At 30.9% G+C, this 57,671-nt stretch carries 45 protein-coding genes (2 of these 45 cut by a window edge); 19 read left to right on the plus strand and 26 right to left on the minus strand.

Annotated features, from left to right (window positions below):
- The 3 genes from DEA20_03020 to DEA20_03030 all read left to right on the plus strand — a co-directional run.
- Nucleotides 1-48 carry the end of a hypothetical protein gene (locus DEA20_03020; GenBank protein HBS48140.1) on the plus strand. The gene continues 1,428 nt to the left of window position 1, outside the view, so 48 of the gene's 1,476 nt are visible here — the last part of the coding sequence; the start codon falls outside the window, past its left edge; the stop codon is at nt 46-48.
- Nucleotides 49-340: 292 nt separating this feature from the next.
- A complete protein-coding gene (locus tag DEA20_03025) occupies nt 341-1,732 on the plus strand; it encodes a hypothetical protein (GenBank protein HBS48141.1) in 1,392 nt (463 codons plus the stop codon).
- A 173-nt stretch (nt 1,733-1,905) separates the two neighbouring features.
- Nucleotides 1,906-4,860 carry an isoleucine--tRNA ligase gene (locus DEA20_03030; GenBank protein HBS48142.1) on the plus strand — a complete coding sequence of 985 codons (2,955 nt, stop codon included), beginning with the start codon at nt 1,906-1,908 and terminating at the stop codon, nt 4,858-4,860.
- Nucleotides 4,861-4,927: 67 nt separating this feature from the next.
- Here DEA20_03030 and DEA20_03035 read toward each other — a convergent pair whose 3' ends face one another.
- Nucleotides 4,928-7,159 carry a hypothetical protein gene (locus DEA20_03035; GenBank protein ID HBS48143.1) on the minus strand — a complete coding sequence of 744 codons (2,232 nt, stop codon included), beginning with the start codon at nt 7,157-7,159 and terminating at the stop codon, nt 4,928-4,930.
- A 161-nt stretch (nt 7,160-7,320) separates the two neighbouring features.
- On the opposite strand from DEA20_03035, the gene DEA20_03040 reads away from it, so the two are divergent.
- The 8 genes from DEA20_03040 (at nt 7,321) to DEA20_03075 (ending at nt 12,788) form a co-directional block, all read left to right on the plus strand.
- Entirely contained in the window at nt 7,321-7,527 is a 207-nt protein-coding gene (locus DEA20_03040; GenBank protein HBS48144.1) for a hypothetical protein, read from the plus strand.
- Complete coding sequence (locus tag DEA20_03045) at nt 7,517-8,032, plus strand: hypothetical protein (protein HBS48145.1); 516 nt, start codon at nt 7,517-7,519, stop codon at nt 8,030-8,032. Before DEA20_03040 ends, DEA20_03045 begins: the two co-directional genes overlap by 11 nt.
- A complete protein-coding gene (locus DEA20_03050; protein HBS48146.1) occupies nt 8,004-8,516 on the plus strand; it encodes a hypothetical protein in 513 nt (170 codons plus the stop codon). The genes DEA20_03045 and DEA20_03050 overlap by 29 nt, the downstream gene beginning before the upstream one ends.
- Complete coding sequence (locus tag DEA20_03055; GenBank protein ID HBS48147.1) at nt 8,473-9,705, plus strand: hypothetical protein; 1,233 nt, start codon at nt 8,473-8,475, stop codon at nt 9,703-9,705. The genes DEA20_03050 and DEA20_03055 overlap by 44 nt, the downstream gene beginning before the upstream one ends.
- Nucleotides 9,706-9,795: 90 nt before the next feature.
- Nucleotides 9,796-10,329, plus strand: coding sequence for a hypothetical protein (locus tag DEA20_03060; protein ID HBS48148.1), 534 nt, complete (start codon nt 9,796-9,798; stop codon nt 10,327-10,329).
- Between the two features lie 79 nt (nt 10,330-10,408).
- Nucleotides 10,409-10,861 (plus strand): 50S ribosomal protein L9, encoded by a 453-nt coding sequence (gene rplI, locus DEA20_03065; GenBank protein ID HBS48149.1) that lies wholly within the window; start codon nt 10,409-10,411, stop codon nt 10,859-10,861.
- A 25-nt stretch (nt 10,862-10,886) separates the two neighbouring features.
- Nucleotides 10,887-12,257, plus strand: a complete 1,371-nt coding sequence (locus DEA20_03070) for a replicative DNA helicase (GenBank protein ID HBS48150.1) — start codon at nt 10,887-10,889, stop codon at nt 12,255-12,257.
- 12 nt (nt 12,258-12,269) lie between these two features.
- Nucleotides 12,270-12,788 carry a hypothetical protein gene (locus DEA20_03075; protein HBS48151.1) on the plus strand — a complete coding sequence of 173 codons (519 nt, stop codon included), beginning with the start codon at nt 12,270-12,272 and terminating at the stop codon, nt 12,786-12,788.
- A 19-nt stretch (nt 12,789-12,807) separates the two neighbouring features.
- Here DEA20_03075 and DEA20_03080 read toward each other — a convergent pair whose 3' ends face one another.
- On the minus strand, nt 12,808-13,251 hold the full coding sequence (locus tag DEA20_03080) for a hypothetical protein (protein ID HBS48152.1): 444 nt from the start codon (nt 13,249-13,251) through the stop codon (nt 12,808-12,810).
- A 505-nt stretch (nt 13,252-13,756) separates the two neighbouring features.
- Here DEA20_03080 and DEA20_03085 point away from each other — a divergent pair.
- On the plus strand, nt 13,757-15,067 hold the full coding sequence (locus DEA20_03085) for a hypothetical protein (GenBank protein HBS48153.1): 1,311 nt from the start codon (nt 13,757-13,759) through the stop codon (nt 15,065-15,067).
- A 120-nt stretch (nt 15,068-15,187) separates the two neighbouring features.
- Here the strand turns inward: DEA20_03085 and DEA20_03090 are convergent, their stop codons facing one another.
- Nucleotides 15,188-16,228, minus strand: coding sequence for a hypothetical protein (locus DEA20_03090; protein HBS48154.1), 1,041 nt, complete (start codon nt 16,226-16,228; stop codon nt 15,188-15,190).
- Nucleotides 16,229-16,252: 24 nt separating this feature from the next.
- Here DEA20_03090 and DEA20_03095 point away from each other — a divergent pair, with 24 nt between their 5' ends.
- On the plus strand, nt 16,253-16,447 hold the full coding sequence (locus tag DEA20_03095) for a hypothetical protein (GenBank protein ID HBS48155.1): 195 nt from the start codon (nt 16,253-16,255) through the stop codon (nt 16,445-16,447).
- A 605-nt stretch (nt 16,448-17,052) separates the two neighbouring features.
- Here the strand turns inward: DEA20_03095 and DEA20_03100 are convergent.
- The 3 genes from DEA20_03100 to DEA20_03110 form a co-directional block, all read right to left on the minus strand.
- On the minus strand, nt 17,053-18,147 hold the full coding sequence (locus DEA20_03100) for a hypothetical protein (protein ID HBS48156.1): 1,095 nt from the start codon (nt 18,145-18,147) through the stop codon (nt 17,053-17,055).
- A gap of 11 nt (nt 18,148-18,158) precedes the next feature.
- Nucleotides 18,159-19,289, minus strand: coding sequence for a DNA polymerase III subunit beta (dnaN, locus tag DEA20_03105; protein HBS48157.1), 1,131 nt, complete (start codon nt 19,287-19,289; stop codon nt 18,159-18,161).
- Between the two features lie 144 nt (nt 19,290-19,433).
- Nucleotides 19,434-20,057, minus strand: coding sequence for a hypothetical protein (locus DEA20_03110; protein ID HBS48158.1), 624 nt, complete (start codon nt 20,055-20,057; stop codon nt 19,434-19,436).
- Between the two features lie 179 nt (nt 20,058-20,236).
- Here DEA20_03110 and DEA20_03115 point away from each other — a divergent pair, with 179 nt between their 5' ends.
- Both DEA20_03115 and DEA20_03120 read left to right on the plus strand, forming a co-directional pair.
- Nucleotides 20,237-22,663, plus strand: coding sequence for a hypothetical protein (locus tag DEA20_03115; GenBank protein ID HBS48159.1), 2,427 nt, complete (start codon nt 20,237-20,239; stop codon nt 22,661-22,663).
- A gap of 138 nt (nt 22,664-22,801) precedes the next feature.
- Nucleotides 22,802-23,407 (plus strand): N-glycosylase, encoded by a 606-nt coding sequence (locus tag DEA20_03120; GenBank protein ID HBS48160.1) that lies wholly within the window; start codon nt 22,802-22,804, stop codon nt 23,405-23,407.
- 11 nt (nt 23,408-23,418) lie between these two features.
- Here the strand turns inward: DEA20_03120 and DEA20_03125 are convergent, their stop codons facing one another.
- The 4 genes from DEA20_03125 to DEA20_03140 form a co-directional block, all read right to left on the minus strand.
- The gene (locus DEA20_03125) at nt 23,419-24,333 is read right to left on the minus strand and encodes a site-specific tyrosine recombinase XerD (protein HBS48161.1); all 915 of its coding nucleotides are present in this window, start codon (nt 24,331-24,333) and stop codon (nt 23,419-23,421) included.
- Between the two features lie 25 nt (nt 24,334-24,358).
- Nucleotides 24,359-25,792, minus strand: a complete 1,434-nt coding sequence (locus DEA20_03130; GenBank protein ID HBS48162.1) for a proline--tRNA ligase — start codon at nt 25,790-25,792, stop codon at nt 24,359-24,361.
- A 177-nt stretch (nt 25,793-25,969) separates the two neighbouring features.
- Entirely contained in the window at nt 25,970-28,240 is a 2,271-nt protein-coding gene (locus tag DEA20_03135) for a hypothetical protein (GenBank protein HBS48163.1), read from the minus strand.
- Entirely contained in the window at nt 28,237-29,319 is a 1,083-nt protein-coding gene (locus DEA20_03140) for a hypothetical protein (GenBank protein ID HBS48164.1), read from the minus strand. The genes DEA20_03135 and DEA20_03140 overlap by 4 nt, the downstream gene beginning before the upstream one ends.
- A 200-nt stretch (nt 29,320-29,519) precedes the next feature.
- Here DEA20_03140 and DEA20_03145 point away from each other — a divergent pair, with 200 nt between their 5' ends.
- Nucleotides 29,520-30,107 carry a guanylate kinase gene (locus DEA20_03145; protein HBS48165.1) on the plus strand — a complete coding sequence of 196 codons (588 nt, stop codon included), beginning with the start codon at nt 29,520-29,522 and terminating at the stop codon, nt 30,105-30,107.
- Nucleotides 30,108-30,151: 44 nt separating this feature from the next.
- Here the strand turns inward: DEA20_03145 and DEA20_03150 are convergent, their stop codons facing one another.
- The 13 genes from DEA20_03150 to DEA20_03210 form a co-directional block, all read right to left on the minus strand.
- A complete protein-coding gene (locus tag DEA20_03150; GenBank protein HBS48166.1) occupies nt 30,152-31,051 on the minus strand; it encodes an EamA family transporter in 900 nt (299 codons plus the stop codon).
- A gap of 25 nt (nt 31,052-31,076) precedes the next feature.
- Nucleotides 31,077-32,141, minus strand: coding sequence for a hypothetical protein (locus tag DEA20_03155; protein HBS48167.1), 1,065 nt, complete (start codon nt 32,139-32,141; stop codon nt 31,077-31,079).
- Between the two features lie 30 nt (nt 32,142-32,171).
- On the minus strand, nt 32,172-32,987 hold the full coding sequence (locus DEA20_03160; protein ID HBS48168.1) for a TIGR00282 family metallophosphoesterase: 816 nt from the start codon (nt 32,985-32,987) through the stop codon (nt 32,172-32,174).
- A 22-nt stretch (nt 32,988-33,009) separates the two neighbouring features.
- The gene (gene rny / locus DEA20_03165) at nt 33,010-34,491 is read right to left on the minus strand and encodes a ribonuclease Y (GenBank protein ID HBS48169.1); all 1,482 of its coding nucleotides are present in this window, start codon (nt 34,489-34,491) and stop codon (nt 33,010-33,012) included.
- A 143-nt stretch (nt 34,492-34,634) separates the two neighbouring features.
- On the minus strand, nt 34,635-34,916 hold the full coding sequence (locus DEA20_03170; GenBank protein ID HBS48170.1) for a hypothetical protein: 282 nt from the start codon (nt 34,914-34,916) through the stop codon (nt 34,635-34,637).
- Between the two features lies 1 nt (nt 34,917).
- Entirely contained in the window at nt 34,918-35,169 is a 252-nt protein-coding gene (locus DEA20_03175) for a hypothetical protein (GenBank protein HBS48171.1), read from the minus strand.
- A 76-nt stretch (nt 35,170-35,245) separates the two neighbouring features.
- Nucleotides 35,246-35,602: a 50S ribosomal protein L20 gene (locus DEA20_03180; GenBank protein ID HBS48172.1), complete on the minus strand. Its 357-nt coding sequence runs from the start codon at nt 35,600-35,602 to the stop codon at nt 35,246-35,248.
- A 56-nt stretch (nt 35,603-35,658) separates the two neighbouring features.
- Nucleotides 35,659-35,853, minus strand: a complete 195-nt coding sequence (locus DEA20_03185) for a 50S ribosomal protein L35 (GenBank protein HBS48173.1) — start codon at nt 35,851-35,853, stop codon at nt 35,659-35,661.
- A gap of 36 nt (nt 35,854-35,889) precedes the next feature.
- Complete coding sequence (gene infC / locus DEA20_03190; GenBank protein HBS48174.1) at nt 35,890-36,417, minus strand: translation initiation factor IF-3; 528 nt, start codon at nt 36,415-36,417, stop codon at nt 35,890-35,892.
- Between the two features lie 16 nt (nt 36,418-36,433).
- Complete coding sequence (gene recA, locus DEA20_03195; GenBank protein HBS48175.1) at nt 36,434-37,504, minus strand: recombinase RecA; 1,071 nt, start codon at nt 37,502-37,504, stop codon at nt 36,434-36,436.
- Nucleotides 37,505-37,518: 14 nt separating this feature from the next.
- Nucleotides 37,519-39,468, minus strand: coding sequence for a hypothetical protein (locus DEA20_03200; protein HBS48176.1), 1,950 nt, complete (start codon nt 39,466-39,468; stop codon nt 37,519-37,521).
- 134 nt (nt 39,469-39,602) lie between these two features.
- Nucleotides 39,603-40,583 carry a tRNA (adenosine(37)-N6)-dimethylallyltransferase MiaA gene (gene miaA, locus DEA20_03205; protein HBS48177.1) on the minus strand — a complete coding sequence of 327 codons (981 nt, stop codon included), beginning with the start codon at nt 40,581-40,583 and terminating at the stop codon, nt 39,603-39,605.
- Nucleotides 40,576-41,136 carry a hypothetical protein gene (locus DEA20_03210; protein ID HBS48178.1) on the minus strand — a complete coding sequence of 187 codons (561 nt, stop codon included), beginning with the start codon at nt 41,134-41,136 and terminating at the stop codon, nt 40,576-40,578. Before DEA20_03210 ends, miaA begins: the two co-directional genes overlap by 8 nt.
- A 425-nt stretch (nt 41,137-41,561) precedes the next feature.
- Between DEA20_03210 and DEA20_03215 the strand changes: the two genes are divergently transcribed.
- The 3 genes from DEA20_03215 to DEA20_03225 all read left to right on the plus strand — a co-directional run bounded on the left by DEA20_03215 (nt 41,562) and on the right by DEA20_03225 (nt 47,140).
- Nucleotides 41,562-42,911, plus strand: coding sequence for a hypothetical protein (locus DEA20_03215; protein ID HBS48179.1), 1,350 nt, complete (start codon nt 41,562-41,564; stop codon nt 42,909-42,911).
- Between the two features lie 2 nt (nt 42,912-42,913).
- Nucleotides 42,914-44,356, plus strand: coding sequence for a hypothetical protein (locus DEA20_03220; protein ID HBS48180.1), 1,443 nt, complete (start codon nt 42,914-42,916; stop codon nt 44,354-44,356).
- 888 nt (nt 44,357-45,244) lie between these two features.
- A complete protein-coding gene (locus tag DEA20_03225) occupies nt 45,245-47,140 on the plus strand; it encodes a molecular chaperone DnaK (protein ID HBS48181.1) in 1,896 nt (631 codons plus the stop codon).
- A 98-nt stretch (nt 47,141-47,238) separates the two neighbouring features.
- Here the strand turns inward: DEA20_03225 and DEA20_03230 are convergent, their stop codons facing one another.
- From DEA20_03230 to DEA20_03240, 3 genes are all read right to left on the minus strand, one after another.
- Nucleotides 47,239-51,861 (minus strand): hypothetical protein, encoded by a 4,623-nt coding sequence (locus tag DEA20_03230; protein HBS48182.1) that lies wholly within the window; start codon nt 51,859-51,861, stop codon nt 47,239-47,241.
- A 218-nt stretch (nt 51,862-52,079) separates the two neighbouring features.
- The gene (locus DEA20_03235) at nt 52,080-54,908 is read right to left on the minus strand and encodes a hypothetical protein (protein HBS48183.1); all 2,829 of its coding nucleotides are present in this window, start codon (nt 54,906-54,908) and stop codon (nt 52,080-52,082) included.
- Between the two features lie 181 nt (nt 54,909-55,089).
- Nucleotides 55,090-57,671 carry the 3' portion of a hypothetical protein gene (locus DEA20_03240; GenBank protein HBS48184.1) on the minus strand. It continues 607 nt past the right edge of the window, so only the last 2,582 of its 3,189 coding nucleotides appear in the window; the start codon falls outside the window, past its right edge — the gene reads right to left on this strand; its stop codon occupies nt 55,090-55,092.

Below are 57,671 nucleotides of genomic sequence, written 5' to 3' on the forward strand. Positions count from 1 at the left end.
GCTAACTTGCCGCAGTATGGTCGTTCATCAGAAGCATTTGATTCTTGATTAAAATGAATGTTCTTAATTTTGATTTCTAAATATTTCTAAAATTTAAATAGATTTGTAAAAATGCAAAAAATGCCAAATTTTGTATTTTAATCTGTAGCGAAATTCAATTATCATCGTAAATTAAATGGTTTTTTGCTGTTTTCTGTAAAAAATGAGGTAGGGTATCTAGAGTTTTTTTATAGAAATAGTAGAATAAGTGTATTATTTAACTATTAAACAAAGCGTCTTAAATCGCGACTTAATTAAAATCAAATTACACATAGCATTAAATTTAGAAGAATGGAGTTTTATGAAAAAATTATTTTTATCTTTATTTTTAGCGTTAGGAATAAATTTTCAGAGTTTATTGCCAATGAATTCACTTTTTAGTGAAGAAACTGTTAAAAATGTTGTTTTGTCGGTTGAAGAAAATAGGATAGAAACATCTGAAGCATTAAGCATATTTAATTGTTGTTTTGAAGGCGATGTAAACAATCGAAATTTTCAATTAAGTAGGTCAAGTTTAGAAAGAATGATTGAATTGGGTCAAAATCGTTACCCAGATAATTATTTTACACATACTCATCAAGTTATGCCACCCTTTAATTTTTTATGTTCATTTAATAAAATTTTGAAAGATTTTAATTTTAGAAGAGAAGATCTTGTAGCCGTTTTTGCACAATACTTTAGTGATAGACGCGGTTTGGAGTTTTTTATTGATAGATTTAAATTCGAAATTATGAACAAAAAAAGAAAAGAATTAATAACTGTTATTAGAGATGCTCTTTTACCTATTCCTTCTGCAGAAGGATTTAATGTTGCAGACGAATTAACATTTTCAGCCTTAAGTTCGCTTAGTAATTTAATAGAGGGTGATTCTAGTAAAATAGATTTTATATTAACTAAGTATGATTTAGAGAGAATGTTAAAATTATCTATAGAAAGCTTTTTAAGTAGTGCTCCTTATCATCTAATGCTTTCACCAAATGAACTTTCAACTCGTTTATCTTTGGTTAATAGAATTTTAAGAATTTATAATTTTAATAAAGAAGATCTTATAGATGTTTTGGCTCCTTATTTTAGTAATATAGAACCATTAATTGATTTAGTTACTGAATTTAAAAATAGAATTATGGATGAAAAAGTAGCGATTGTAGAACAGTTGATGAATGAACATCTGACCGTTGATTTTTTATCAGTTGAGCCTAATGAAACAGAAATTCCTCGCTTGATGTTAATGCAACTTGGAGATTCTTCAAGAGTTTTAACTAAATATCAAATTGAAGACGAGATAAATAAAATGATTTATACATTATCCTGTGCTCCTTTTTTTCCTATATCTTTTATTGAGTCCCGTGTGGTTTCTAATTTCAAAATATTTAATAAGATATTAAGAATATACAATTTTGATTCAAGGGAGCTTTGTTCTATTTGTTCTAAATATTGTAAAGAATATTCTAGAGGTCTTATTCCTCTTTACGTTAATCGGTTGAATAGAGTAAAGTTGAATGGTGGCATATCAGGAGATTCTTCACCAGCAATATCGGTTCCAAGCTCTCCAGCTCCTCGTGAAGATTATGTAATTGAAAGATCAAAAATGATTTTTGCACAACAGCGAGAAAAAGTTGAACGAGAAGAAGTTGCAAGGCTTAGATTGATACAGTGTGGTGGCGGCGAAGCAGCGGAACAACAAGACTTTTAATTAAGATTAATAAGTATTGATAGATTTATTTTAAGGAGCATTTCTGAAAAGAAATGCTCCTTTTTGTTTAGGGGCAATAGAATACCTTTTGGTTAATTTGGTTTTCCTTTTAAAAATTGTTAAAATATCTTTGTTTTGTTGCAAGAAACTTTGAATTTTAAAAGGAAAAATGTATGGCCAATTTAGAAGAAAAAAAGAGTTTTAAAGATTCGCTTAATCTCCCAACTACCGGTTTTTCTATCCGCGCAAACGCAGCTCAAAAAGAGGCTGAACTTTTGCAGCGATGGGAAGATGAAAAATTGGATGGAAAAATTTTAGAAAAAAATATTGGCAAGGAAAAGTTTATTCTTCACGATGGTCCACCGTACGCAAATGGCTCTATTCACATGGGTCATGCTTTCAACAAAATATTCAAAGATATAGTTTGTAAATTCAAAAGAATGAGTGGCTTTCATGTTCCTTTTAAACCAGGATGGGACTGTCACGGACTTCCTATCGAAATCAAAGTTAACGCAGAACTTAAAGAAAAAGGCCAAATTAATTTAGATAGAGTTGCAATAAAAACTGAATGCAGAAAATATGCAACCAAATGGATAAATATTCAGCGAGATGAATTTAAAAAACTTGGAATTTTTGCAAGTTGGAATGATCCTTATTTAACCATGGATTTTTCTTATGAGGCTTCAATTTTGCGTGCTTTTGCAAAATTTGTTGAACAAGGTTATATCGAACGTAAATTAAAAACAGTTCCTTGGTGTTTTCATTGTCAATCCGTTTTGGCAGCTGCTGAAATCGAACATCAAGATAGATCTGACCCTTCATGTTATATATTTTTCCCACTAACTACAGATGCAATTTCAAAAGTTGCTTCGAATGTTAAAGATTTGGAAATCGGGATGCTTGTTTGGACAACAACTCCTTGGACGATTCCATTAAATCGCGCTGTGGTTTTAAATCCTAATGCACAATATGTTTTACTTGAAGGCAAAGATAACAAAGCGTTTTTTGTAGCAGAAGTTTTGGCGGATAATATTTGCAAAGAACTTGGAATTGAAAAGAAAATTTTAGCAAAAGTTAATACAACAGATTTTGCTACTAAAAAAGTAGGACATCCATTTATCGATAATTTAGAAGTACCAATTTTGCATGATAAAATTGTAACATTAGAAGATGGTACTGCATGTATGCATATGGCGCCAGGGTGTGGACCAGAAGATTACCTTCTAGCTGTTGCAAATGGCATTGAAATTTATTCTCCTTTGACTGTTGATGGAAAATATTCATCTGAGATAAATCCAAAAGAGTTAGAAGGAATGGTTATAACTGATGGCCAAATTTGGGTAATTAAAAAGTTGGCGTCACTTGGTAGATTAATTCATAAAGCCTCTATAAAACACTCATATCCACATTGCTGGCGATGTCACAATGGCTTAATGTTTAGAGCAACAAAACAATGGTTTTGCAATTTACAAAAAAATAATTTACTCGAAAAAACACTCAAAGAAACAGACAAAATAGATTTTTATCCTGAAAGTGGAAAATTAAGATTTAAAGCAACAATTGGTGGTAGGGCAGAATGGTGTATTTCGCGTCAAAAAAATTGGGGTGTGCCAATCGCCGCAATTCTTTGCAAAAAATGTGACAATGCTTTTATCAATGGCGAATTGATTGGAAAAGTTGCGGATAAAGTTGAAAAAATTGGAATTGAATTTTGGGATAAGATGACTGTGAAATCTTTGATCGATGAAAAGATTTTAGCATCGGATTTTGTATGCCCTCATTGCGGTGATGCTTCAAATTTTGAAAATTTAGATCTTGAGAGAGATATTTTGGATGTTTGGTTTGACTCCGGTGTAAGTAGTTTTGCAGTTTTGCAAAATAAATCGGAAAAAAATTTACAGTTTCCAGCGGATTTATATCTTGAAGGTTCAGATCAACACAGAGGCTGGTTTCAAAGTTCTCTGCTTTGTTCAATGATCATGAATGATATGGCGCAAACTAAAGCTATAGCAACTCATGGATTTGTTGTGGATGTAAAAGGGCACAAAATGTCGAAGTCGGTCGGAAATGTTATAGCACCTTTTGATATTGTTACCAAATATAGCACAGATATTTTGCGACTTTGGGTAGCAAGTTGTGATTATGATTCAGATATGATTTTGTCCGAAGTTGTTTTGAAAAATGTTTCAGAAGTTTATAGAAAAATTAGAAACACATCGAGATTTTTGATTTCAAATTTGTATGATTTTGATTTTGCAAAAGATGCAGTTTCGCTTGATAAGATGCTTAAAATAGATCAATATGCACTTGCAAGGCATAGCGAAGTTGAAAAAGAAATTCGAGATTCTTATGAAAACTATAATTTGATCAAAATTTCTCAAAATTTAAGTGCTTATTGCGCAAACGATTTGAGCGCATTTTATTTGGATATTGCAAAAGATAGGCTTTATACAGATAAAAAAGATGGGCTTAATCGTAAATCTGCACAAACGGTTTGTTATTATATTTTAGATTCTATGACACGATTAATGGCGCCAATACTTTCATTTTTGGCAGAAGAGATTTCAGATGCTTACCAAAAAGACAAAAAAGATTCGATTCATTTGCAAGATTTGATGGCTTTTGAAGATATTTGGGAAGCGCTAAAAATTCAATCAAGTGCTGCAGGTAAATTTTCCCAAGTTCCAACCGCTTATTCCAAAGATAGTGAAGAATCATTGTTGTTTAAAATGACAAAAGAAAAACAATGGGAATCACTTAAAGAGCTTCGCAATACTATTTTAAAATCTTTGGAAGAAAAGCGTGCGGAAGGAATCATCGGTCATTCGCTCGAGGCTAAAGTAACTTTTTATCTAGATTTGGAAAATGAGCAAGCTAATATGATTGAAAATTTTATTTTGGAATTACAGCAAACTGAAATTGTCGAACGGTTTTTCAAAGATTTATTTATTGTTTCGCAAATTCAAAGAGTTTTACATTCAGAAGGTTTATCAAAAACAAGTTCACCATGGATTTATTTAAAAGTTGAGCATGCCGAAGGTGTAAAATGTCCTCGCTGTTGGCAGTGGAGTGAGACAAAACATGAAGATGGAATTTGTAGTCGATGTGATGAAATTGTAAATAAATAAATTTACTCAACAAAAAGCGGCGTAAGAAAATTATTCTTACGCCGCTTTTTATTTTTTATGCTGTGATTTATGGTGCTACGACTGGAAGTGCAACTGGCGCAGCAGCTTCTTTTGCTTTTCTCTCGTTAGCTTCTTTTAAAGATGCGCCTAACTCTTGAAGTGATTTTTGAAATTTTTCATATTTTTCTTGAAATTTTTTATCTTCTTTTTGCCATTCAGTTTTTTCTTTATGACTTGCAGATTTAAACTTTTTCTGTAGATTTTCTAATTTACTTTGTTGTTTAGATATTTTCTTTTCTAATTTTTGTAAAATTTTTAGTTTGTTATCGATTTTTGTTTTTCGTTCAGTTTCTTCTTTTTCTGATGCAGCTTTAGTTTCAGCAGATTTTAATAAAGTTTTGATATCAGAGTTTTCTTCTGATGCTTCTGAAATCAATTCTAAAATTTTTTCTTTTAATTCATTTTCTGTTGCCGCTAGTTCAGCGTCGCTAACTTCTTTTTCTCTTGGCAATAATGCACCAATACCAGGTTTTTTGAGTTCCTTTGCGTTTTTATCCGCAGCTGCTGGTAATTGACCTATGCTACCACCTACCGATGTTTTATCATCTTTTGGAGATTTGGGACTTTTGTCTTTAGATTCTTTATCATCAAAAGGAGAAGCGGAGGAATATCCTCCGCTTCTGTAACTTGGGCTACTGTAAGAAGGATAAGAGCTGCCACTTCCGCCATAATAATCACTACCATAACCACCATAGGAAGGAGCATTGTAGCCTCCAGGAGATCCACTAGAGTAGTAAGAAGGATAATTATAATATCCAGAAGAAGGAGTTTTCTTTTCACGCGCTTTTCGTTTTTCTTCAGCCGCTTTTATTTTTTGTTCAACTTCTTTTTTAGTTTCTGTGACTTTTGGTTTGGAAAATTTTATTACTTCTTTTAATTCTTTATCCAAAATAGGTAAATATCGTTCTAACGTTTTTCGGATTCGATTTAAAGCCATTTTTACAATGTTTTCAGTTGATGGTTGAGGGGCTTGTTGTGCGGATTGTTTTGGCGCTTTATTTTTTGTAGGGAGATCTAAAATTTCTTTTCCTACAAATGGTGGATGTGTTGTTAATTGTTTTATCGATTCATCGGTTGGATCATTTACAGCAACTTTAACTGTTTGGGGTTCCGAGGTTTGCTTTGGGATTGCAGTTTTGCTAAAAATATTTTTTATAAAATCCCAACTTGTAATAAATCCATTTTTGATAGCATTTATTATTCGTTGATACCATGTTTCGGTTGCTAGAGCCGCGTCTTCTGTTTTGGGCGTTTCTTGCGTTTTAATAGAGGTATCTTTTGCGGATTCTTCAATTTTTTTAATTCTTTCATATGCAGGTTTAAATTCTTTTTTACCTCTCTCGGTCGGCAAGCTTTGTTCTTTTCCAGCTTCTTGTTTTAATAATTCTTCTTTGGATATAGGCGGTGTAATTGTTATTTGCATTGCTGAAATTTGAAAATCTTGATCGATTGATTTTAACTCATTTAAAAATTCTAAAATTTTACTTCTTAAAGAGTTGAATTTGGCATTAAAAAAAGATATTTGATAAATCTCGTCATTTTGGATTGACCCCATCGACGTACTTATGCTGTTTAATTCTTTTTCAAAAATCTTTAATCGGCTTCTTTTGTATACATCTAAATTTGCAATATTTGATTTGACTGATGCTAATGCATTTTTAAACTGACCGATGTAAAAGTCGAAAGCTTCTTTTTTATGTTTAGGAAGGGAAGGTTTTTCGGGGGTTTTTGGGGTATCTTTTTCTTTTTTTAATTTATCCGCATCTTTATCTTTTTTTACTACAGGTTTCCAGGGTTGTAAAAAGTTAGTCTTTTTATCTTGTGGTATTTCAACTTTTTCTTCTGAAGTTTCTTTGTCAGCAGAAGGTTCTTTTTCAGCCTCAACATCTTCTTTTGTTCCTTGTGGTTCTTGGGGGGGGATAATTTCAGGTTCTTTTGGAGCTACTGTTTCTTGCTGCTTTTGTATTTCTTGCTCTATTCCTTTGGCTATTTCTTCGATTATTGGCAGATTTGCCGGATCTTGCATGAATTTTTCGGCTTCTCTTAAATCCTCTTCCGATAAGTCTGCTCCGAACATTTTTTTATATTCTTCTTTTATCTTTGCTTCATCTTCAGGTGCAAATTGCACTGTGGACAAATCTTCAGTTGGATCTGCTTGTAATCTTTTTAAAATGCAAAATTCAAAAATTAAAGCAAAACTAAAAAATGAAAAAATTATAATTAAGACTTTTTTGTTCATTTTTATTTTCCTATTTTTATATTTTAATTGTTTTTTTACTTCATCAAAATTAGTTGGTTAATCGGAATAAAGTCAATATTGTGGATTTTATAAACCTAAATAATTATTCTTTACGTTAGTTTTTTAATTTTGAAATATAAAAATTTGTTAAGAAATTATTTATGGTTAAAAAATCAAAAAATGGATTTTTATTAATTGAGCTATTGATTTGTATTTTTGTGTTATCACTCATTTTGCTTGGTATTGGTAACATTTACCTGTCTATTTTTAAAATTAAATATTCAATAGATAATAGTATGAAGCAAATTGATTTGGTGAGAGAAAATATGGAATCAAATAAGATAAAAATGGCCAATAATGCAAAGTAAAAAAGCTTTTACATTAATTGAAATCTTGATTTATTTGCAGCTGTCAGTATTTATATTTTTGATTGTCTTTAATCTGCTTTTTTTCTTTTGTAAGAATCTCGATATTTTGCAATCTTTACTTGACCAAAAAATTTCGCAGCAATTGGCAGTAGATTTGATTTTTAGAGATTGCTTGAGCGCATCTCAATATCCAAGTGAATGGGATTTTGAAAACAAAGTTTTTAGGAAAAAATTTTTGGATGAAAAGTTAAATTTAAGTTTTAAAGATTTGGGCTTTGATATAAAAGATAAAAAGCTAATCAAGTACGAGGGAATGTATGATTTTAGTACGCAAAAATGGGTTGATAAAAGTAGCAATACTTTATCTTACAATGTAAAAAATTTTAGTTTTATTCCGATAATTGCGTCTGAGCAAAAAAACATTTTGGGCTTGAAAGTTGTTTTAGAATTCGAAAAAAGGGGAGAGCATATTTTTTATGTTTCTTTGCAAAACCGAATTTTGTAAAAAAAATGATGCGTTTGTTTTAATATATGTTTTAATTTTTAGCGCTGTTTTAGCACTGCTTTCTTTGATAACATTTCAAAAAATTAATTATTCATATCAAATATGCTTTGAGCGAGAGACTTTCTATCGCAATTTTTATATTACTGAGATGATCTTGGATAAAACCTTAATTATAATAAAAAGAGATTTTGCAAAAGTTGAAAAAATCTTGCAGAAAGAAGGGGCAATCAGTTGGGATGGGCAAGGTGTGCTTGAAGAGATAAAAAATAAAAAAGATAAATTTTTTGATAAAATTGCAAATGATGTTAGTTGCCAAATTAAAATTGAAAATTTGCCAAAAGTAAAAAATAAGTTTTTATTATCGGTTTTTTTGACCAAAGAAAAAGAAAATTTATGTGTAATTTTTTGTGTGTTTTTTAAAGATGCAAAATCAGAAGAAAATGAGCTTTTTACTTCGTATTTTACTCTCCGCAGCGTTATTTAATTTATCTTATTGGGTTGCTGATTATTGTGGGTTTTGTATCTTGTTTTTTTTGTTTCCACTTTATAGCTTTTTTGTACGTAACTTAAATCTAAAAAGATTATTTAACGTTGGGCTAGGGTGGGGGATTTTAGCCTTTGGGGGGAATCTTTTTTGGGTTTATGTTTTGATTTCTACAAAAGCGGATTGTAGTAAGTTTATAGCATTTTTAATTTATTTTGTGCTTGTTTTGCTGATGGCGGTTACCGCTGGCTTTTTCTTTATTTTACTTAAATTGTTTTTAGACAAATTTAAAAATAGAGCATTGAAGATTTTTATATTTTTATTCGGTTGGTACCTGTATTTTTTATTTTTGGCAGATTATTTTCCCCGCATTATTGGTAAGAATGTTAGATATCCTTTTATTTTGCCGGTTGTTCCTTTATCAAGTTTTAAATTTTTTCTAAAAATGGTTTCATGGGTGTTTTTGCCGTTTAATGGAAGTTATAAAGAAAAAATAAATTGTGATTTTTTATATTTAAAACCGCATTCACAATATTTAGATAAAAGTAGAGCAGAATTAGCAGGGGATATTTATTGTAAAATAAAATATTTAAACAGCGATAAAAGGCTGTATAACAACAATGTAAATGAAATAATTATTGCACCAGAGTCGATGTTTCCATTTGTGTTAAATTATGATTTAAAAGTTTTAAATCTAGTAGAAAAAGTATTATTACCAAAGCAAAAATTGATTATCGGAGCAAAACGGCAAGAAGGTGAAAAATATTTTCAATCTGTTTATGTCATAGAACAAGGTCGCATAATCCAATTTTATGATAAAACCATTATGATGCCGTTTGGTGAAAAATTATCTAAATTTTGGAAAACATATTTTAATTTCGCTGCGGATTTTTTCTTAAAAAATAAAATTGCGTTAAGTAAAGGTAAAAGTTCAACAAAAACATTTGTTTTAAATGATAATTGTGAGGGGATTCCTCGCATTTGTAGCGAATTTTTTTGGCAAAACGATAAGCAGCTTATACCTTTTGCAACTAAACAAAATAAAGTGATTTTAGCTTTTGTTGATGATGATTGGTTTTGTTCATATTTGCGCAAACTTATGACAAATTACGCAGCATTCAAATCCGCTAAATTAGGAGTTTCAATTATTTATATAGATTTTAGTGGAGTTACAAAATTTCAAAATTAACGAAGATATTTGATTTTGTAATTTTAAAACCTTTAAAATTACTTTAATAATATGTTTTGTATTAATAATTTTAATTAAGGAATTATTTATATGTTTAATTTTGATTATTTGGCTTTGATGATTTATTCATTTGGATTTGTTGGATGGATTTTTGTTTGGAAATCGATAATTGGTTTCGATTATTTAAAAATTTGTCCATTGTTAAAACTTCCTTTTTATGCAGGTATTTTTGCATTTATTTCTAATGTAGGTTTTTGTTTTTTTTATGTTATTGAAAATTATGAAGCAGAGTTAAAACTTTATGACTATGTAGAAGTTAATGGTCGGCAAATTGCAATGTTATCTTTGGCTATTGCAGTTTTTGTAATATTGCAAGCTAAATTTATAAATAAAAATGATTCTTCACGAATGTTTTTGAAATTAATTTTTGCATCATTTTTATTTACCATATTAGGAGTCTTTCCGCTTTATTGGATGCCATCAAAATCTGGGTGGATAACTTTTTTGCGACATGAAAAGACTGTGTTTTATTTTTACTCTTTATTCATTCTTGCATCAGGTATTATCTTTCTTCTTTATGATCTAAAAATTTTATCAAAGAGAGAGCTAAAAAAACGAATTTAATGTTTGTAGCCTAACTATTTTTGTGATAAAGTTTGATTCATAATTTTAGAATTAAATTTACCAAAGGTGAGGTGTACAAATGTTAAAAGTTTATTTGTTAAAAGATGTAGTAAATGTAGGCAAAGAAGGCCAAATCAAAAATGTAACTGAAGGTTACGCAAGAAATTTTTTATTTCCTAAAAAGGCTGCAGTTTTAGCTACCGCAAATCATGTTGAAAGAGTAAAAGAAATTAGCCATAAAATTGAAGTCGAAGAAAGTTTAGCTGGAAGTAGAATTGCAATGCTTGCTGATTTACTTAAAAAAACAACTCTTGTTTTGAAAAAGAAAGTAAATGACAAAGGCAAACTTTATGGATCTATCGATGAAGATGAGATTGTTACATTACTTGCTGCACGAAATATTTCGGTAAATAAAAAACAAATCGAAATTACAAAATCTATCAGATCTGTTGGTGAATACACCGTAATAGTAAAATTAAGTTCTAAAGTAAAATTGGAAGTTAAAGTCGTAATCGAAGCTGCTTCGCACTAAATTTTAAAGGTTAATTGTGCAAGATTTGCAAAGCAAAAAAGGCGGCGGCAATAACTTTTTTGAAACTTCTTCGCTTGGTAAAAATTTACCGATAAGCATTGAAGCCGAAAAATCTGTTTTAGCTTCTATACTTTTAAATGACGAAAATTTTTCTTTAATATCAGATATTCTTTCATCTGAAGATTTTTATTTGAAATCGCACCAAGCGATTTTTCAAACGATTACCGATCTTTCGCAAAAAAATAAAAAAATAGATTTATTAACGCTACAAGACGAGCTTGAAAAAAAAGGTGCCCTGGCTAGCTCAGGTGGAATTGAGTATTTGATTGAATTACAAGAAAATATTCCTGCGATAGGTTTTATCGTTCAGCATGCAAATATTGTTAAAGAAAAGCGGATATTGCGCGATTTAATTAATTCCGCATCAGAAATTCTTACAGCTTGTTATAGTCAAAAAGAAGATGAAATCGAATATGTTCTTGATTCTGCTGAAAAGAAAATTTTTCAGATAACAAGCAAAAAAACAGCATCAACTTTTGTGCAGTTAGATGTTTGGCTGAAGAAAACGTTTCAGCATCTTGCAAATGTTCGAGGGCAACGAGAGGGAATCACTGGCGTTCCAACAGGTTTTGCAAAATTAGATGAAATGACATCAGGGATGCAGCGTGGCGATTTATTGATTTTGGCGGCAAGGCCTTCGATGGGCAAAACAACACTTGCAATGAACATGGTTGTGAATGCCGCAAAACAGGGAAGTGCTGTAGCCGTTTTTTCTTTAGAAATGTCAGCAGAACAACTTGTTTTGCGTATGCTTTCCTCAGAATCCGGCATTTCACATCAACGAATTCGAAATGCAATGATTACCTCTGATGAATGGGTAGAGCTAACTAATACGGCGGCAAGACTTGCAGAATATCCAATTTATATTGACGACACTCCTTCCCTTTCGATTATGGAACTTCGCGCAAAAGCAAGAAAACTCAAAGCGCGTTCCGATATTAAATTTGTAGCGATTGATTATTTACAATTAATTCGTGGTAACACTCGATATGAAAATAGAACACAGGAAATTTCCGAAATCTCACGATCTCTTAAAGCTTTATCTAAAGAGTTAAATGTTCCCGTTTTAGCGCTTTCACAGCTTTCGCGTCAGCTTGAATCTCGAATGGATAAAAGACCAATTCTTTCAGATTTGAGAGAGTCCGGAGCTATTGAGCAAGACGGTGACGTAATCATGTTTGTTTATCGCGATGTTATTTACAACCAAGATACAGAAACTCCAGATTTGGCAGAAGTTATAATTGGAAAACAGCGAAATGGTCCTGTCGGATCATGTTACGTTCGATTTAGCGGCGAAACCACAACATTTATAGATTTGACCGGGGATGAGATTTAGAGGAAAAGTAAAATGGAGAGTAGAGTATATTTGGGCGTTGATCCGGGATTTCACTTCACCGGATATTCAATTTTAAAAATCGAACAAAATAAAACATATCTTCTCGAATGCAATTATTTGCAAATGAATCCAAAAGATACACTTTCAAAGCGGGTTGGAATTTTTTACAATCACTTTAATCAAAAAGCAATTCAAATAAAAATAACAGACATAGTTTTGGAAACATCTTTTCTTGGTAAAAATGCTCAAACATTTTTGAAGCTTGGTTTTTTACGAGGAATTTTATATTTGCTTGCAGATCAATATCAAATGAACATTACAGAGTTTGCTCCAAAAGAGATTAAACAAGCGCTTACGGGATTTGGTGGCGCATCAAAAGATCAGGTTGCGCTTGCGCTGAAATGTATGTTTCCACAACTTCAGAATGTTCTTAAAAACGCAAAGAGCGACGTTTCCGACGCTCTTGCTATAACTCTCTGTGGGGTTTGGCAAAATCAGACAAATAATAGATTAGCAAAGTTTATTAGATAAAATTTAATTAACTTAAAATTTATTGGTTTGAAAGGTGTTGCAATATGGCTTCTACTTTTGCTTTTAACGCTCTAATCCTTTCTTGTTGAGCGACATTCAAGAAATTTATTGGATCCATTTGTACTATTTCAAGTGTAACTATGTTTTCATTCTCAAATGTAGCTATTTCTCCAAGAATGGTGTTGCCTTCTAATTTGTATTCAGATCCTACCGAAATGCCTTCTGAACGCGAAGATAATGTTAAGTGCGCCACTTTGCTTTCAAAAGCTTGTACCCTATCGCGCAGATGATCAATATTATTATTGCGAATAGCAGTAGCGCGCTCCATTGCTAGGGAAGATTCTATGACATAGCTATTGTCTCGCTGCCAAGGACGTGCCCAAAAGCCACCCCCAGCGAAGATGGATGTTAATTCAAAACAACCCCAAGCCACAATTATAAGAGCTAAATTTTTTATTTTCATTTGTTAATCCTTAGTTAATCTTTTTTAACATGCGTTAACATTATTGTTTTTATTAGTAAATAAATATAACACAACTTGCGCCAAAAGAAATTAAACAAGCATTAATAGGATTTCAAGGCCGTTGGCAAAATCAAACAAATAACAGGTTAGCTAAATTCATTAGATAATTAAATGTCGCATTTTAATTGTTGACTTACTAAAAAGAGGATGCTAGTTTTGCTTCTATTGTGAATATGGTGTTTTTATAAAGGTATATTGAGCAAAATAAAACTATGCAAAAAACAATCTCTTTAAATTTAATTTACATTCTTGCAAATTCCGATTGTTTTTCATCAATCAATTATACCTTTGCGTCTATTAATTCTAACTCTCAAGTATTTGCCCATACTTGCGGTCGGGATAGGTGTACACCATAACAGCAAAAGTTAATTGAAAAAGTGTAAACCCCCGACCCAAAAAAGTCGGGGGTTTTTGTTTTATAGGGTTAAATTAAAAAGGATAAATTATGTCAGATTCGCACAAAATTTCGTTTGTTTCGGCCGTGCTAATGAATATAAATATAATAGTTGGCAGTGGAATTTATTTAAGTCCCCCGTTAATGGCCCAACAGGCAGGCGGTTTAAGTTTTCTTGGATGGATACTTGCAGGATTATTATTATTACCAATTGTTTTAACTATTGCTAATGCAGCGCGAATTTTCCCAGGAGAGGGTGGTTTTTATAATTATTGTAAAGCGGCGCTTGGTGAAGATTTTGGCTTTATAGCCAACTGGGCTTATTTGCTTGGGTACATGGGAACGGTCGCAACTATTACTAGCGGAATTAGAGATCTTTTAATTAATCCACTTGGTTTTAATTTTATTAAAGAATATCCAATAGTGTTTTACGTTTTTTTTATCTTAATCATTACTCTTTTAAATATGATAAGCATTAGGGTGATAGGTAAAATACAAAGCATGATAACTCTTCTTAAATTAATACCGCTTCTTGTAATGCTCGGAGTGATTTATTTTTTTTGGAATTCTTCTTTTGATTATCAAATAGATAGAATAAGCGATTTAGCGGGAACCATTCCATTAGTTTTATTTTCTTTCTTAGGGTTTGAAAGTTGTTGCAATATTGGGCATCACATTCGAGGTGGAACCGCTCAAGTATTTAAGGTTATTTTGATTGCATTTTCAACATCTGTCTTATTGTATACAGTATTTCACTTAGGAATTTTACAGATTATGGGTAGCGTTGCGCTAGCATCACAAGGGGTTCATGCATTTCCTAAATTTATGGGATTCTCAGCTGTGACTTCGGCTATAGTTTCATCCTTTCTTCTTTTTGATATGATGTTAAGTTATATGAATACAACGTATGGAGCAGCTCTAAACAATATTACTAATATCAATATTTTTGCTAAATGTGGACTTTTATTTCGTTCAAAATTTTTATCAAAACTTAATGCGAGCGGAATGCCTTCGAACGCAGCTATTGTTCACGGAATTTTAATTATACTGCTTGTTACATGTGTTCCAAGCGTGACTATTCTTGTTGCCATTACAAATTTAGGCGTTTGTATTGCATTTTTTCTTACTATCCTAGCAGTGTTTGTGCAGAGCTTGCGCAAAAAAAAGTACAGTTCTCTCTTTATAGCAAGTATTGGTTTCATTTCGGTTGGCATTTTGATTTATCTTACATGGACAACAAAGCTAGGTGATAACAATTGGACGCGGTTAATCCATGCTTCACCGATTATGATTGGAATTCCGGTAGGATTTTGCATGTATCGCTATTCAAAAAAAATTAAAAATTGTTCTGTTAATAAATAAAATAGTAATTAAATATTTCCAATAAAAAACGAAGAGTATTTTTTGATACTCTTCGTTTTTTATTGCGTTGTTTGGCAAAATTAAACAAATAATAGATTAGCCAAATTAATTAGATAAAATTTAGTCATCATCATCATCATCATCGCACGTTATTCCTTTGCAGCATAAGAAGTTGCAGAAGCAATCTGCAAAGCCGCACCAAAACCTTTCACAATTATAACCAGTCATAGCGCAACAATGTCTGCAGTCGCCAGCACATGGATGTAAGATATATTCTATTTCTTCGCCACCAATAGCGGAAGGATCTTCACTAGGATTTCTAGAATCTACAAACTCAAAAGCCCCTCTTGATTTTAATAGACAAACTGCTGCAACATCTTTTGCTTGGCCAGCGACGAAAATAAGAGGTTGATTTAGGCAGTTTCTAGCATCTCTATTAAAGATTGGATGAAAATCTAACAATGCGTTCAAGATAAATAATTTTCGATCTCTGAGAGCTTGGAAGAGAGCATTTTCTTTGTAAACATTAACCGCTTGGAGAAAATCTAACCGGTTATTAAATTTTAAAATTTGAATAATGCTACATAAAAGTAAAACATCAGTTTTATCGTCATTCATATAATGAATTATCTTATGCAAAAAAGGCACGGGGGCGTCATTTATTGTTGATAAATTTCGAATAATCTCCTGAAACCTATTTGCGAAGATGGGACTTGCTTCTAGACATTGAGATATTAATTGAACTATGACCGGCTCTTGTGCGTTAAGCCTTGCTATTTCAGCTAAGATGGCAGCTCTTGTTTGCTCGTATTGAGGATATACGATTTCCGCTTCTTCTGGATTATAAGAGGAAGATGCTGAAGAACTAGGTATGATAAAAACACCCATCATCGGTCTTCTTGGATATATCACAGGGCGTCTTTGATCTTCAGGAACTTGAGGAAATTCAATTTTTTCTAAACGTTCTTCTAGAGAGTGTACCCAGTTTTGAATAGCTTCAACATGAGCATGAGCTATGTTTGGAATTGTAGGTATTTGCGGTGTGGCAACACTAGGAACGCTGGGTAAAGAAGGCATGGGGAGATTTGTAAAATTAGGAATGGATGGCATTGAAGGTGGGGCGGTAAAATGAGAGGTAGTTGCCGGATTAAAATGAGGCATTGCGACATGCACAGGCGCAGTTATATGAGGTGGAGCTGGGGGGGCGAACCGAAACGAGGGGAGTATAAGAACGTACGTGGCTTGGTGCTGAAAAATGACTTCCGCCAGAAAAATGCGGTCCCCCTGAGACATGTGGCCCTGAAACGTGTGCATGTGAAACCGATGCATGTGAAACCGAAAAATGAGGGGCAGAAACGTAGCGTCCCCCAAAACCTATAGAAAAAGTAGGTGTAGTTTTAAAAACTAACAATAAGATTAGGCTTAACTTAGGGCTTAAAAGGTTTTTTAGATTCATTAAAACATTCCTTTTTATTTTAAAAATAATATTATTTTGTTCTGCTGATGTGAAAGCAAGATGCTTGTCACAGAATATTGAAGAACGTTAAAAAATCAAAAAAAATCAAAAGAAACGTGAAAATAAAAAAGTAGAGAGGTCAAGAAAAAGGCCGATAATGTTAATTATGTTAAATAATGAATGTCTTAAACAAATAAGGAATTAACATAAAAATTAAATTTAGCCGTTTTCAGCTCATTTATTTATGATTTTTGAGTAAAAACAAGTATAAATAAAAAACCGCCACGCAGGAATGAATCCTGCATGACGGAAAAAGGAGAGTAGTAATGAAGCCCATTAAAATTTTAGGTTCTAAACCTTAGAACAAGTGTAATATATTCCATTGGAATGTCAAATGTAATTTCACAAATCTATTTAAAATAAGGCAAAAAACATAATATTTTCAATTAATAATTTTAAATTCAAAAAATCTCAGCAAAAAACACTAGGTATCAACAAAACCTTAATTTTATAGTGTTTTTTATCAATTTCAAATTTTAATAATTTGAGGCGTAAATTGATAGTCTTTTTGAAAAATATCTTGAAAATCGCTAAAAGATTTAATTGGGCAAGTTAAAAAAAATTGAAAATCTAATTCTGTAATCATAAAAAAACATTTAGATAAAACTATTTGATCTAAATCGGTTAAAAAATCATCTAATAAAAAAGCGATGTTTTGTTTACCCTTATCAGCCAAAATTAGACCTTGTGAAATTTTGATTAAAAATAAAATTAATTTTTGTTGGCCACGAGATGCAAAAAAACGTGCTGCATTTCCATGATAGTGAATTATAAAATCATCTAAATGAGCACCGATGACAGAACGTGAAAATCTGGTTTCTTCTTGATATTTACTTTTTAAATACAAATCCCAAAATGTATCAAAATCACTTCCAATTTTAATTTTAGATTTATATTCAAAATTAATAAAAAAGGTTTCATTAAAATATTTTTTTAAATATTCATTAACCTTTTGTTCTAACAAATTTAAATAAGTCATACGATTTTTTTGAATAACAATAGATAGCTCCCAAAGCTGCCGGGTCCAAACTTTCAAAATATCCAAATTTGGCATTGAAGAAGATTTTAAAACAGCATTTCGATTATCTAAAACCTGTTTGTATTGTTTCAATTTATTTACAAAATCGTACGAATCAAAAAATAGAGCCTGATCTAGGAACAGACGACGAACATCAGGATAGCCTTTTACCAAAAGTAAATCATCTTCTACGACACTGATTATAGAATAGAGTTCTACAATTTCTTTGTAAGACCTAATTTCTTGCTGATTTAACCTAACAACCTTTTTTCCATCTTTAAATCCCACAGCAATCTGATTTGTAAAATCAGATTGCTGTGAAGCAAAGTCTATACCAATAAAAAAGTGATTTTCCTCAAAATGAACAAGATCGCGACTTGAACAAAGTCGAAAAGATTTCAAATAGCAAGCAAAATAGAGCGCTTCTAAAATTGAAGTCTTTCCCGATCCATTCTGTCCTTCTATAAAAACAATTTTGCTATCAAAGTCAAAAGTTTGATCTTGAAAACATTTAAAATTTCTAAGCTTAATTTTTGTTATAGTCACTTTTTCTCAAACTAATTTTGTTGAGTAGCTGAAACCGGCATCACAAGAAAAGCAAATTCATATTCACTTTGCTTTGATTCAAAAATAATTGGCTTATTACTATTTTTTATAAAAAATGAAAGATCTTTATCAGGAAAAACTGAAAGACCGTTTAACAAATAAGGAGAATAAAAACGACTTTCTACCGATTCTCCTTCAAATGAATCCATTTTTATAGACTCTTCCAATGTTCCAACTTCTTTGTTCTGCAAAGATAAATCTAATTTACCTGGTTGAAACAAAAATTTGGTTGATAAAAAATGTCCTGCCAAAAGACAATTTGCAAGTTTCAAAGATTTCATAATATCATCTTTTATTAAAACGGCAGGAGAAAAACCTTCTTTGCTCAAAACTGGTTTATATTCTGGAAAAGTGTCATTCAAAAGTTTGGAGAAAAAATTAAAATTTGGACCAGAAAAAACTAATTGACTACCACAAACCCCTAAAAATACATTCTTCAAATCGGTAGATTCTAATATTTTCTTAAGTTCGCTTGTAGCTCTTTTTGGAAGCAACCAACGTTTGTTTTCATGTAATGAATATTTTTTTGTTTCTACTTTCGCAAGACAATGTCCATCTGTTGCTACCATTGCCATTCCATTTTCATCCACTTCAAGTAGCATTCCGTTTAGTGCCGTGTTTGAATGGTTTTGAGGAATTAAAAAAGAAACTTTAGCTAGTAGATTAAGTAAAAATGAAGATTCCATTTCCATCAAATTTTCAATTCTTTCTGGGAATGGAGGAAAGTCTGCTGCATCTCTAATATTTAATGAAAGATCAACACTTCTAGATTTTAATCGAATATTTGTAGGTGAAATTGTAAACTCAATCTCCCCTTCCATCTCTCTAACTAATTCGAAAATCCTTTTACCAGAAACTAAAAAGCTTGCTTGGTCGATAAAGTTTTCATCCAGCTCCATAGTTGCGCGTAAGCTAATTTCTAAATCTGTAGCTTTCAACATCAATTCTTTAGAAGAAACATTAAACAAGATAAATTCGGTAACATCTAAAGTTGTTTTTTTACTGCAAATAGTTTGCATCGAAGCAAGTAGAGCAAAAAGATCTTTTTGCTCTACTTTAAATTTATTTTCCATTTTTAGCATCTGACCAAATCCCTTTTAACATTTAGGAAATTTAAAACAAAAATTTAACTTATGTATTATAAAAATAATCAAAGAATTTGGCCAACTTTAAAACAAAAAGAGAGACTTTAATATAGTCTCTCTTTACATAAAATTTATAATTTTTTACTTAGCAGCTTCTTCCTTATCTAATTTAAAAATAAAACCTTCTACTTTGTAGGTAGCGCGCATTACTTTATTATCAGTTTGACTTTGATATTGAGTTACAATTTTATCTTTTGTCACTTCTATAATCTCGCCTTGAAAATAAAAATTACTATTAAATTCTGTAATCCCTTTGATCATATCAAGACTTTGAACTGAATAATTTGCTGGTAAATTAGGAAGTAACAAAACAAACAACCCCCTTTTCGAAATATCCTTATTACTTTTATCTAACTTATATACCAAAAATAGTTTTTTCGTTTTGTTTGCTGTAGAAAAAGCCTCATTATTTAAATAAAATTTATCTACCGCTCCTAAAACAAGTTGCAAAGGTACGGCGCTATTTTTCTTTGTATCCCAAATTTCTGTTTGAGGAATAAGCGCTTTAGGATTTGAGAAAAACTCATAAATAGATATTCCACTATCTGTTGAAACCTGTACGTTTGATATTTTATTTATAGTTGACTGACTACTTTCGTACAAAACTTTTAATGGATCACCAATGCCTGTAAATAAATATCGATTTGAAAAAAACAATCCAATTAACAATACCACTATGCCGGAAAACAGTAGGTTTTTATTCATATCGCCCCCTTTTAAAGCAAAAAATCCGCACTAAACTGTTCACAATTATATTTATATTAATTTTAGCTTAAGTTTGAACACAATAAAAACGAGAAAGTTACAGCAATTCATTGACTTTTACGCTCTCCAAAAACTAATTTAAAAACATCTTTTTGTTTTATAAAATTTGGAGAAATTTGATGAAAAAATTGGTTTTAAAATTTTTATTGTTATTTTGTTTTATTTCAACAACTATTTCAGGCGAACTTTCAGTAACTTATATCAAAACTTTTCAAAATGTATTCAAGTCTGAAAATACTGATTTCCCTTTTGGAAGCAACCATTTATCACCAACATGGGGCTCTATTATTTGGCATTCTCCTTTTTTAGAAAATCTTTATAGATACGGTAATACGAATCATGCTATGGTTAAATTAGTTCATGAAATGTTCTTCATTCACCATGATAATGTAACATTTGACACCACATATTTGCCTACTAAAATCGCAACTTACTTGGGACCTCAAAATGTCGGTGCTTTAATCGCAATTATAGAAAACAACAGGAATAATCCTTCAACTTTAAGAGAAAATCTCAATATTTTTATCAATACCTTCGAACAAGCTAACACTCCCATCATTAAAGAAAATATTAAAAAATATTTAGAAAAAGAATTAACTAAATTAGGAAATCTGGACACTTCACATCAAACTAAAACAAAAAAAGGTATACTGAACCGATCTTTAAAGAAAGAACTACAAGAATCTTATATAAACAATACAGAATACAAAAAATTCAAAACTATTTTTATAGAATCATTAATTGGTGCAATACTAGAAGAAAATCATATTTATCCCTCTTATTTGACAACTCTTATTTTGCTTGCTTTTAACTGGAAAAAATCTAATTTACCGCAGCATTTTATCGATCTTCTTTGGGGTATTTATTTAACTTTGAACAACAAATCTATTTTATTTAATGAAAACATTAATTGTGAATTATCTCCTGGAAAAGGATTAAAACTTCTACTTAGCCCTAAACCTTCAAAGGAAAATTTCGTTGCAATAATGCAACAAAATATGAAACCGCAAGAATTTGATAAAACAAAATATTTGGAATTAAAAGAAACATCTTCTCCTCAAGTTGTTATTAATAACCTTGAAAATTTAGCTCTTACATATTTCGGATTTGATATTTTTGAAAATCCCCTTCCCAATATAGTTGCAATGAGTGGAGAGACTATTTTTCAAGGAGTCGTCTTTCCTGATTGTGGTGAAACTTCCCTTTTGAACTTTTTTATCGCTTTAATCTTTAATCCTTTAACTAGAACTTTTGATTTCTCAATTTTAGAACAGATAGGCACAAATCCAAACTTAGTAATTTTTTTTAAAACACATAACTTGAACAGCGTATATACTCAACAAGCTCATAATGATTGGGCTAACATTGTTTCAAACTTACCAAACATTAATTATTGTGATATTAAATGCAATATTAATGCCGGTATTAAAAATATGCTCAATATTATTTTAAATTTAGTTCCAGGGATAGAAGGCCAAAATGCAAAAGAAAAACTAGAAAGTTTAAAAAATAAATTTAATTTAGAAAAAGTAAAAATAACAAATATAGAATTCGACAAAGATCCTGATGTAGATGAAAATGATAAAAATGTTACATTAAACATCTACATCGAAAAAAAAGAAGCTAAGCTCTTCAGTATTAATTGGATATTTAACCCTGGGCACTTTATACTAGAATTTCCAACTAAAAATGAAAGTTCCATCAAATATTTTGAACTTCTAAAAACTAAAAATCTTACTAGATCTTTATATGAAGATTTATATTTAACAGTTTTTCTTAATTTATTCGGAAATACAGAAGTATTAAAGTTAAATCTGCCAACTATGTATAAACTTTTTTCATTGTTTATGCAAAATTTAAGAACACCTGAAAATGTAATATCTTTTGTGGAGATTTTGGTCAAAGATCAAAATATTCCTGAAGAATTCAAAATCAATCTAATCAGAACTCTTTATAATAAAAAAATTCCTAAAAATGATTACATTAATCTACATAAATTCTGGAAAGCTACAGACTCTTATATTTTTAAAATATTTGATCCACAATTCGGTATGTTTAATAATCTTACTGATGACGAAAAATTTGAAATTACTACAGCTATTTTAGAACAACAATTTGAACCTTCTAATTTTAAATTCTACCAATGGACCGAAGGCATTATTCCAACAATACAACATGAAGATAGTAAAAATATAATTATTCAAGATATTTTAAAAATTTCAATTCCAAAAAAACCTGAATTTATACCTTTATTTGTATATTTTTATCAATGGATAAAAGATACTCTTATTACAACTCAATTAGATATTTTTGAATATCCGAACATCGATAATTTTTTAGATCAACCAATTCCAAAAGATCCCGAACTTAGAAATTTATTTTTAGATCTTTACCGATTTATAAAAGACAAAGTTACAGCAATTAAAGATGATTACAGGAAAAGACATATAAGAGGAATAGTTGAAAACAAAATTTCAACCTTAATATACATAAATGAAGATGCAAAATTTCGTCAAATTTTGCAAGACGCTCTAGCGCAAATATAAATAAACTTGGCAATATAAGGTCGGACTAAAATCCGACCTTATATGTTTTCCTAACTAGATTCAAAATTAAAAAGTGATTTTTTTAATTTTTTTAGATAAAATTTCTTTTATTTTAAAACTTCAAAAAATGCTGGAATAATGAACAAAATTCAAAAAATTAAATCCCAATTTATTAAAAATAATTTAATAAAAAAGCGACTAGCAGAATTCAAATCTTTCAAAGATAAAACAACTCAAGAATGGTTTAGCGAACTATGTTTTTGTCTTTTAACTGCAAACTCCAAAGCAAAAACAGCCCTTGCGATCCAGCAAGAAATGGGAAATTCAGGATTTACAGAAAAACCTCAAGAAGAACTAAGCGCTACAATTCGAAAGCATAACCATCGATTTCATAATAAAAAAGCAGAATATATTATTGCAGCAAGATCTTTTATAACTATCAAAGATGAAATTTTTGATAAAAAAGGGCCTGTTGCACGAGAATTTTTGGTAAAAAACATTAAAGGCTTAGGATTTAAAGAAGCATCACATTTTTTACGAAATGTGGGTTTTGCCGATGTAGCAATTATCGATCGTCACATTTTACGATTTCTAAAACAAAATGAATTTATAAAAGATATTCCAGCAACAATCACAAAAAGTAACTATCTAAAATATGAAAAGATTTTAAAAGGTTTTAAAATACCCCTCGATGAGCTTGATTTAATAATTTGGCAAAAAATGACCGGTGAAGTTTTAAAGTAAAACTAAATCATTCAAGCTCTTGGATGTTTTTTATCATAAACTTCTCTAAGATGGCTAGTTTCCACATGGGTATAAATCTGAACAGTAGAAATACTTTCATGCCCAAGCAATGTTTGAAGAGTTCTTAAATTTGCACCATTTTTTAGTAAATGAGTTGCAAGCGAATGTCTAAGTGAATGCGGCGAAATATTTTTTTTGATATTAGCTTTCTTAACCAAATCTTTCAAAATGATAAAAATCATCTGACGCGAAAGATGTTTCACCTTCTTCTCTCTACAAAAAGGAAATAAGTAATCTTGATTATCTTTTACACTAACTGGTATCAATTTACTATGAACCTTATCAAGATAAAATCGAAGAAGTTCTAAAATATTGAGAGGTATTGGAACGGTGCGTTCTTTGTTACCTTTTCCAACTAAATGAATGAAACCTGTATCAAAATGTACTTGATCTACAGTTAAGTTTATAAGTTCGGAAACCCGCATTCCACTAGCATATAAAAGGAAAATTATTACTTGGTTGCGAATCCCTTTCATTGATTTATCAGTAGTAGTAGCTTCAAAAAGTTTTTCAACCTCATCGCTTGTCAAGTAGAGTGGAAGGGTGGATTCTATTTTAGGAATTAATAAGTTTTCAGCTTTATTAGGTAGTTGAAACTGATTTTCTAAAAATATAAAAAATTGTTTTAAAGATGATATTTTACGAGCTAAACTTTTATTTTTGAGCTCCGCATCTTTGAGGGTTTTCACAAATTCTTTTAAATCGGAAACTTTGCAGCTTTCTATCGAAGCTTGTTTTTTTGATAAGAAATCTAAAAATTGATTTAAGTCTTGTTTATATGCGAGGAAAGTATTTTGAGAGACTCTTTTAGAAGTCAATAAATAGGTTTCAAAATGAGCTAAATAAGTTCCATCACTTCTTATCACTCTACTCCCCTTTTGTCTTCACAAATCAATATGCCTTTGCAACCAAAACATCCCCTGTAGATTCACACTTACATGCGAAACATTTTGCATGTTTTTTCTCAGCGAGTCTGCACCTTGTTGTAGCCTTAAACTCTTTGAGCTTTAACTCACACTCTTTGTTGCCACAAAAACCAACTTGAAATAAGCCATTACTTGCTTCAAGTTTTGGACCAAATTCTTCCAAAAATTCCGCTTGGTTCCAGTTGCTATTTAAATTTTCTTTTGCATTTTTAAACATTTGGTTTTGAATTTTTTGAAGTGTTGATTCGATAGACCCTGCTGCATTATCAAATGAAATAATATTCTTTTGATTTTCACCTTCTAGCATCACCCTGCTTACCAAAACTAAATTATTATTTGCAACATCCTTTGGGCCGATTTCAACTCGAAGAGGGACCCCTTTGTGTTCCCAGTGGAAAAATTTGGAACCTGGAGTTTTGGTTTCATCAGCATCAACATAAAATTTTATATTTTTGTCTTTTAAAGATTTTGTAAGCTGTTCTACTTTTTCTAAAACCGCCGCTTTTTCTTCTTCTTTTCTAAAAATAGGAACTATCACTACCGCAAATGGAGCAATTTTAGGAGGGAAAACTAAACCTTTCTCATCTCCGTGTGACATTACTATAGCTCCAATAAGTCTTGTAGTGATTCCCCAACTTGAACAGTGAGGAGATTCCATTTTTCCATCTTTGCCTTGATATAAGATATCAAATGATTTGGAGAAATTATGAGAAAGTACATGCGACGTACCAAGTTGTAAACCCTTACCGTCTTTCATCAAACCTTCGATTGCAAATGTCCTATCAGCTCCAGCAAACTTTTCATTTTCAGTTTTAATTCCGGCAACTGCTGGAATAGCTAAATAATTTTCTACAAAATTCTTGTAAATGTGGAGCATATCTTGTGCCATTTGAGTAGCTCCTTCTTTTGTTTCATGAGCTGTGTGCCCTTCCTGCCACAAAAATTCACGAGTTCTCAAAAAAGCTCTTGGTCTCATCTCCCAGCGAACAACATTCGCCCACTGATTAACCTTGAGAGGCAAATCTCTCCAGGATTTGATCCATTTGGCAAACATGTAATAAATTATAGTTTCAGATGTAGGACGTACAACTAACGGTTCCTCTAACTTTTTTCCACCAGCATGAGTAACCACTGCAAGCTCTGGAGCAAAACCTTCTACATGTTCTTTTTCTTTTTTAAAAAATGATTCAGGAATTAAAAGAGGAAAGTATGCATTTACAGTACCTGTTTTTTTGATCTCTTCATCAAGAATTTTTTGAATATTTTCCCAAAGTGAATATCCATATGGCCTGATAACAAAACATCCTGCTGTCGGACTTTGATCAACAAGCTCTGCACTATAAACTACTTCTTGATACCACTCAGCAAAATTAGTTTTAATATCAGGTAATTTTTCCATAAAATATTTCCTATATTCTTAGTAAAGATTTAAAAGGTTAAATTTTATAACAAAATATATCTAGAACTTATGAAATAAGCAATATTAAGACGAGCAACTTCAAATTGTTTTGAAGTTGCATTTATTTGAATAAAATTTAGATTTCTATCTTTAACAATTTTATAAATTATAAATAACTTATTTTTGCATCATTTCTTCAAGCCAAACATTGTCTTTTGTAAGTTCGTTTGTTTGTGGATTATAAGTTAAAATTAACCCTTTTAAATAATAGTTTTTAAAGTTAGAAATTACTGAATAAACTTTTTCTTTTGTTATTTCTCCATCAATCTGCTTAAAAGCATCTAACATTATAGATCCGCCAATAAAACCTTCAAGTAAAAAATTATCCAAAGCAAAATCATTCGCATCTGCTAAATCTCTAAATTCTTTTACTATAGGTAACTTTAAATTATTAAAACTAGGCATAATCTTTGCAACAACAAAATTTATGCCTTTTCTATTAACATAATCTTTAATATATTCTTGGTCGCTATCAGAAAGACCTAATATAACTTTTTGCACCAAATGATTTACCCCTATTTGTTGAATGAAACCGGAAGTAGCAATACCTGAAGAAAGCAAAATAATAGTATCGGGACTAAAATCTGTAATCTTTTTTATAGCATCCGAAAAATTTGTAGTATTTCTTACGTATGCAGCTTTAACATAATTGGTAATTTTATACTTATTTAAAACTTCTTCTGCGCCTTTAAATGCATTTAACCCAAAAGCACCGCTCTCATGAAAAAATGCATATTTTTTTGCATCTAAAACTTTATAAGCATATTCCATAAGAGCTTTTGCTTCATTAGTATAAGAATCTCTAAAATGAATGATGTAAGGATATTTATTTGTTCTAAAAGAGATCGTTCCTGTAATTGGAAATAATACTAACACCTCTTTCTTTTCCACTTTATCTAAATAAGCTTCCAAAGTTGGAGTCGCGGTAGGCCCAATTAAAATATCTGTTTTATAATTTTTTATTAAATTTTCTACATTCTTTTTGGCCTTAAGGGGCAATTCTTGATCATTAAGAAGTACCATTTTGATATACTTGCCTTTTAATCCACCCTGCCGATTTATTTGATTAATTACCAAAAATAAACCTTTGCTAACGCCCATGGTTTGATCTTGAACACCAGCATCAAAATCCATGGTACTCCCTATAACTATCTTACCATTAACAGGAGGTTGGGACGCTGGATGCCCTGAAATCAAATAAGAACTTTCAGCTTTAAATTCGTCCCCCTTTTCCCTAATATCTCTGTTATAAAGAGTTATTTTACTATTATAAAGATCTTTTCCAAATTCAATCTCACTAAAAGCATCAAAATAAAAATCAAAAAAGCGTTGTGATACATCTATAGGACAAGACGATACGCTCCAAGTTGTTGCACCGTTAACAGGCACCCTAGGAGAGAGCCCACTTGTATGTCTAAATGTATACATTCTATTCTCAGCTTCTATCAAGACGGCAATATCAATCCAAGGCCCATTTTTAGTTTTATTTTCTAAGTTAAATTCTTCTAAATTGTTATCACCTTTTTGAAGTAAAAAAGTTGAAAATTCTGATTCATCTAAATCTAGATCGTCTTTACCCATATTTGATATACGAATAAAAGAAGATTTATTATCTTGTAAAATTTTTACATAAATTGCGAGTGGTAAATTCGCAAATAACTTATTTAACTCTTCTTCTAATGGTATACCCCAAAAAGTTTTTTCTTTTAATAAATTTGAAAAATAAAAACGTAATTGAGTAGTTATATTAAAATTGGTCCAATATTTTTGGCTTTCATGTTTTCCTCTTAGATAAACAACTTTTCCGGGATTATTTTGCATAAGTTGCATTACAACCGTTAAGGTTTCTAAAGAATACGGTGCTAAATTTGGAACATTCCCCAAAAATACTATATATGCATTGGGGTTTTTGATTTTTAATGAGTTATCAATAACATGCAATTTTTTTAACTGCCCCAAATCCCTCGCTAAAGAATGAAATGCTGCTTGAATATCACCAAATACGTAAAATTTTGTTCCAGCTTGCGGCTCAATTTTTAAAATAGTATTTCTTTTTTCTGCTAATCCTTTAACGGTATCAAACAATAAAGTCTTGAAATCATCCGGAGTCCAAACTGGTTTATTTTTAAATCCTAAAAATTCAAAAAACTTTTTTAAATATCGCTTGTCTATTCTATTTTCATTCTCATAAAAAGATTGAAAATTTACATTCATAGTATCTTTATCATCAGGCGCCGGGCTTTCAGGATTTAACCGCGCGTATTCCATAATTTGATCTAACGTTGTAAAACCACCAGATTTACTAAAATAGAAATTTTTTAAAAAAGAAAATGAAAATATTAAAATAATAAAAAAAACAAATATTAAAAATTTTTTAATATGGCTCATAAAAAAGACCTTTTTACAAGTACAAATGCCAATACAATAAGAGATATCACAAAAAATAGAAATAAATTTTGTTTAACAAATTTACCCTCAAACGAAAGCTTTTTATTACTCAGTAACAAATACATGCTGTAAATAAATACTAAAAAAGTACATATCAAAACAAATGTGTAGAGATAGTCTGTAATTGTAAAATAAACAACACTTGGTGATAGAGATTCTATAACAAATCTGTATGCGAACAATCCTGTAAGAGACCCTGTGGTAAGTCCTACAATTGTTCCCATATTATCTTTTATATCGGTATCTATAGAAAGAGAAAACAACGCTAAGAAAAACAAAATTAACAGTGGTATAACAATTATTAAAACTTTTCGAATACCTTGCGAAGAAACATCTATTCTGAAAACAACTTTTGGATACGAAATATTTTTATGTAAATCAGTATCATCAAGTACCGCTTCTGAATAACCATGCTCCACATTAGTCTTCAGCACTCCCCATCCTTGCAGCTGAATATCTTTAACAACATCTAAATCGCTATTCATGGATAAATACATAGCTTCGGACGGTAAAATAGAGTCATTTATCAAGGTAATATAAATGGAATGATCATCAAAAGGAAAATCCCTGTATCCTAACATGGATGAAAACTGTACTATTATTTTATATTTAACAAGCAATTCATCATTGACCAAAGAAGTTTCAGGAGGAGATTTATATACTAAAACGCCTCCTTCAAAAGAAAATTTGTCTATAGTATCAAAAGATATTCGAGAAGGATCAAATTGGAACCAAACCAAGCCATCAAAAGTAAATTTATTTTTATTAACATCGAATTCAGAAAAACCATTAATAAATAAACCTGTTTTAACATCAGCAATATTGCTGCCAAGTTCTAGACCTTTTTGTGGTACACAATAGATCAAATCTGGTTTTTCATCTGATGAATTAAAAACATAAAATGGAATTGTAAAAAGACCTACAACAAAGCAAAGAGCTATAATAATTGAATAAATTTGAAATTCTACATTTGAAATAATCTTATAATATTTTTCTAGGAAAATATCTAATTTTTTCATTGTCCATCCATCCCTTCATTTGAAAATAAATATACAAAAATTTAAAAAGATAGATAAACATAAAAATAATTTCATCTATTCTGCCTTTATTTCTTTGCTTTTTTAAATTCATTAATTATTACAAATACAATATTTGGAAATCAAAAAAAAATTAGATAATCTATTTATTATCTTCGCTAAATCTATTAAAAAGGAGACCTATGAATAATCAAAATAAAAAAGGTAAATTAATTATCATTTCAGCACCTTCTGGAGCTGGAAAAACCTCTCTATCTCGAGAAATAATAAAAAGGATCGGACCAAAATTTAATGTTTCTAAAGTTATAACCTATACATCTCGCCATCCAAGGCCAGGAGAAGTAAACGGAGTTGATTATCATTTTATATCACCAGAAAAATTTAAAGAATACGCACAAAGCGGTAACTTTTTAGAATCTACAAATTATAGTGATAAAATGTATGCTTCCCCTTCATCTATTGAATCAGATCTAAATTTTGGAAAATCATTCATACTTGTTTTAGATCGAGAAGGTGCAAAACATGTTGCAAAATTAATTCCTTCTTCGGTCATGATTTGGATAACAGTTCCAAGTATTGATGAACTAAAAATTAGAATGGAAAAAAGAGGCGGCGAATCTCCTCATCAAATTGAAAAACGATTAGAAATGGCTGAAGAAGAAATAAAAGAAGAAGAAAAACAAAGAGCTTTCAAATACCACTTAGTAAATAAAAACTTTGACGAATCGCTACAAGACTTAACGGCTATAATAACGCAAGAACTTAGCTAAACAACACAAAAATAAAAAAAGGCCTCAAAACTTGAGGCCTTTTTTTATTTTTTAAATTTGAAACTTATTTTCTGTTTACCATAAAAAATGTACAGTGCTGCCATAACCATCCCTAGTGAAATAAAATAGTTATAAGTAATAGCTTCTCCCAAAAACATGTAGCCATAAAAAGCTGCAAAAATAGGAGTCAAACAACCTGCAAATGTCAAAAATGTTATCGAATAATGTCGAAGCAAATAACCATATAAATTGTAAAAAACAACATTTGAAAAAAGTATAAGAAGCGATAACCAACCAACAAAATGCCAAAAATCAAAAACAGGCGAAGTGTGTATCCCTTCAAATATTGCTGATGTTATAAAAGCAAATAATCCGCCAGTAAACATTGCAAATCCATTAATTGTTAAAAGTGAATATCCTCTATCCATTAATTTTTTTACATCAAACCATGCATACGCGGCGGAGAAGACTGCAAACAGTAATATAACTTCTCGAGGCGATATTCTAAAAAACTCAACTCCTTCTGCTCCATTAAGTTGTAAAATTAAAATTGGGAATAAACTGCTAAAACCTAAAATCATTCCCCAGAATTTTCTAAAACCAAGCTTTTCTTTTAACAAAAAGTAAGATAAAGCTGCTGCAATAAAAGGTGTAATTGCATAAATAATACTAACTTTTGAAGAAGCCATACTTTGCAAAGCCCAAAACTCTAAAACAAATGCAAAATAAATATGAAAAAGAGAAACTTTAAAAAATAATTTTGCATCAGCTTTTTTAGGAAATGCATTTTTTCGGTCAAAAAAATATTGAAAAGTTATGAGAAATAAACCTGCAAATGTCATACGAAAACCAATTGTAAAAAATGGTTTGGCATAAAATAGCACCGTCTTCGCAAGTGTAAATGTAGCAGCCAAAATCGCATACGCTAATATTATTAAGAACATAAAACTCTCCTAATTTTAAAAATATTTAACAATTTTTTTTAGTTCGATAAACGCACCACAGTAAAAAAGTAATTAGAAAAATAAAACCATAAGTTGCTAAAAAACCTATAATTTCAAAATTCCAAAAAATCTTAGCTATATTAACATGCAAATAAGATATTAAAAACAAGAAAAGAGTTCCTAAAACCCCCAAGACAAGATTACTGCTTCCAACCGTTCCAAAGATACTTAGAATCATCAATGCTAAAAATGGTAAAATAAATAACCAAAATATTTTAGCAATTCTACAATGAAATTCGATATTAACAGTTTTTACACTATCCTTTAAGGTCCGAATGTCATTCCAGTTCAAAAATTTTGTATGCTTATCTTGGATATTTTTAAGATTTTTACCCTTTTGTCCCAGAAGCTGTTCTACCAAAATCTCCGTGTCACAAAAAGTCATCAAATAATTATTAGAATAATTTTGATTTTGAATTGTCCCGTTATACAGTTTTAATACTTCGCCTTTCAAATTTCCTTGAGCTGCGGTCATAATAAATCTCTGATTTTTATCATCCTGAAATGTTAAGAATAGATTATAAAATTTGGTAGCACCGGTTCCGTCAAAATTGTTTATTTTATTTTTGAAAAATATAACAAAATTGGGGGATGGATAATGAAATCGTCCCGCGTCTAAACTTCCAATATGATCTTTAGCTATCCTTACTATAAACTCTTTACCTTCTTGATAGCATTTTGGAGCAAAATCAAAAACTAAAAAACCATAAAGAGGGGTAATCGATAAAATAAAAATTGCGAGCGATCTACGAATATCGCGTCGTATTTTAGGCAAATAATAAAAAAGTAAGATCTCATTTTTTTGATATATCTGACCAATAGTTATAAACGTAGAAAATATGATAGAAATAGGAATAGCATAAATACTTATTAACGGAATCATTAATAAAATAAGCTTTGGAATAGAATCCATAGAAGGCAAAAGAGTTAATCGAACCAGCATATCTCCGAAAGATAGAACCAACATCAAAATCATTAACAAAATAAAAAAATTCTTATAAAACTTTTTTAAAGTGTAAGAAATAAACATAAAATTTAATTTTTTAAATTTTGATAATAATTAAACCGAAAATTCTTCATCAGTTATACTAAATCTTTCGATATGTGTAGTATTTCCACTTGCGACATCAACTTCAACAAATGCCCCTGTAATAGCAAAAGGTCCAACTTTTTCTTCAACTACAAATTTTTCAGGCATTTGAAGTATTAATTTTCTTACAATTTCTTCTTTTCGCAAACCAAGCATAGAATTTATGCTTCCGGAAAAACCAAGATCTGTTATATATCCTGTTCCGTTTGGAAGAATTTTTTCATCTGAAGTTTGAACATGTGTATGAGTACCGACTATAGCCGAAACTCTTCCATCTAAAAAGAAACCAAGTCCTTCTTTTTCTGATGTTGCTTCAGCATGAAAGTCGACAAAAATCAAATTAGTTCTTGCTTTCAAAAGGGGCAAAAGAGAATCCATGGTTCGAAAAGGACAATCAAGTTGCTCTTTTAAAAAAATTTTCCCAAGCAGATTTACAATTGCAACTTCATACCCATTAACATCAATAAATGTATAACCTTTTCCTGGACAAGATGCATGGTAATTCGCAGGGCGAATTAAATTTGAATTTTGATTAATATATTCATAAATATTTTTATTTGCCCAGATATGATTTCCTGATGTAATAACATTTGCTCCTGATTCCATTAAAAAATTCGCGATTGGAGGAGTTATACCCCTTCCAATATCTGATGAATTTTCTCCATTTACAATAATCGCATCTATTTTAAATTTCTTTTTGAGAATAGGAGCCCATTTTTGGAACATGCCTCTTCCCGGTTTTCCAATCAAATCACCAAAAAACATAAATCTTAAAACATTATTCATAAGAAGCTTTCTTTATAAAAAATTATCTTGCGTATTCGATGACTCTACTTTCTCTAATAACATTAACTTTGATTTGACCTGGGAAATTTATAGTTTCTTCAATTTTTCTAGCAATATCTCGTGCTAAAATTATTGATTCTTCATCACTAACACATGTTTCATCTACAATAACCCTAATTTCCCTACCAGCCTGAAACGCAAAACTTTTTTTTACACCTTCAAAATTTAAAGCAATTTTTTCGAGCTGGTCTAAGCGCTGAATATAAGCAGCTAAAGATTCTCTTCTAGCACCAGGACGAGAAGCAGAGATAGCATCTGCAATTAAAACAATTATTCCATAAACATTATTGCTTGGAGCTTCTTCATGATGTGATGCTATTGCATTTACAACAACCGGATCTTCTCCATACTGGCGAGCTAACGTAGCACCAACTGACGCATGAGAACCTTCGACTTCACTAGAAATAGCCTTTCCAATGTCATGCAGCAAGCCACATCTTGAAGCAATTCTTGCATCTAGGCCTAATTCATTTGCAAGCATTTTTGCAAATGAAGCAACTTCACAGCTATGCTGAAAAACATTCTGCGTAAAACTAGTTCTAAAATATAATTTACCAAGTAATTTTATGATTTCAGGGTGTAAATCAGGAAAACCGAATTCTAAAGCAGCTTGACGTCCGAATTCTTCAATCTCTTCATTAATATTTTTTTCACACTCTAAAACAGTTTCTTCTATTCGTGTTGGATTTATTCTTCCATCCTGTATTAAAAGATTTAAAGCTCTTTTGGCAATTTCTCTTCTTACAGGGTTAAATCCTGAAATAATAACAGTATCTGGAATTTCACCAATAACAAATTCCATTCCAGTTGCCATTCCAAGTGTTCTTATATTTCTACCCTCTTTACCTATAATTTTCCCTTTTACCTCTTCATTTGGAAGATGAACAACACTTGAAGAATAAATACTAACTTGTTCTACAAGATAGCGCTGCATTACTGTTGCTAAAATATCTATAGATTTTTGTTTAGAAATTTGTCGGACTTCTTCTTCCATTTTTTGGATATATTTTTGGTTTTTTATTTTGCAGTCATCTTCTAAAATTTCAAGCAATATTTTTTTTGCATCTTTTCGAGTAATATCACCAATTTTTTCAAGATGAGAAACCAATCGGTTTTCTAACTTTTGAAGTTTTATTTCTTTTAATTTTGCATTTTCCAAGCGAGAAGTAAGCTCTATATCTTTCTGTTGAAGTTCGTTTCGTAACTTATCAATTAATTTTTCCGCTTGAACCAAAAATTCCTGTTTTGAATCGTAAAAACCAGCTCTAGGAATTTCTTTGGATGCGAAGAACCATTTTTTTTTGGCTTCATCCAAAGTTTTTTCACCTGATTGATTTGATGAAACAACAGCATTTTTAAATTTTTTCCACATGATAGGAAATAAAATACCTAAAAAACAACCTACACAAAATATCCCTAATAACACAAATAAATCCCACATCATTGTTTATCTCTCCAAACTATTTAAATTAATTATAATTTCATTAAACATCTTAGCAGGAGGGACAATATTATTAAAAATCCTTTTAGCCAGGTAACCAAAACTAAAAGGATAATTTTTGATATATCAATTTAAGAAAAAGATTATTAACAAACGATTAAGCTATCATCTATCAACTTAACAAGTTCATTAACTTTCACTTCTAAAATGTCATTAAAATTTTTCTGTTTTACCAAATCTGTTGCCATTTGAAGCGCTGCAAGAACCACAATTTTATGATCTACTGTGCTTGAACCATTTGCAATTACTTTAAGTAAATCATCTAATAATTTTGCTGCTTTCAAAATGTGTTCTTGATTCTCATCTGTAGCAATAGAATAATCTTTTCCAAATATCGATACTTTTAATATTTGCTTTTCAGAAATCATGCTATTCTCTTACAGTTTCTAAAGATTTAATATTTTCCAGTAACGACTCTATTGCTATTTTTATAGAATCTTTTTCTTTTTGCAAAACCCCGATATCAGAATGTTCTTTTGATAAAGAACCTTCTAAGCTATCCTTCTCGGATGTAAGAGCAAGAACTTTTTCTTGCAATTCCATTATCTTAAATTGTAAATTCTTGTTTTTTTCAATCAAATCAACAATTTTGTCTTGTAACTGCCCTAATAAAACCTTCATCACAACCTCCTTTTAATTTCTAAAATATATTTATTAAAACTTCAAAATATATATTAGAAATTGGAAGAAACAGATTTCAAGAAATTTTATTTTTTGCTAAAACAGTAAGTTTTTCAAAAGCTTTTGGTTCAAAAATTGCTAACTGACTAAGCATCTTCCTATTTAAAGAAACATTCATTTTTTTAAGAGAATGCATAAAAACGCTATAGCTTATTCCGTTAGCTTTGCATGCAGCGCTTACACGAGTAATGAAAAGAGCTCTAAAATCTCTTTTTTTCAATCTTCTGCCTTTAAATGCAAAAGCCAAAGCTCTTCTTAAAGTTTCAGATGCTCTTCTAAAAATATTTTTACGTTGACCCCAAAAACCTTTGGCTTGCTTCAAAACCTTTTTGTGTCTTCTTTTTGTTACCATTCCGCGTTTAATTCTACTCATGTCAAAACCTTACAAATTATCTTATTTTGAAATTACTATGTTAAAATTTTAAATCTTTAATAGGGAAGAAGCTTTTTCATTCTCTTTGCTTCAGATCCTTCAAAATATGCTATTTCACCTAACTGGCGATTTTGCTTTGAAGCTTTTGCCCAAGAGTGATGTCTTTTGTAAGCTTTTCCTCTTTTAACTTTTCCATTGCCAACTTTTTTAAAACGTTTTTTACAAGCTGTATGTGATTTCATTTTAGGCATATTTATTCCTTTGTTGTTTCAAATATCTAAATTAAATTATTTACCTTTAATAAACAAAATTTTCGACCATGCGAAATCGCTTCTAGATTCTTTGTCTTCCACAATTTGTCCAAGGTCTGCAGCTAAAACATCGTTTTTTATTCTTTCAAAAAATTGATTTCCTAGCTCTCTAACAGGTATAGCCTGCCGACCCTTTATCTGAAGTGTAAACTTTACATGCTTACCTTCTTCTAAAAATGCAATCGCTTGATTAATTTTTGTCTTATAATCGCCAATACCTATTTTAGGTCTAAACTTTAACTCTTTTACCTGAATAACTTTTTGATGTTTTTTAGCACTTATCAATTTTTTCTTTTTAGAGAAAAGAAATTTTCCAAAATTCATTATTTTAGCAATAGCTACGTCTTCTTTTTCTCCAACTTTTACTAGATCTAATCCAGCTGCAACAGCTAAAGCGATAGCGGCACTTTTACTCAATACGCCGTGATTTACTCCAGCTTCATCTATCACTTGAATCTTAAGATTTTTTATAGTCTCGTTGACTTCATGTTTTTCGTTCATCATGGATTTTTCTTTTTCCCTACTCCTCAGTTTCGGTTTTTAATTCAACACCTTCTTGTATTTTTTTGGTAACAAGATCTCTTATACTTTGATATAAATTGGCATCTGTTTTCAACAACTTTAAGCAATTCTCTCTACCTTGTGCAAGCTTTTCACTACCAAAGGTAAACCATGCTCCACTTTGCTGTAAAATATTACACGAAAGAGCAAAATCAAATAAATCTAACTCTCTAGATATTCCTTCATTAAATAAAATATCAACTTCAACTTTTTTAAAAGGAGGAGCTACCTTATTTTTTACAACCTTAACAGAAACTCTATTTCCAAAAGGCTTCTCATCTTTTTTCAAAGTTGCAATTCTTCTTATATCAAGTCTAATTGAAGCATAGAACTTTAAAGCATTGCCACCAGATGTAACTTCATTATTCATAAAAGCCATTCCGCCAACTTTTTGACGAATCTGATTAATAAAAATAACAATTGTTTTGGATTTGTGAACTGTCGGAGTAAGCTTTCTCAATGCTTGAGACATAAGCCTTGCTTGTAATCCAATATGAGCATCACCCATATCACCTTCAAGTTCCGCTTTGGGGACCAAAGCAGCAACAGAGTCTATAACCAAAACATCTATAGCACCAGATCTTATCAAAACTTCCGCAATATCCAAAGCTTGTTCGCCATAATCCGGTTGCGAAATTACAAGTTTATCGACATCTACACCAATTCTTGAAGCATATCCAGAATCAAGAGCATGTTCTGCATCGATAAAAGCACAAACTCCACCCTTTTTCTGAGCTTCTGCAATAGCATGAAGTGTTAAAGTAGTTTTTCCTGAAGATTCAGGTCCATATATTTCTATTACTCTTCCTCTTGGAAATCCACCAACTCCCAAAGCTTGGTCAATCGCGATTGACCCTGTAGATATTGTCTCGAGATTTTTGCACGCACTATTTTGACCCAGTATCATTACAGAGCCTTTTCCATACTCTTTGTCAATTTGTGCAAACGCAATCTCTAAAACTTTAATTTTTTCTTCGCTTAAAATTTTATTAGATTGCAGCTGTGTTTTCTTTTCCGTTGCAGAAGCCATTTAATCCTCGTTTTTTAGCGTAAATTAAGCATTTCTTCATTTTTTTCTATTTTAGCATTTCTAAGCAAAGAAGCAACAAATGAATTCATAAATGTAGCCTTGCCGCTTTCTTTTTCAGACCTTGCGATCTTTTCAATTTCTCTATCAATCATCTCTATACTTGGCACGCTCATATTTTCTATTTGTACAAGATAAATATCATTTTTGTTGTTAAGTTCTAAAATTTGACCCTTATCACTTAATTCAAAAGCTTTACCAAGTAAAGGTTCGAACTCTTCAAACTTAACTTTTGAATCTCTTTTTACAAGTCCTGTATTAATTAATTGCAAGCCATAAATTTTTTGGAAATCAATCAAGCTGCCTTTATGATCTAAAATTTGTTTTTTAATTGTAGCGGCAAGTTCTGCTTGCTTATTCTTCCCTGCATCTTTGCAACAATCTTGTTCTACTTGAGGCCTTACACTACTTAGACTTAAAACGGTTTTAGCTTTTCTTGCAGCCTCACGGTAAAGAACAAAAGCGTTATTGTATTCAAAATAACCGAAATTGTTTTCAGCACTCTTTTTTGCAAATATTTTTTGAATTAAAGTAGTTTCTAATTTATCAGCAGGTTTTTCATTTTCAGTTAAAAATTCAGTTTTCTTAAATTGCAAACCTTTTTCTTTCATAAATCTGTCTAAAACTTGTGATTCTTCTCTCGCATTTCTTATCAAAATCTCTAAATCACTCTTAATAGTATTATCTAGCTTTCTTGATTTAATTGCTTTGATAATATCGTTTTTAACCTCAGAAATAGGCTTATTTTTAGCAGCTAATCTGTCTTCAAGCTGTATAATCTCAAATCCGTCTTTAGTTCTTATAACTTGTGAAATTTCACCTTTATCTTTAAGTCTGAATGCGGCACGCTCAAACTCTTTGTCATAACTTCCGCTCTTGAAGAAATTTATCAATCCGCCGTTAATAGATGTTTTTTTATCTTCGGAGTATTTCTTTGCAAACTCCACAAACTTAGATTTATTTTCTACCAAATTTTTATAAATATTTTCAGCTTTAGTTTTTACATCATTTTCATTAGCAAGACTGGAAACTTTTAATAGAATTCTTCTTACTTTTACTTCGGGCGAAATTCTAAACATCGAATCTTTATTTTTTTCATAAAACGCATTTATCATATTATCGTCAACAATAATACGTTTTTCATAATCAGGAATTGTTATTAAACAATATTCAATTTGACGCTTTTCAGGAATAGAATAAAAATCTTTGCGCTCTTCATAGAACTTATTTAGAGCCTCTTCAGATAATTTTTCTTTTTTAGCAATTTCAACAAATTTTGAAACGGGTAAAACTAAAATAGCAAAATCCTTTTGGCTATTTTCTTGAAGATACGTATTTTTTAAAGAATATTTTGGATTATAAGCTGCATGCTTTATGAATGATTTTAATAATCCTAATTTTACATCATTTTCTTTTTTCTCTTCAAACTCGGAAATTGTCATTCCAAGATGACTTAAGTATTGCTTATAAATTCTTTCGTCAACCATTCCCGCTGAATTTATAAATTGAGCCGGAAGAGATTTAACTATAAGTTCTTGTAAACTTTTAAGATCTATTTCGATGCTAAATTTATTAAGAATACTTTCCAAAGCTTTGGATTCCAAAGCTTCTTGAAAAGCCATTTCTTGAGGATTTTGAATTCCTGTTAAAGCTAAAATCCAATCTTCCGAAATACCTTGAGCTCTTGCATAATTTTTCATCATTTCGATTTGCATATTTACTTTGACAAGCTCTTGTTTGTAATCATCGTAATAAATCGGTGATCCATTAACTTTACCAACAATAGTTTCTTTTTTAGCTGGCGTTCTTAGAAAAAACGTAGTAAGCGTTCCAATTGTCATTGATAAAATAACAGCCCACAAAAGCATCTTCCATTTTCTAAATTCTTTTCTAAACATTGTAATCATTGGTTACTCTCTCCAAATAATATTAAAAAAATTAACATACTAATTTTTCCTCAATTCTCTTTTCTCTGCAGCTCTAAGTTTAATGAAGGAGTATTTTACGTCAACACAATAATTTAATCAAACCTAAAAGAAACTTACTTCTTATAAAAAAAATTTATTTTATTTGAAACATCTTCAAACTTGGATGAATCTTCCACTTCGAAAAGCTCGACTCTAAAGTGCATTTGCAAGAAATCTGATTTTAATTCTTTTTTTAATTTTTTCCAAAATGTTATTTGTCTTTTTGCATATTGTCTTGTTTTTATCACAATATTTTCGATCAAAAAATCTATATCTTTTTCTAAAAATTTATCATTTTTACCGATCCAGTCTAACAATTCTGGATAACCTATAAATTTCTTTTCTCTTAAAAAATCTTCCCATGGGGTTCCAACGATCTTTTTGACTTCATCAATCCAACTTTTGTTACTATTGATAGGTGCAATCATCTCTTGAGTTCTAATTCTTATATTTTTTTCTAAAACTTCTTTGGGCGGATTTAAAAAAAGAATAAATGCATTAAATTGCAAATCCGGCTTAGGCTTTAATTTGGAAGGCTGCATTTTAGTAGTTTGCCAAATTTTTATGGCACGGTTTATTCGGTATAAATCATTTGAATGTAGCTCTTGAGCTCTAACTGGATCTATTTTGTTTAAAAATTCCCAAGGAGTTAAATTTTCATCAATTGGCAATTCATTTAAATCCGAAGATTCCTGATTTATAGGAGACGGAGGAAAAAATAAAGTTTTTAAATAAAATAGAGAACCTCCTACAATTATAGGAAGCTTTCCTCTTTTTTGTACTTCAAAAATTTTATCTAAAACTAATTCGCGATATTTGCAAACAGTTAAATTTTCGGGAGTAGTAATTATATCAAAAAGATGATGCGGTATTTTTTCATTTTTCCAATCGGGCTTTGCTGTACCAATTTCAAATGGCTCGTAAAACTGTCCCATATCTGCATTGATTATTTCGCCATCAAAAAAACTAGCCAACTGCAAAGATAAAGAAGTTTTACCAGAAGCAGTTGGCCCGGAAATTATAAGAGTGTTTTGATTTTTATTAATTTCAGTCATTTATGCTTGATATAGAAGAACAGTCCATTGGTCCATCGGGAGGAAAATTAAAATTTTGGAAAGGATTTTGAAGCTGTTGTAAAATTACTTCTTTATCAATATTTTGAGCAACCAGCATCTCTTCCAAAAGTAGCTCCTTAATTGTTTTAAGTAATTTTTTTTCACCAAAAGATAAATCCTTTTCTCGAGAAGCAAGCATAAGATCTCTGTATATTTTGGTCATTTCGATTAGATCACCAGTTTGTAGTTTTAACTGATAGTCTCTATTTTTTTTGTTCCAGCTATTTGGAGAATAGTCGAAGAAAGTTTCTTTTTTATCAGGCTCTTTACTCAACTCTTCGAGAGCTTTGAAGATTGTCTTTTTATCAGATAAGTGTCTAATTCCCAAACTAACTTTTTCGTTGTAAGGAATCAAAATGGTCATTTCTTTGTAAATAAACTTTAATTGGAAAAATCTCATTTCACTGTTTGCGACGATTTTTTCTATTATGTTTTCAATTACTGCAACTCCATACCCAGGATAAAAAACCCGATCTTTTAACTGAAAAATCATAAAGGCCTTTCGTCTAACTTAAAAAGGATTATTAATTTTATACTACCATGAAAAGTGAATGTCTCAAAATTTCTTTTTTCTCAACAAGTGTTTATTTTTACAAATCGAAACTTATCGAGTCAACAAATCAGATTTTTTCTAAATAAACCTTCTTAAAAAAGCGGCTCCATAAGGGCGCCTAAAAACAATAACCACATTCTCCTAAGTCGCATTATTTTTCAAAAAAAGGGTTTATGCCCGAGTGAAGATATTTTTTTTAAATACAATTAAGCCCACGCTTCATCTTTCTATGTGAAATTAATTATATATCAATTTCTGCAAATGATTTCTAATCTTAAATAAGCTTCCTATTTACTTAATTTAATATGTTTTTATCACCCAAATCCTTTATAATCAAAAAGAACATATCTTTTTGAAAGGATAAATTGAATTCGGTACACCATAATTTAAAAAATAAATTCTCCACCGCTACAAAATGGAATTTGTCAGGAACCATTTTTTTTGAAGCTTTAAAATTGATAAACCAATTTTTTCTTCTCAAAAATATGGAACTCGCAAATTATGGAAAACTTGGAACAATTTTTTCTATAATTTTTTTAACAATACATCTTAGTGGCTTTGAAGCAGAAAATTCTATATACCCATTTATTAGCGAAATAACAAAAAGCAAAAATATTTTTAGAAGCTTTTTTAAAAACTACATTTTTTTGCAAATATTATTTTTAGTAACTGGCGCAACCCTCTCTCTTTTATTTTTGAAAAACAAATTCAGTCTAGCTCTATTGATAGTTATATTTTTATTAATCATCTTTGAAGGCTTAAGAATCTTAATGCGATCCGCTTTGTATCTTTTATTTTTAAATAAAAAAACAATACTTACTGAAAGCGCTCTTACAATCGCCTTCATCATTTTATCTTGGGCGCCGACATTAATCTTTCACCAAAGCCCTACAATCTTTAACATTCTTCTTTCATATCTAATAACATCAATAATAGCTGTCATAATCTTTTTATTCTTTTTATCCAGTTACAGTTATGAGCTTGAAAACTCAACAGAAAAACTTAATACAAACTTTTTGAAAAGAATCATCAAAACAAGATGCCTGAATAGCCTTATCAAATCATCTAGCTATTTTTTCTCAGAAAACTTTTTGATCCCATTTTTTGCATTCAAATTTGGATTCGAACTTGCCGGAGTATTTAAATTCGCAAGTTACATCGCACGATCCATAAAAAGTATAGCCCATGTAATAATAGGATTTACCGGTGGAGCTCTATTATCAAATCTTAAAAGAGCCTCTCTCTACGCCAAACAGGAAGCCTTTTTACTAATCAGCAACCAATTAAATAAAATTTTATTTTTTATTTTAATTTTTTTAATAATCAATTACCAAAACATCTTTTTACCTATTTATCAATCAAAAACAATAATATTATCTTCAACTCTATTTCTATTTTTTATAATCTCTGAGCATTTACTTACTTTGTACGAGCAATTCTATCTCGTAGAAGAAGCTTTAAATAAGTTGATAACATTTAAAATGTTAGAATTTGCTTTACTTTATTTGACATTAACCTTGGGCAAAACATTAAACCCTGTAGAATTCTTCCTAATGCTTTTAATAATAAGAATGTTAATATTTGTCATACTAGCTTTAAATGCTTATACTCTCTGGAAAATAAAACCCAACTTTAAAATACAACTTAAGTTTTTATTGATTACGATAGCTGTTTCATTAATTTTTTTAGCCGCTACAAATTTATTGAGGTTATAAAAATGAACAAGACTCAACTATTCAGCAAATTTAATGAAGCGATCAGATGGAATAGCTTCATTTTCATAATAGGTAAAGTAAATAAAACATTAATTACCTTTCTCCTTTTTTATAAATTACCTGCAAATGAGTTTTCCAGCTGGGCAAATATCACAAGCATCATCTTTATTTTGGCTTTATGGGCAGATTTTGGATTTTCAAAATCACTTCCTCTTTACTGCATCAAATTTGCAAAGAATACAAAATTAAAAAAAATATTTATAAAAAAGATTATTATTTTCAAAATAGCCATATCGCTTCTTACTAATATCATATTTTTAATTTTCTCACCCAAGCTAATTCAACTCTTAGGGCTCTCTTACAATACGTCGTATTTTTATCTTGGCAGCTTACTTTTCTTCACAGAAAGCACCAAATCTGTTATTCGAATACTTTTTCACTCATATTTTTGGCAAAAAACTTTTAATAGCATTGAAAGCATAATAATCACATTACAAACTTTTTTCACAATCCTTATATTGAGCAAATCTTCGTATTCAAACTATCTCGTTTCAAACCTTTTTATTATCGAAATAGTTAGCGGAGCAGTTCTAATAGCAATCTCTTTAACTATTTTAAAAAATTTAGAAAAAGACAAGGATTACCAGGGGGAAGAAGCTTTAAACGAAAAGAAACTCACAAAAGAATTCATAAACCATTCATTAATCATGTGGGGATTTGTAGGAATCAATAGTTTAACCGAAAGAAATTTCTTACTCCCATTTTTAACATTTACTTTAGGACAAACAATCGCAAACATTTTCAAAGTAGCAAACGATTTTGCCTTACTATTCCAAAGATTCATAATCAAAACACTAGGAACAACCCCTACCTCTATCCTAGCTCATGCAGAAAACTACAACCTAAAAGCAGATTCAAACAAAAACGTCTTCAAAGAAGTTTTTATCAAATTAAACAAGCAGATAATCAACCTTACAATGCCACTACTCGGAATATTAGTTATCACCTACAATCTAATAGATAAAAAAGATAAATTGGCATCTTTCTATAAGCTAGAAATCTTCTCCAGTTACTTCTTGTTTAAAGTTTTCATATTTTTAACAATTATATATCTTTCTCAAATACTCTTTATCGCATACGACAGACTTTTAGAAGTCAAAAGAGATTACAAAGAGTTGTACAAAAGCTTTATTCCATACATTTTTATAATAATATTCTTTATATTAGGAATAGTGTTCAAAGATCCATTCCATATACATCTTTCACTAATATCAACACTACTTATCATAAACGGACTTAAGATATGTAGCACCGCAATTCGTATCTACTATTCTTACAAAAAGTATAAGATCGCATTCCCACTTAAATACTTTATTCTTTATTCATCTTTAACTTTTGCAATAGCACAATTAATAAGCTTTTTATTAGAAGTAATAACTGTATAAAAAATAACAAAAGAGACGTCGATTTTTTATAAAAAGTTGTGATCTGTAAAAAAACGCGCAATTTCCCTTTTTTTGAAAAAACGTTTTTCTAAAATTTTAAAAACTATTCTAATGACTTATAATTTTGAAATTTATATTTATTTAGAGTTTAAAAATTGCGATCTATTGGTAAAGTTTATTACTTAGTAAATGGTTCGTACTATTGGTAAAGCTTTACTCTTTTATTTTTATTTTATTAATCGTGTACATATACATACATATATAGAGAGAAATATTAATAAGCACCAACCAATATATTATTATTAATTCATTTTAATTACTTACGTATTGCATAATGCATTACATACATAAGTATATGTGTACATATATATGCATATTCCTTATATAAATCTTAATATAAATCTTAGAGGCACGGAGTCGACGCATTTTGTCCCATAAAAAATACCCCCAAAGCCCTTCCCCCTAGCCCCATTTCCTAACCCAAAAGCCCCCAAAGAAACGACAAAAGGCGGAAGACGGAGTGCCCTCTCAATCCGCCACGGTGGGGGTTAACATAATAAAAATCGAAGCTAAAAATTTTAAATTTAGCACCTGTTTTCCGACCCAATCGCTCAAATCTTCTACAAAAGTATTATACGACATAGAATTTCACTTTTATAAGACTAAATGGTAGCTAATATTAAATTTCCAAAAAGCGTCAAAGTCTTAGTGTGTTGGACTCATAAAAAATTAAAATCTGCGCTAAACCGCCCCCTGCGAATCCATCACTCAGCGGCAATTATACGCAAATTACATAAAATAAAAAAACCCACTTGACAAATCTTCATCCAATCACTAAGATTTCTTATGTTAAAATTATAATAATTTAGATATAAAAAAGAGGTAAAAATGGCAAAAATTATAGGGATCGATCTTGGTACCACCAACTCTGTTGTCTCTGTTATGGAGGGTGGATCACCAAAAGTTATTCCAAATCAAGAAGGAAACAACACAACTCCTTCTATTGTCGCATTCACAAATGATGGCTCCAGACTCGTCGGCTCAGTGGCAAAACGTCAAGCTGTAACAAATGCTGAAAACACAATTTTCTCCGTAAAAAGATTTATCGGCAAAAAGTACGCCGAAGTCAAAGATGAAGAAAAACATATTCCTTATAAAATAGCTGCATCTAGCAATGGTGACGTAGTTGTCAAAATAAAAGACAAAGAATTTTCACCACAAGAAATTTCCGCCGCTATTTTGCAAAAACTCAAACAAGCAGCCGAAGATTTCCTTGGCGAAAAAGTAACCGCCGCTGTTATCACCGTTCCTGCTTATTTCAATGATGCACAAAGACAAGCTACAAAAGACGCAGGCCAAATTGCAGGATTAGAGGTTAAAAGAATTATAAATGAGCCAACAGCAGCCGCACTTGCTTATGGACTTGATAAAAAGAAAAATGAAACAATCGCAGTATTCGACTTCGGTGGCGGTACATTTGATATTTCCGTTCTAGAAGTTGGCGACGGAGTTGTTGAAGTTAAATCTACAAACGGCGATACTATGCTAGGTGGCGATAACATTGATAACAAATTAATCGAATACATGATCGGCGAGTTCAAAAAAGAAAGCGGAATCAATCTTCAAAATGACAAAATGGCTCTTCAAAGGCTCAAAGAAGCTGCAGAAAAAGCAAAGATCGAACTTTCTTCTACTCTTGAAACAGAAATAAATCTTCCATACATCACAGCAGACGCGACAGGACCAAAGCATTTTGTTTTAAAACTTTCTAGATCTAAATTCGAAAGCCTTTGCAATGATATTTTCAACAAGCTTTTCGAACCATGCAAAAAGGCTATCGCTGATGCCGCTGTCTCTACATCACAAATTGATGAAGTTATTCTAGTCGGTGGTTCAACGCGTATTCCCAAAATTCAACAAATGGTCAAAGACTTTTTTGGTAAAGAACCAAACAGAAGCGTAAACCCTGATGAAGTAGTTGCAATGGGCGCAGCTATCCAAGGTGGAGTTTTAGCAGGAGATGTAACAGACTTGCTTCTATTAGATGTTACACCACTCTCTCTTAGCATCGAAACTCTTGGTGGTGTTGCTACAAAAGTTATCGAGCGTAACACAACCATACCAACTAAACGTAATCAGATATTCTCGACAGCAGAAGACAATCAATCTGCAGTAGATATTCACATTGTTCAAGGTGAACGTGAATTTGCAAGAGATAACAAAACGCTTGGTCAATTTCGATTAGACGGAATTCCACCAGCACCTCGCGGCTTACCAAAAATCGAAGTTACATTCGACATTGATGCAAACGGAATATTGCACGTTTCTGCAAAAGATCAAGGAACAGGCAAAGAACAATCTATCACAATCTCTAATGCAAGCGGTCTTTCAAAAGAAGATGTCGACAAACTTGTAAAAGAAGCAAAACTTCACGAAGAAGAAGATAAAAAGAAAAAAGAAGTTCTTGAAAAGCGCAACCATTTGGACAATGTAATCAATCAAATGGAAAAATTGATCAAAGAAAACAAAGAGAAACTTCCAATCGCAGAAGTAGATAAAGTAGAAAAAGCTATCGAAGATGCAAAAGTTGTCATGAAAGAAAAAGAAAATGACGGCGAAGCTCTTCAAAAGGCAACTGATGATCTACTTCAAGCTTCTCAAGCAATTTCTCAAATTCTTTATCAAGAAGCACAAAAGAAACAAGAACAACCAGGAGCAACACCTTCTGATGAAAACAAAGATAAAAAAGATGACACAATCGATGCAGAAGTTGTAGACAAATAAAACTCTACACATAACTTACAAATAAAAAAGAGTCCGCTAAAAAACGGACTCTTTTTTTGTTAAAAAATATCTATCTTATACAAGATTATCAACGACTTTTATTCTGGCACAGTACTTGCTATAGATAATGCCACGCTTCGCGCCGCAAGATCCGCCTGTTTTTTGGCTATAAGTTCTTGCAATTGCGGTAAGTATTCTTGAAGTTCTTGTGCGATTCTATAGAATTCAGGTGTTGGTTCTTGAATTTCTCTTATTACAGCTTGCGCTTGTTCAAATCCGTACCCATAGTCAAATATTTTTTCAAAAAGACCTAAAGCATCGTACTGATCTTGCCCTGAATTATTCCACGGATCTAATTTAAACACCTCTACAGCAGCATTTGCTGCTTGAGTAAAACCTTTACCCTTTCCAAATAACTTAGAAAAAATCTTCATAGCATTACCTCTTGATAGTTTATATATAAATTCTAAAGCTGCATATTCCACAGCCTTGGAAAAGCTTTTTTCATGCTCAACAAGATTAATGAAAAATTTTGTTTTTACATTAAATGGCTCACCGCATTCCTCATTTGAGGGTAAAAGTGTTTCATTAAGAACTTTTTCTGCTTCGTCAAAACCCTTTCCATATTCAAACAGTTTATTAAAAAGCTCCACAGCACGACTCTTGCTTAAATCATTGCTTGATTTTAAGGCCCCACAAGCAACTTTTATTGACTCTGGGAAGCCTTTACCCTTGTCTAAAAGCGAATAAAACATTAGTAAAATCTTTTCACCTTTTGAATTATCTTGCATCAGAGTTATTGCAGCTGGAATAATTGGCGAAAGATCTAATACATCAAGAGGGATTTCTTGTAAAAAATTCCTTGCTACAACAGAATGCAGATTATTAGCGATGACAGTTATTATTTGAGGATAAATTTGTTTTTTCCCCAGAAGAGCTGCACATAATCGAACAATTTCTTCTTGAACTACAGGATTTTTTGTTAGCAAAACTGCGTTCAAAGCTTCAAAAGCCTGCTGGTAGTATGGCAGTTCTTGAACTATCGCTGATAAAAGACTTAACGCAATTGCTTGTTTTTGCGGGTTACCTATTTTGGCAAATTGAACAGCCTTATTAACAAAAAGAGAAATATCCTGTTTGTTTTCAATTAATATTTTCATTGCAGCAGTATGCATTTCGGAAAGTACTCTAATTAATTCTGGTTTTTCAAAAGAAAGCTTTAATATTTTATATGCAAAAGCTATTTGCTGATCTTTAGGTAATGATGTTAAGAATGACCCTACAGTTGGTAATGCTTCTAATGAAATTTCCGCAAGATCAATTACTTTATCTAAGAAATACATAATAAGTGAAATATTAGATTTTTCTCCCAACACAATTTTACCACTAACATTTTTTTCACTCAAAGAAACCGTAGTCCCTGTTTGCAAAAAGCTTCCCATCACTAAAACAAAATCTCTAATAACATTCCAACGCAACAAACTACCCTGGTCTCCGATCATAACAATCTCAAGAAAACCGCTGTTTGTTTTTTTATTGTAAGTTAGTATAATTCGCGCACTATGGTTACCAAGTGAAATATTATATGAAAAACTTACTATAGGAGGATCAAATTGTACGCCTACTAGTAATGCATCTCGCATTCCCAAATAAAATTTATTTATCGTAATAAAGTCTTTCAATTTTTGTATCCAATTAGGCAGGTCAATTTTTTCACCACCAATTTTTTTGTGCCATCCACTTACGATATTTAAAAGAGATTGATGAATAAGCGTAAAAAAATCTTCTAGAGTTGTTGGTTGTATTCCACGCAAACCACCACTTCCCAGAGCCACCGAACCTACATCAAATCCGCGTGAAGATTTAAGATTGTTTGAATCAATTGTTACGCATGCATCAAAACGGTTTAAACGATAACGTTGCACACTTATTTCATTTTCCCCAAATAACTCTGAAACTTGTAATGATTTAGTCCACAAAATCAACAAATCCCTGTATCTTTCAAGCATTTTTTTGAATGTAAAAATTTTATCACTGTGTTTTTCATATTCAGGACTATCTTTGGATGTAACAATTTTATAATTGGCACTACCTTCAACAGTTTTTATAGCTCCATCAAATTTACTTACCAATTGCTCCATGGTATGCAAAGCTATCATTTTACCAAGTTGGTTAGAGCTATTAAAACCAGTCAAAAAATCTTCTGATTTAAAATATTTAACTATATCATTTATAAAACTGTTCCATGTTTTTTCAAACTTTGATGGATTATCTAATGCATTGAGATTAATACTCTCAAGTTTTTTGCTAATTTTATTAAGTTGATCAATAAATATTTTCACCTCGCTATATTGGTCACTGAGAGTTGTAGCAACATCTTCAGCATTGCCCGATTTATCTTTGTATGTTTGCGCAAACAACGTGTTTTGCCAAAGCGGTAAAATATTAAGTCTTCCCAAATGAGCAAACATAACGTTAAAGTTTTTTTGTAAATTTACATCTTTAATGGTTGTCAACTTGGAAACAAAATTCAACCATTCTTGTTGTAGTTCATTAGTAAGTGCAAATTCTTTTAATTTTATATACTGAACTGCTTGTAAAACAATTATCTTACTTGCTGGGCGCCGTGGAGGAAAACCAATTTTTTGTTTTTGCAACAATAGCTTTTGACTTGAAGCCTCCTGCTGTAGTGTTTTTGCCAAAGTTACAAGAGAAAAACCGTCAATAATATCGTTTCCTGGTTGTTGATAGATTAGCGTTTCAAGTTGTCTAATTGAAAAAAGACGGAGAATATACCCTAATGATCCTGGTTGGTAGCCAATTAGCGATTTGATGCTATTAGCTATAGTGTATACCCATGCACCGAACTGTTCGATTTCTGCATCAAGGGCTTGATTTAAAATCACCTTTTTCCCAGCCTTGGTAACAGTCTTGTCTATCATAAACATTAGTTCAAATAATGAATTAAGAGCTTCATCACGAGGTAAGGTTTTAATATTATAGACAAGTTCCTGCGTCTTTTTATCGGCCAATTTCTTGTGAAGCTCTATGCTTATAACGGCATCCCATGGCTTAGAGGAAGTATCTTGTAAAGCAAAACTACCAACACTCATTAATCTGGGCATTGGGTAGCTTATCCATCCTGCATGAGCTTTTCCTTGATCGATTAACTGCTGCAATCCTTCGACTCCATCTTCTTGTATTACAATTTCTTGTTGCAAGTCAACCACAAATGATTTTTCTTTTTCAATCCATTGTTCCAATATTGATAAATCTTTAACAAAAAGTACCGGCTTGGATTCGCCCCGAAAAGTAGTAGCTTCGTGTGATGTTGCTGGAGCCATGGCACCAACAAGTATACATTCTATATCTTTAGCATTATCTGAAGATTGATATTGCTCAAGTGCCGCCGGCAGCGTTTTAGATATAATACAATTTCGCGCTGATCTTATAATCCGAAGTTGACCTCCCGCAGACCCAATGCAATTTCCAGTTATTTTTTTACTGTCGGGTATTTTATCAATATCCACCAAATAACATGATTGTACAAGTAAGGCTGCATAGGTTATTGGGCGAGCTTGAACAAGAAAAATTGTTTTTGTTTCATGATCCACCACAAACTCTACATCCATAGGTTTTTGGTAATAGTTTTCCAATCTTTCCGATATTGCCTTTAGAGCTTTTATAGCTTCTACAGAAAGTGACGATTCTTTGATTATTTCTTCTGGATTATCTTTGGTTTGCAATTTACCTTCATCTTCTGGCACTAATCTGAAATATTTAGGCCGCATAACAGGTACAATGTGATTGTTACTGTCAGTATAAAATGTATCAACAGATACTATACTATTTACAACGCCTTCGTTATGTCCAAATGATGATTGAATAATAGTAATTCCTGTTGTTGGTTGTTTACCTCGAGAAAAACTACTTTCAGGATCTTCGGTAAACATCACACCACAAGATGGTATAGATTTACCAATTTTTTCTCCGACCATTATCTGCAGTAATACCGGAATAAATGGAGGTTCTTTGAAAATCGCCTGATCTCCTGCGCCAAGCCGTTGAATAAGTGATTTTTCGCTAAAATATGATAAAACAACTATTTTCATAGCAGCCAAAATCGTTTTTTCATTTGGAGAAACGTTCGCAACACTCTCATTTCCCCCAGCATTAGCAATTTTATCTGTATCTTCCTTACCCGTACTGCGTACCATGAGCTTTGTACCATGACTTTTGCCAAATTCCTTTATTTTCTTCATCTGAGGGAAATAATTTAATGTTTGTATGGTATCAGTAGTAGCAACATCAAAAACTCTTTCTATTTTTGCACGTAATTCTGCAAGTTTTTCAAAAAAACGAGATGGATATTTTTTTGTGCTAAAACATTGATCACAAGCTGCCTGATTCGCAAATATTTCTGAATCTCTAATCAATTCCTGCCACGCCAAATCTATTTTAAGATTATGCTGAGATAAAAATTCTTTAACTAAATCGCTATTGATCGATTCAAACGCGGGCACCAAAATAGTAAAACCATCGAAATTTTTATTTTCAAATAAACTTCTAAGTTGTTCGAGATTAGCTACTTTATACCCAACACCTTCGACTTCAGCCCTATGTTTAAGTGCTATAGGATCCAAAACAGCTTTCACCATACCTGAAGCCACAAAGTGTAATATTAATATCCATAACATCTTAAGTTTTTTATGTAACATCATGAATTTTTCCTTTTTAAAAACGTTCTATTTACCTTTAATCAAAAAAGCTTTATGCCGGAATTCTAACAATTATAGTTATTAATCTTCAACAAAAACTCCATTTTTAATTTATATCGAAAAAAATATCTAAAAATCAACCAAACAAAGAGCCCGCTTTCTTAGCGGGCTCTTTGTTTGGTTAAATAAATTTCAAAACTTTAACAAAATAATTTCCCTAATCATCCTTCTTTAACTGGGTATTCTTCAGGTTTAATAAACATTTTTCGAGGCTTTTGTAACTGTGGACGCACTTTTTCCAAAGCAGCTTTTTCTTGATCTTTTTGTTTTTGCATTAGTAACCGTTCCGCTTCTATAATTTTTGCTGCTTTTTCAATATCTTTTTGTCGTTGAATTTTTTTAGCTTCGTCTCTTTTTTTAATCCATTCTTGAGAAATTTTTTCTTGTTCTTCTATTTTCTCTCTTGATGGTGGACTAGCCAATTTTTTATTCAAAGATTCTTTTAATTTACCAACTCTAGACTCTTGCGCCACCAGATCTTCTATTAAAAATTTTTCTTCATCTGTTAAAACAGATTCTCCCAAAAGCTGTCTTTTAGCATAAGCAGCCATTTTTTTTGGATTTTCCTGCCATGGAGCAACCAACTGTGCATTTTTGGTCAAAATAGGCTGACTCCAAAAAAAAGTATACAGTAAATCTGATGCCCATTTTCTGTATTTTTCTTCTAAACTTAATTGTGTATTTTTTAAAATATACCTAAACGTTCTAAGCCAACTATCTGGTAACCAGATCTTTTCCGCAACTCCAACAATTTTGTCCCCTAGATAATAAATTCCATCAGAACCTTTATAAGCAAATATAAAGTAAGAAGTATGAAATGGTAAAAAAGAAACCGCAAAAATACAATCTCGAAGCACCTTTCCATCTTTCAAATGCAGCTCTTTGATAACAATAATTTTTTCAGACTTTAGATCCTCACCCCATAATATATTTTCACCAAACTCATCAACTGTTAATTCTTCAGCTTTTACATTTTTAAAACAATGAAGAGATTTTTCTGGATTCATAAAAACAAATTTCGAATCCTTTCCATGCAAAATAAGATCTACATTACAAATCGCAGGATACCAAAGCAAAGCTTTTACATCTTGATCAATTTCGATATTTCTTCCTTCAAATTCAAAAGCCCTTTTTAATACCTCTGTAACTGTTTTTACACTTTTTCCAAGTTCGGAAGCTCTAAAAAAATCTGCTCCTGGAAACTTTATCAAAGCAGTATCAGATCGTTCGTTACGGAAATAAACCGGGTTTATATAATTCAAAATAATACGCCAGGGATCATATGATAATTCAATAGGCAACAATTCACCTATTTCAACCAAAGGAATATTTTGCAAATATTGCTCTAATGAGTTAAAAAATCGCGAAAAGCTTAATAAAGAAGTCATTCTAAAAAAATACCCCCCACAAAACCTATGTTCACATAAAGGGAAAAAACCTTTTTGTTCGAATAATCCACCACGAGACCATGCTAATGATGCACTATGAGACTGTGCTGCTGTTGTTGCTTGCTCTGCTATAACAAAATTAGTAGAGATATATTTGTAAGGAATAATCAAATTTTTACCACCGCCAAAGCATGTAGCATAATACAAAAAGTTTACATAAATATTTTTAGATAAAAACTGTATAAAATTTTTAAAATCTTCTATAGACATACCCGCTATTAAATCTTCATAGGTGCCATGTCCAATAAGATATATATTCCATCTACCTGAATTTACTGCAAAAAAAACAGTCAGTCTTTTCAAATCAAAATGCGCCACCTTTATGAGGTGTGCTTCTTCTTCCAAATCTGAATAAGCTACTTTTATTAAATTTTTAGAAAATCCCAAACGATCAAGTAATACTTCTTTTGATATATCTTTTACTTTATTAATCAATAAACGAGGAACTAACAAATAAAAATCTCCTGTTGGTTCTTTAAAATATTGCCATTCTTCATCAATAACAATTTTGGGATAATGTGAAAATTTATCTTGTTGCTCGTTTAAGAAAACTTTAAATAACTGCGCAGTTACAATTATCGGTGCTGCTTGTTGTACTAACGCAATAGACATCACATTAAAAATAGCCTCATTTATTGTAATATCATCATCTTGATTAATAAAAATCGTTACATTCTTAGAAATTTTAGGATTAATATACAAATCTGTTTTTGTAATACCGATATATTCTAACCATTTCCTAATTTTATCAGCCAATTCTTCAAGACCTATTTCTTTAAATTTTTCATACAAATTAAGATTTTTTTCTTTAAAAACATTTTCTAAAAAAGCTATATTTCTCAATAACTTTAAATCTTTTGGATGCAAATTTTTTCTAATCAAATCTCTAAAAAACTCAGTTTGTTCTATAATTTTTTTTACAAAATCTTTTTCTTCTGGAGTTGTGCTCAATTCAACAAACCGCCTAATAAGTCTAAACTGATTTATTAAACATAAATGCTTCAAAACTTTTATCACTCTCCCTATTTTACGCTCTTTAAAAAGCTCCCCAAATACTATATCTGCAACTTTTTCATTTAATTCACTAACAAAATATTTTGAGCTATGTTCAGTTTCAAAATAAACTCCTATAAACGCATCTGTTAATAATTTCGCTGCCTTAATATTGTCTCTCCATAATCTTATTAGTAACTCATCTGTTAGTTCCGTAGCTAATCCATGATTTAGTATTAATTTTGCAAAGAACGTAGCAAAATATTCTAAAAGAGATGCTCTAAGCAGCAAATCGCATAAGAATTCATCTTGTAAATTATATTTTTTTTGATTAAGCAAATATTCAAATGTAACTATTTTCCTTGGATCAATAGCTTTCACCATTGCCGTTTGAAAATCTTGAATATTGACACCTTGTTCTACCTTTTGTTCAACTTCTTGAAGCGAAGCACCTCTTCCAACCATCTCCGTTAAAGTTTCGGCCGTAATATTTTGTACAAATATCCCTAAAAACAATGTCATCAACAACTTCAAAAAATATTGCTTCATTTTTACCTCTATTTTACAAAACAAAATAAACCTCTATTTTTTATTTATATCGAAAAAAATATCTAAAAATCAACCAAACAAAAGAGCCCGCTTTTTAGCGGGCTCTTTTTACATATAAATAAATTTCAAAACTTTAACGAAATAATTTCCCTAATCATCCTTCTTTAACAGGAGCCATTTATTATTCTTCAGATTTAATAAACATTTTTCGAGGCTTTTGTAACTGTTGACGCACTTTTTCCAAAGCAGCTTTTTCTTGATCTTTTTGTTTTTGCATTAGTAACCGTTCCGCTTCTATAATTTTTGCTGCTTTTTCAATATCTTTTTGTCGTTGAATTTTTTTAGCTTCATCTCGCTTTTTAGTCCACTCTTGAGCAATTTTTTCTTGTTCTTCCACTTTTTCTCTTGATGGAGGCGTTCTTAATTTTTTTTCCAAAGCTCCTTTTAATTTACCAACGCGAAATTCTTGACTCTCCCACTTTTCAAGATGATATTCTTCTATAGGTGTCAATGCGCATTCTCCCAAAAGTTGCTTTTTTGCATATAAAACTAACAATACAGGATCTTCTTGCCACGGTGCAACCAACTGTTCATTTTTAGTCAAGATAGGCTGATCCCAAACAGAGGTATCCAATAAATTTAGCACCCACTCTCTATACTTTTCTTTATGACTCAACTGTAAATTTTTTACAAGATTTCTAAAATCCACTAGCAAATTACATGACACATTTTTTGAATCACTAACCAATTCATTAAAACTATAGTTACCGTCCGATATCTTATAAACAGATAACATATAAGAAGATTCATGCAAAGAATTAACAAAAAAAATACAATCTTTAAGTTTTTTTTGCTCTTTTAAGTATAAGTCCTTAATAACAATAATTTTTTCAGACTTTAGATCCTTACCCCATAATATATTTTTACCAAATTCATCAACTGTTAACTCTTCAGCTTTTACATTTTTAAAATAATGAAGAGATTTTTCTGGATTCATAAAAACAAATTCCGAATTCTTTCCATGCAAAATAAGGTCTACATTACAAATCGCAGGGTACCAGAGCAAAGCTTTTACCCCCCTGTCAACCTCTATATTTTTTCCTTCAAATTCAGAAGCTCGTTTTGTCACTTCGGTAACAGTTTTTACACTATTTCCAAGCTCAGAAGCTCTAAAAAAATCTGTTCCTGGAAACTTTATCAAAGAAGTATCAGATGCTTCTGATCCATAGCTTACTGGAACTATATAATTCAAAATAATTCGCCAAGGATCATATGATAAATTCTTAGGTAAAATGTTTGCTTGATCAACTAAAGGAATTTTTTGTAAATATTTCTCTAAAGCATTGAAAAACTGTGTAAAACTTAATGGAGTAGTCATTACCTTAAGGGCATCTACACAAAAACTATGCTCACATAATCTATAAGGCCCCCTGCCTTCTAATAATGTACCATGAGAACTTGCTTCTGTAGTTGCTTGCTCTGCTATAACAAAGTTAGTAGAAATATCTTTAAAAGGAGTAAGCAAATTTTCACCCCCTCCATAACATGTAGAATAATACAAAAAATTTACATGTAATTTTTTAGATAAAAACTGTATAAATTTTTTAAAATCTGCTAACGACATGTGAGCAATAGAATAATTCTTCAAGCCATGTCCGTTAAGATAAATATTCCACAACCCTGTTTTTTCTTCAAAAAAATCAGTCAGCTTTTTTAAATCAACTTTAGAAGACGGATCGGCTTTAACCTCATTTTCTAAATTTACAAAGTCTACTTCTATTAATTTTTTAGAAAATCCCAAACGATCAAGCAATACTTCGATTGATGTATCTTTTACTTTATTAATTAATAAACGAGGAACTAACAAATAAAAATCACCCGTAGATTCTTTAAAATATTTCCATTCTTCATCAATAACTATTTTTGAATACAAAGATATTTTCTTTTGCTCTCTTAAGAAAACTTTAAATAACTGCGCTGTTACAATTATTGGTGCTGCTTGTTGCAATAGCGCAATAGACATTCCATTAAAAATGACCTCTTTTATTGTAATATCATCATCTTGATTAATAAAAATCGTCACATTCTTAGAAATTTTAGGATTAATATGCAAACCTGTTTTTGCAACACCACTCTCCTCTAACCATTTCCTAATTTTATCAGCCAATTCTTCGAGCCCGATTCCTTTAAATTTTTCATACAAATTAAGATTTTTTTCTTGAAAAACATTTTCTAAAAGAATTATATTTTTCAATAACTTTAAATCTTTTGGGTCCATTTTTTTTCTAATCAAAATTTTAAAAAATTCAGTTCTTTCTACAATTTTTTTTACAAAAGCTTTATCTTCTGGTGTTCTGCTCAATTCAACAAACCGCCTAATAAGTCTAAACTGATTTATTAAATCTAAATCATTCAAAATTTCTAATGTTTTGCTTTCATCTTTCTTTTGAAAAAACTCACCGAATATTATATCTACACTTTCTGAATTTAAACTTTTCATTGAATCTGTTAATATTTGTTTATTAATAAAATAAACATCTATGATTTTATCACTTAATTCATCGAGTCCTATTTCTTTAAAATTTTCATATAAATTAAGATTTTTTTCTTGAAAAACATTTTCTAAAAGAATTATATTTTTCAATAACTTTAAATCTTTTGGGTCCATTTTTTTTCTAATCAAAATTTTAAAAAATTCAGTTCTTTCTACAATTTTTTTTACAAAAGCTTTTTCCTCTGGTGTTCTGTTCAATTCAACAAACC

Source organism: Candidatus Dependentiae bacterium, assembly GCA_003511165.1.
Lineage (GTDB): Bacteria > Babelota > Babeliae > Babelales > UBA12411 > UBA12411.

What these genes read in the sequence shown, in the direction of transcription:
- DEA20_03025 (HBS48141.1), top strand. Translation starts at nt 341, where the DNA reads ATGAAAAAATTATTTTTATCTTTATTTTTAGCGTTAGGAATAAATTTT.
- DEA20_03030 (HBS48142.1), top strand. Translation starts at nt 1,906, where the DNA reads ATGGCCAATTTAGAAGAAAAAAAGAGTTTTAAAGATTCGCTTAATCTC.
- DEA20_03035 (HBS48143.1), bottom strand. Translation starts at nt 7,159, where the DNA reads ATGAACAAAAAAGTCTTAATTATAATTTTTTCATTTTTTAGTTTTGCT.
- DEA20_03040 (HBS48144.1), top strand. Translation starts at nt 7,321, where the DNA reads ATGGTTAAAAAATCAAAAAATGGATTTTTATTAATTGAGCTATTGATT.
- DEA20_03045 (HBS48145.1), top strand. Translation starts at nt 7,517, where the DNA reads ATGCAAAGTAAAAAAGCTTTTACATTAATTGAAATCTTGATTTATTTG.
- DEA20_03050 (HBS48146.1), top strand. Translation starts at nt 8,004, where the DNA reads ATGTTTCTTTGCAAAACCGAATTTTGTAAAAAAAATGATGCGTTTGTT.
- DEA20_03055 (HBS48147.1), top strand. Translation starts at nt 8,473, where the DNA reads ATGAGCTTTTTACTTCGTATTTTACTCTCCGCAGCGTTATTTAATTTA.
- DEA20_03060 (HBS48148.1), top strand. Translation starts at nt 9,796, where the DNA reads ATGTTTAATTTTGATTATTTGGCTTTGATGATTTATTCATTTGGATTT.
- rplI (HBS48149.1), top strand. Translation starts at nt 10,409, where the DNA reads ATGTTAAAAGTTTATTTGTTAAAAGATGTAGTAAATGTAGGCAAAGAA.
- DEA20_03075 (HBS48151.1), top strand. Translation starts at nt 12,270, where the DNA reads ATGGAGAGTAGAGTATATTTGGGCGTTGATCCGGGATTTCACTTCACC.
- DEA20_03080 (HBS48152.1), bottom strand. Translation starts at nt 13,251, where the DNA reads ATGAAAATAAAAAATTTAGCTCTTATAATTGTGGCTTGGGGTTGTTTT.
- DEA20_03085 (HBS48153.1), top strand. Translation starts at nt 13,757, where the DNA reads ATGTCAGATTCGCACAAAATTTCGTTTGTTTCGGCCGTGCTAATGAAT.
- DEA20_03090 (HBS48154.1), bottom strand. Translation starts at nt 16,228, where the DNA reads ATGCCTCATTTTAATCCGGCAACTACCTCTCATTTTACCGCCCCACCT.
- DEA20_03095 (HBS48155.1), top strand. Translation starts at nt 16,253, where the DNA reads ATGAGGTGGAGCTGGGGGGGCGAACCGAAACGAGGGGAGTATAAGAAC.
- dnaN (HBS48157.1), bottom strand. Translation starts at nt 19,289, where the DNA reads ATGCTAAAAATGGAAAATAAATTTAAAGTAGAGCAAAAAGATCTTTTT.
- DEA20_03110 (HBS48158.1), bottom strand. Translation starts at nt 20,057, where the DNA reads ATGAATAAAAACCTACTGTTTTCCGGCATAGTGGTATTGTTAATTGGA.
- DEA20_03115 (HBS48159.1), top strand. Translation starts at nt 20,237, where the DNA reads ATGAAAAAATTGGTTTTAAAATTTTTATTGTTATTTTGTTTTATTTCA.
- DEA20_03120 (HBS48160.1), top strand. Translation starts at nt 22,802, where the DNA reads ATGAACAAAATTCAAAAAATTAAATCCCAATTTATTAAAAATAATTTA.
- DEA20_03130 (HBS48162.1), bottom strand. Translation starts at nt 25,792, where the DNA reads ATGGAAAAATTACCTGATATTAAAACTAATTTTGCTGAGTGGTATCAA.
- DEA20_03135 (HBS48163.1), bottom strand. Translation starts at nt 28,240, where the DNA reads ATGAGCCATATTAAAAAATTTTTAATATTTGTTTTTTTTATTATTTTA.
- DEA20_03140 (HBS48164.1), bottom strand. Translation starts at nt 29,319, where the DNA reads ATGAAAAAATTAGATATTTTCCTAGAAAAATATTATAAGATTATTTCA.
- DEA20_03145 (HBS48165.1), top strand. Translation starts at nt 29,520, where the DNA reads ATGAATAATCAAAATAAAAAAGGTAAATTAATTATCATTTCAGCACCT.
- DEA20_03150 (HBS48166.1), bottom strand. Translation starts at nt 31,051, where the DNA reads ATGTTCTTAATAATATTAGCGTATGCGATTTTGGCTGCTACATTTACA.
- DEA20_03155 (HBS48167.1), bottom strand. Translation starts at nt 32,141, where the DNA reads ATGTTTATTTCTTACACTTTAAAAAAGTTTTATAAGAATTTTTTTATT.
- DEA20_03160 (HBS48168.1), bottom strand. Translation starts at nt 32,987, where the DNA reads ATGAATAATGTTTTAAGATTTATGTTTTTTGGTGATTTGATTGGAAAA.
- rny (HBS48169.1), bottom strand. Translation starts at nt 34,491, where the DNA reads ATGATGTGGGATTTATTTGTGTTATTAGGGATATTTTGTGTAGGTTGT.
- DEA20_03170 (HBS48170.1), bottom strand. Translation starts at nt 34,916, where the DNA reads ATGATTTCTGAAAAGCAAATATTAAAAGTATCGATATTTGGAAAAGAT.
- DEA20_03175 (HBS48171.1), bottom strand. Translation starts at nt 35,169, where the DNA reads ATGAAGGTTTTATTAGGGCAGTTACAAGACAAAATTGTTGATTTGATT.
- DEA20_03180 (HBS48172.1), bottom strand. Translation starts at nt 35,602, where the DNA reads ATGAGTAGAATTAAACGCGGAATGGTAACAAAAAGAAGACACAAAAAG.
- DEA20_03185 (HBS48173.1), bottom strand. Translation starts at nt 35,853, where the DNA reads ATGCCTAAAATGAAATCACATACAGCTTGTAAAAAACGTTTTAAAAAA.
- infC (HBS48174.1), bottom strand. Translation starts at nt 36,417, where the DNA reads ATGATGAACGAAAAACATGAAGTCAACGAGACTATAAAAAATCTTAAG.
- recA (HBS48175.1), bottom strand. Translation starts at nt 37,504, where the DNA reads ATGGCTTCTGCAACGGAAAAGAAAACACAGCTGCAATCTAATAAAATT.
- DEA20_03200 (HBS48176.1), bottom strand. Translation starts at nt 39,468, where the DNA reads ATGATTACAATGTTTAGAAAAGAATTTAGAAAATGGAAGATGCTTTTG.
- miaA (HBS48177.1), bottom strand. Translation starts at nt 40,583, where the DNA reads ATGACTGAAATTAATAAAAATCAAAACACTCTTATAATTTCCGGGCCA.
- DEA20_03210 (HBS48178.1), bottom strand. Translation starts at nt 41,136, where the DNA reads ATGATTTTTCAGTTAAAAGATCGGGTTTTTTATCCTGGGTATGGAGTT.
- DEA20_03220 (HBS48180.1), top strand. Translation starts at nt 42,914, where the DNA reads ATGAACAAGACTCAACTATTCAGCAAATTTAATGAAGCGATCAGATGG.
- DEA20_03225 (HBS48181.1), top strand. Translation starts at nt 45,245, where the DNA reads ATGGCAAAAATTATAGGGATCGATCTTGGTACCACCAACTCTGTTGTC.
- DEA20_03230 (HBS48182.1), bottom strand. Translation starts at nt 51,861, where the DNA reads ATGATGTTACATAAAAAACTTAAGATGTTATGGATATTAATATTACAC.
- DEA20_03235 (HBS48183.1), bottom strand. Translation starts at nt 54,908, where the DNA reads ATGAAGCAATATTTTTTGAAGTTGTTGATGACATTGTTTTTAGGGATA.